This window comes from Yaniella soli (assembly GCF_054782375.1).
On record NZ_BAAGSP010000015.1, the window covers coordinates 1 to 57,123 of the forward strand.

58 protein-coding genes are annotated in these 57,123 nt (G+C 55.7%); 11 read left to right on the top strand and 47 right to left on the bottom strand.

All coding sequences use genetic code 11. From position 1 onward, the window contains the following. Positions 1 to 81: 81 nt before the first annotated feature. On the bottom strand, positions 82 to 1,014 hold the full coding sequence (locus ACYVJT_RS09020) for an AMP-binding protein (RefSeq protein ID WP_343957692.1): 933 nt from the start codon (positions 1,012 to 1,014) through the stop codon (positions 82 to 84). Between the two features lie 81 nt (positions 1,015 to 1,095). Further along, positions 1,096 to 1,743: a TetR/AcrR family transcriptional regulator gene (locus ACYVJT_RS09025; RefSeq protein ID WP_343957690.1), complete on the bottom strand. Its 648-nt coding sequence runs from the start codon at positions 1,741 to 1,743 to the stop codon at positions 1,096 to 1,098. A gap of 82 nt (positions 1,744 to 1,825) precedes the next feature. Between ACYVJT_RS09025 and ACYVJT_RS09030 the strand changes: the two genes are divergently transcribed. The 5 genes from ACYVJT_RS09030 to ACYVJT_RS09050 are packed head-to-tail and all read left to right on the top strand — an operon-like array spanning position 1,826 to position 7,956. Further along, positions 1,826 to 3,433: a carboxyl transferase domain-containing protein gene (locus ACYVJT_RS09030; protein ID WP_343957688.1), complete on the top strand. Its 1,608-nt coding sequence runs from the start codon at positions 1,826 to 1,828 to the stop codon at positions 3,431 to 3,433. Positions 3,434 to 3,438: 5 nt separating this feature from the next. Beyond that, on the top strand, positions 3,439 to 5,430 hold the full coding sequence (locus ACYVJT_RS09035; RefSeq protein ID WP_343957685.1) for an acetyl/propionyl/methylcrotonyl-CoA carboxylase subunit alpha: 1,992 nt from the start codon (positions 3,439 to 3,441) through the stop codon (positions 5,428 to 5,430). Between the two features lie 27 nt (positions 5,431 to 5,457). Then, on the top strand, positions 5,458 to 6,597 hold the full coding sequence (locus ACYVJT_RS09040) for an acyl-CoA dehydrogenase family protein (RefSeq protein ID WP_343957683.1): 1,140 nt from the start codon (positions 5,458 to 5,460) through the stop codon (positions 6,595 to 6,597). 7 nt (positions 6,598 to 6,604) lie between these two features. Continuing rightward, positions 6,605 to 7,105 carry a MaoC family dehydratase gene (locus ACYVJT_RS09045; RefSeq protein ID WP_343957681.1) on the top strand — a complete coding sequence of 167 codons (501 nt, stop codon included), beginning with the start codon at positions 6,605 to 6,607 and terminating at the stop codon, positions 7,103 to 7,105. Beyond that, positions 7,102 to 7,956 (top strand): HpcH/HpaI aldolase/citrate lyase family protein, encoded by an 855-nt coding sequence (locus ACYVJT_RS09050; RefSeq protein WP_343957679.1) that lies wholly within the window; start codon positions 7,102 to 7,104, stop codon positions 7,954 to 7,956. The genes ACYVJT_RS09045 and ACYVJT_RS09050 overlap by 4 nt, the downstream gene beginning before the upstream one ends. Here ACYVJT_RS09050 and ACYVJT_RS09055 read toward each other — a convergent pair. Further along, positions 7,945 to 8,391 (bottom strand): (deoxy)nucleoside triphosphate pyrophosphohydrolase, encoded by a 447-nt coding sequence (locus ACYVJT_RS09055; protein WP_343957677.1) that lies wholly within the window; start codon positions 8,389 to 8,391, stop codon positions 7,945 to 7,947. The genes ACYVJT_RS09050 and ACYVJT_RS09055 overlap by 12 nt on opposite strands. A gap of 161 nt (positions 8,392 to 8,552) precedes the next feature. Here ACYVJT_RS09055 and ACYVJT_RS09060 point away from each other — a divergent pair, with 161 nt between their 5' ends. Genes ACYVJT_RS09060 through ACYVJT_RS09070 form a run of 3 tightly spaced genes read left to right on the top strand, consistent with a single transcriptional unit; the run spans position 8,553 to position 10,915 of the window. After that, a complete protein-coding gene (locus ACYVJT_RS09060; RefSeq protein ID WP_343957674.1) occupies positions 8,553 to 9,713 on the top strand; it encodes an LLM class flavin-dependent oxidoreductase in 1,161 nt (386 codons plus the stop codon). Between the two features lie 52 nt (positions 9,714 to 9,765). Then, positions 9,766 to 10,461 (top strand): FMN reductase, encoded by a 696-nt coding sequence (locus ACYVJT_RS09065; RefSeq protein ID WP_343957672.1) that lies wholly within the window; start codon positions 9,766 to 9,768, stop codon positions 10,459 to 10,461. Continuing rightward, positions 10,430 to 10,915 carry a MarR family winged helix-turn-helix transcriptional regulator gene (locus ACYVJT_RS09070; protein ID WP_343957670.1) on the top strand — a complete coding sequence of 162 codons (486 nt, stop codon included), beginning with the start codon at positions 10,430 to 10,432 and terminating at the stop codon, positions 10,913 to 10,915. Before ACYVJT_RS09065 ends, ACYVJT_RS09070 begins: the two co-directional genes overlap by 32 nt. On the opposite strand, the gene ACYVJT_RS09075 is transcribed toward ACYVJT_RS09070, so the two are convergent. From ACYVJT_RS09075 to hflX, 9 genes are all read right to left on the bottom strand, one after another. Beyond that, on the bottom strand, positions 10,916 to 11,839 hold the full coding sequence (locus ACYVJT_RS09075) for an SseB family protein (protein ID WP_343957668.1): 924 nt from the start codon (positions 11,837 to 11,839) through the stop codon (positions 10,916 to 10,918). 7 nt (positions 11,840 to 11,846) lie between these two features. Continuing rightward, entirely contained in the window at positions 11,847 to 12,593 is a 747-nt protein-coding gene (gene priA, locus ACYVJT_RS09080) for a bifunctional 1-(5-phosphoribosyl)-5-((5-phosphoribosylamino)methylideneamino)imidazole-4-carboxamide isomerase/phosphoribosylanthranilate isomerase PriA (RefSeq protein ID WP_343957666.1), read from the bottom strand. A gap of 14 nt (positions 12,594 to 12,607) precedes the next feature. Next, a complete protein-coding gene (locus ACYVJT_RS09085) occupies positions 12,608 to 12,772 on the bottom strand; it encodes a CG2302 family histidine operon protein (RefSeq protein ID WP_343957663.1) in 165 nt (54 codons plus the stop codon). Beyond that, positions 12,773 to 13,411 (bottom strand): imidazole glycerol phosphate synthase subunit HisH, encoded by a 639-nt coding sequence (gene hisH / locus ACYVJT_RS09090; RefSeq protein ID WP_343957661.1) that lies wholly within the window; start codon positions 13,409 to 13,411, stop codon positions 12,773 to 12,775. After that, positions 13,411 to 14,028 carry an imidazoleglycerol-phosphate dehydratase HisB gene (hisB, locus tag ACYVJT_RS09095; RefSeq protein ID WP_343957658.1) on the bottom strand — a complete coding sequence of 206 codons (618 nt, stop codon included), beginning with the start codon at positions 14,026 to 14,028 and terminating at the stop codon, positions 13,411 to 13,413. Before hisB ends, hisH begins: the two co-directional genes overlap by 1 nt. Positions 14,029 to 14,108: 80 nt before the next feature. After that, positions 14,109 to 15,224 (bottom strand): histidinol-phosphate transaminase, encoded by a 1,116-nt coding sequence (locus ACYVJT_RS09100; RefSeq protein ID WP_343957656.1) that lies wholly within the window; start codon positions 15,222 to 15,224, stop codon positions 14,109 to 14,111. A gap of 63 nt (positions 15,225 to 15,287) precedes the next feature. Continuing rightward, positions 15,288 to 15,641: a LysM peptidoglycan-binding domain-containing protein gene (locus ACYVJT_RS09105; protein ID WP_343957654.1), complete on the bottom strand. Its 354-nt coding sequence runs from the start codon at positions 15,639 to 15,641 to the stop codon at positions 15,288 to 15,290. A 110-nt stretch (positions 15,642 to 15,751) separates the two neighbouring features. Further along, positions 15,752 to 17,794: an ATP-dependent DNA helicase gene (locus ACYVJT_RS09110; RefSeq protein WP_343957652.1), complete on the bottom strand. Its 2,043-nt coding sequence runs from the start codon at positions 17,792 to 17,794 to the stop codon at positions 15,752 to 15,754. After that, positions 17,784 to 19,319: a GTPase HflX gene (gene hflX / locus ACYVJT_RS09115; protein WP_343957650.1), complete on the bottom strand. Its 1,536-nt coding sequence runs from the start codon at positions 19,317 to 19,319 to the stop codon at positions 17,784 to 17,786. Before hflX ends, ACYVJT_RS09110 begins: the two co-directional genes overlap by 11 nt. 220 nt (positions 19,320 to 19,539) lie before the next feature. On the opposite strand from hflX, the gene ACYVJT_RS09120 reads away from it, so the two are divergent. Beyond that, positions 19,540 to 20,157, top strand: a complete 618-nt coding sequence (locus ACYVJT_RS09120) for a class I SAM-dependent methyltransferase (protein ID WP_343957648.1) — start codon at positions 19,540 to 19,542, stop codon at positions 20,155 to 20,157. On the opposite strand, the gene ACYVJT_RS09125 is transcribed toward ACYVJT_RS09120, so the two are convergent. The 12 genes from ACYVJT_RS09125 to dapA form a co-directional block, all read right to left on the bottom strand. Beyond that, complete coding sequence (locus tag ACYVJT_RS09125) at positions 20,154 to 21,065, bottom strand: hypothetical protein (protein WP_343957646.1); 912 nt, start codon at positions 21,063 to 21,065, stop codon at positions 20,154 to 20,156. The two genes, ACYVJT_RS09120 and ACYVJT_RS09125, sit on opposite strands and share 4 nt — an antisense overlap. Positions 21,066 to 21,074: 9 nt before the next feature. After that, positions 21,075 to 21,968: a tRNA (adenosine(37)-N6)-dimethylallyltransferase MiaA gene (gene miaA, locus ACYVJT_RS09130; protein WP_343957644.1), complete on the bottom strand. Its 894-nt coding sequence runs from the start codon at positions 21,966 to 21,968 to the stop codon at positions 21,075 to 21,077. 13 nt (positions 21,969 to 21,981) lie between these two features. Then, the gene (miaB, locus tag ACYVJT_RS09135; protein ID WP_343957642.1) at positions 21,982 to 23,481 is read right to left on the bottom strand and encodes a tRNA (N6-isopentenyl adenosine(37)-C2)-methylthiotransferase MiaB; all 1,500 of its coding nucleotides are present in this window, start codon (positions 23,479 to 23,481) and stop codon (positions 21,982 to 21,984) included. Between the two features lie 7 nt (positions 23,482 to 23,488). Continuing rightward, positions 23,489 to 24,025, bottom strand: a complete 537-nt coding sequence (locus ACYVJT_RS09140; protein ID WP_343957640.1) for a regulatory protein RecX — start codon at positions 24,023 to 24,025, stop codon at positions 23,489 to 23,491. Positions 24,026 to 24,030: 5 nt separating this feature from the next. Beyond that, positions 24,031 to 25,080, bottom strand: coding sequence for a recombinase RecA (gene recA / locus ACYVJT_RS09145; RefSeq protein ID WP_343957638.1), 1,050 nt, complete (start codon positions 25,078 to 25,080; stop codon positions 24,031 to 24,033). A 205-nt stretch (positions 25,081 to 25,285) separates the two neighbouring features. After that, entirely contained in the window at positions 25,286 to 25,516 is a 231-nt protein-coding gene (locus ACYVJT_RS09150) for a DUF3046 domain-containing protein (protein WP_343957635.1), read from the bottom strand. A 108-nt stretch (positions 25,517 to 25,624) separates the two neighbouring features. Then, positions 25,625 to 26,059 carry a helix-turn-helix domain-containing protein gene (locus tag ACYVJT_RS09155; RefSeq protein ID WP_343957633.1) on the bottom strand — a complete coding sequence of 145 codons (435 nt, stop codon included), beginning with the start codon at positions 26,057 to 26,059 and terminating at the stop codon, positions 25,625 to 25,627. 222 nt (positions 26,060 to 26,281) lie between these two features. Continuing rightward, complete coding sequence (locus ACYVJT_RS09160; RefSeq protein WP_343957630.1) at positions 26,282 to 26,764, bottom strand: CinA family protein; 483 nt, start codon at positions 26,762 to 26,764, stop codon at positions 26,282 to 26,284. A gap of 13 nt (positions 26,765 to 26,777) precedes the next feature. Next, entirely contained in the window at positions 26,778 to 27,377 is a 600-nt protein-coding gene (pgsA, locus tag ACYVJT_RS09165; RefSeq protein ID WP_343957628.1) for a CDP-diacylglycerol--glycerol-3-phosphate 3-phosphatidyltransferase, read from the bottom strand. Next, positions 27,356 to 30,274: an FtsK/SpoIIIE family DNA translocase gene (locus ACYVJT_RS09170; RefSeq protein ID WP_343957625.1), complete on the bottom strand. Its 2,919-nt coding sequence runs from the start codon at positions 30,272 to 30,274 to the stop codon at positions 27,356 to 27,358. Before ACYVJT_RS09170 ends, pgsA begins: the two co-directional genes overlap by 22 nt. A gap of 63 nt (positions 30,275 to 30,337) precedes the next feature. Then, on the bottom strand, positions 30,338 to 32,026 hold the full coding sequence (locus ACYVJT_RS09175) for a ribonuclease J (RefSeq protein ID WP_343957622.1): 1,689 nt from the start codon (positions 32,024 to 32,026) through the stop codon (positions 30,338 to 30,340). Positions 32,027 to 32,076: 50 nt separating this feature from the next. Next, positions 32,077 to 32,967 carry a 4-hydroxy-tetrahydrodipicolinate synthase gene (gene dapA, locus ACYVJT_RS09180; RefSeq protein ID WP_343957620.1) on the bottom strand — a complete coding sequence of 297 codons (891 nt, stop codon included), beginning with the start codon at positions 32,965 to 32,967 and terminating at the stop codon, positions 32,077 to 32,079. 104 nt (positions 32,968 to 33,071) lie between these two features. Here dapA and ACYVJT_RS09185 point away from each other — a divergent pair, with 104 nt between their 5' ends. Beyond that, the gene (locus tag ACYVJT_RS09185) at positions 33,072 to 34,325 is read left to right on the top strand and encodes a heparan-alpha-glucosaminide N-acetyltransferase domain-containing protein (protein ID WP_343957618.1); all 1,254 of its coding nucleotides are present in this window, start codon (positions 33,072 to 33,074) and stop codon (positions 34,323 to 34,325) included. Here the strand turns inward: ACYVJT_RS09185 and ACYVJT_RS09190 are convergent. The 14 genes from ACYVJT_RS09190 to rimP all read right to left on the bottom strand — a co-directional run bounded on the left by ACYVJT_RS09190 (position 34,322) and on the right by rimP (position 47,479). After that, positions 34,322 to 34,759: a hypothetical protein gene (locus ACYVJT_RS09190; protein WP_343957615.1), complete on the bottom strand. Its 438-nt coding sequence runs from the start codon at positions 34,757 to 34,759 to the stop codon at positions 34,322 to 34,324. The two genes, ACYVJT_RS09185 and ACYVJT_RS09190, sit on opposite strands and share 4 nt — an antisense overlap. Before the next feature lie 5 nt (positions 34,760 to 34,764). After that, positions 34,765 to 35,541 (bottom strand): 4-hydroxy-tetrahydrodipicolinate reductase, encoded by a 777-nt coding sequence (gene dapB, locus ACYVJT_RS09195; RefSeq protein ID WP_343957613.1) that lies wholly within the window; start codon positions 35,539 to 35,541, stop codon positions 34,765 to 34,767. Between the two features lie 114 nt (positions 35,542 to 35,655). Then, on the bottom strand, positions 35,656 to 37,890 hold the full coding sequence (locus tag ACYVJT_RS09200; protein ID WP_343957611.1) for a polyribonucleotide nucleotidyltransferase: 2,235 nt from the start codon (positions 37,888 to 37,890) through the stop codon (positions 35,656 to 35,658). A gap of 220 nt (positions 37,891 to 38,110) precedes the next feature. Next, the gene (gene rpsO / locus ACYVJT_RS09205) at positions 38,111 to 38,380 is read right to left on the bottom strand and encodes a 30S ribosomal protein S15 (RefSeq protein ID WP_343957608.1); all 270 of its coding nucleotides are present in this window, start codon (positions 38,378 to 38,380) and stop codon (positions 38,111 to 38,113) included. A 115-nt stretch (positions 38,381 to 38,495) separates the two neighbouring features. Further along, positions 38,496 to 39,275 (bottom strand): class I SAM-dependent methyltransferase, encoded by a 780-nt coding sequence (locus tag ACYVJT_RS09210; RefSeq protein ID WP_343957606.1) that lies wholly within the window; start codon positions 39,273 to 39,275, stop codon positions 38,496 to 38,498. Beyond that, complete coding sequence (locus ACYVJT_RS09215; protein WP_343957604.1) at positions 39,276 to 40,265, bottom strand: bifunctional riboflavin kinase/FAD synthetase; 990 nt, start codon at positions 40,263 to 40,265, stop codon at positions 39,276 to 39,278. A gap of 33 nt (positions 40,266 to 40,298) precedes the next feature. Further along, entirely contained in the window at positions 40,299 to 40,706 is a 408-nt protein-coding gene (locus ACYVJT_RS09220; protein WP_343957602.1) for a hypothetical protein, read from the bottom strand. Next, the gene (locus ACYVJT_RS09225; RefSeq protein WP_343957600.1) at positions 40,699 to 41,052 is read right to left on the bottom strand and encodes a hypothetical protein; all 354 of its coding nucleotides are present in this window, start codon (positions 41,050 to 41,052) and stop codon (positions 40,699 to 40,701) included. Before ACYVJT_RS09225 ends, ACYVJT_RS09220 begins: the two co-directional genes overlap by 8 nt. Further along, the gene (gene truB, locus ACYVJT_RS09230; protein ID WP_343957598.1) at positions 41,049 to 41,969 is read right to left on the bottom strand and encodes a tRNA pseudouridine(55) synthase TruB; all 921 of its coding nucleotides are present in this window, start codon (positions 41,967 to 41,969) and stop codon (positions 41,049 to 41,051) included. Before truB ends, ACYVJT_RS09225 begins: the two co-directional genes overlap by 4 nt. Positions 41,970 to 41,972: 3 nt before the next feature. Continuing rightward, positions 41,973 to 42,386 (bottom strand): 30S ribosome-binding factor RbfA, encoded by a 414-nt coding sequence (gene rbfA, locus ACYVJT_RS09235; RefSeq protein ID WP_343957596.1) that lies wholly within the window; start codon positions 42,384 to 42,386, stop codon positions 41,973 to 41,975. 60 nt (positions 42,387 to 42,446) lie between these two features. Next, positions 42,447 to 45,260, bottom strand: coding sequence for a translation initiation factor IF-2 (gene infB / locus ACYVJT_RS09240; RefSeq protein WP_343957594.1), 2,814 nt, complete (start codon positions 45,258 to 45,260; stop codon positions 42,447 to 42,449). A gap of 180 nt (positions 45,261 to 45,440) precedes the next feature. Further along, positions 45,441 to 45,755, bottom strand: coding sequence for a YlxR family protein (locus ACYVJT_RS09245; RefSeq protein WP_343957592.1), 315 nt, complete (start codon positions 45,753 to 45,755; stop codon positions 45,441 to 45,443). A 74-nt stretch (positions 45,756 to 45,829) separates the two neighbouring features. Continuing rightward, positions 45,830 to 46,834: a transcription termination factor NusA gene (gene nusA, locus ACYVJT_RS09250; protein ID WP_343957590.1), complete on the bottom strand. Its 1,005-nt coding sequence runs from the start codon at positions 46,832 to 46,834 to the stop codon at positions 45,830 to 45,832. Positions 46,835 to 46,906: 72 nt separating this feature from the next. Continuing rightward, on the bottom strand, positions 46,907 to 47,479 hold the full coding sequence (gene rimP / locus ACYVJT_RS09255; protein ID WP_343957587.1) for a ribosome maturation factor RimP: 573 nt from the start codon (positions 47,477 to 47,479) through the stop codon (positions 46,907 to 46,909). Positions 47,480 to 47,578: 99 nt separating this feature from the next. Between rimP and ACYVJT_RS09260 the strand changes: the two genes are divergently transcribed. After that, entirely contained in the window at positions 47,579 to 48,271 is a 693-nt protein-coding gene (locus ACYVJT_RS09260) for a hypothetical protein (protein ID WP_343957585.1), read from the top strand. A gap of 10 nt (positions 48,272 to 48,281) precedes the next feature. Here ACYVJT_RS09260 and ACYVJT_RS09265 read toward each other — a convergent pair whose 3' ends face one another. The 9 genes from ACYVJT_RS09265 to pyrH all read right to left on the bottom strand — a co-directional run bounded on the left by ACYVJT_RS09265 (position 48,282) and on the right by pyrH (position 57,105). Next, positions 48,282 to 50,108, bottom strand: coding sequence for a proline--tRNA ligase (locus ACYVJT_RS09265; protein ID WP_343957583.1), 1,827 nt, complete (start codon positions 50,106 to 50,108; stop codon positions 48,282 to 48,284). Between the two features lie 46 nt (positions 50,109 to 50,154). Continuing rightward, the gene (locus tag ACYVJT_RS09270) at positions 50,155 to 50,835 is read right to left on the bottom strand and encodes a hypothetical protein (protein WP_343957581.1); all 681 of its coding nucleotides are present in this window, start codon (positions 50,833 to 50,835) and stop codon (positions 50,155 to 50,157) included. Next, positions 50,832 to 51,650, bottom strand: coding sequence for a hypothetical protein (locus tag ACYVJT_RS09275; RefSeq protein ID WP_343957579.1), 819 nt, complete (start codon positions 51,648 to 51,650; stop codon positions 50,832 to 50,834). The genes ACYVJT_RS09270 and ACYVJT_RS09275 overlap by 4 nt, the downstream gene beginning before the upstream one ends. A 21-nt stretch (positions 51,651 to 51,671) precedes the next feature. Beyond that, positions 51,672 to 52,574 (bottom strand): GNAT family N-acetyltransferase, encoded by a 903-nt coding sequence (locus ACYVJT_RS09280; protein WP_343957577.1) that lies wholly within the window; start codon positions 52,572 to 52,574, stop codon positions 51,672 to 51,674. 23 nt (positions 52,575 to 52,597) lie between these two features. Then, on the bottom strand, positions 52,598 to 53,932 hold the full coding sequence (locus tag ACYVJT_RS09285; protein ID WP_499418332.1) for a M50 family metallopeptidase: 1,335 nt from the start codon (positions 53,930 to 53,932) through the stop codon (positions 52,598 to 52,600). A 7-nt stretch (positions 53,933 to 53,939) separates the two neighbouring features. After that, positions 53,940 to 54,503: a DivIVA domain-containing protein gene (locus ACYVJT_RS09290; protein ID WP_343957573.1), complete on the bottom strand. Its 564-nt coding sequence runs from the start codon at positions 54,501 to 54,503 to the stop codon at positions 53,940 to 53,942. A gap of 17 nt (positions 54,504 to 54,520) precedes the next feature. Then, complete coding sequence (locus ACYVJT_RS09295; RefSeq protein WP_343957571.1) at positions 54,521 to 55,705, bottom strand: phosphatidate cytidylyltransferase; 1,185 nt, start codon at positions 55,703 to 55,705, stop codon at positions 54,521 to 54,523. A gap of 20 nt (positions 55,706 to 55,725) precedes the next feature. Then, entirely contained in the window at positions 55,726 to 56,247 is a 522-nt protein-coding gene (gene frr / locus ACYVJT_RS09300; protein ID WP_343957699.1) for a ribosome recycling factor, read from the bottom strand. 99 nt (positions 56,248 to 56,346) lie between these two features. Beyond that, positions 56,347 to 57,105: a UMP kinase gene (gene pyrH / locus ACYVJT_RS09305; RefSeq protein WP_343957697.1), complete on the bottom strand. Its 759-nt coding sequence runs from the start codon at positions 57,103 to 57,105 to the stop codon at positions 56,347 to 56,349. Positions 57,106 to 57,123 lie beyond the last annotated feature (18 nt).

The following is a 57,123-nucleotide window of genomic DNA, read 5'->3' on the forward strand; positions in this document are numbered from 1 at the left end:
GGTCGCTACCAATATTTTCGGAAGACCCCGACACCTTCCACCACCTTCACCCCCGGCGTGTCTTAAACCCTCACCCCACCCTTAAACCGGAAGAGCCATAATACCGGTGCGCAGGCTCGACAAATCAAAGTCTGCGAGATTCTCTAAAGCCAACTCCGCGATGAACATCGTTGGAACACCGTACAACGAGGTGCATTGATGTGTTTCGACGGTTTCCAGCGTCTTTTGGGGGTCGAAACTTTGGGCCGGGATGACCATGGTTGCACCATGTGTCGTCGCCGCCAGGTTGCCCATGACCATACCGAAGCAATGGTAGAACGGCACCGGAATGCAGATACGGTCTTGATCGGTGTATCGATTGATCTCACCGACGAAAAATCCATTATTCAAAATATTGCGGTGCGACAGTGTGGCACCTTTAGGAAAGCCCGTCGTCCCTGAGGTGTACTGAATGTTGATCGCATCGGTATTACTTAGCGTCGCTTGAATCTTGTGCAGCACCGTATCGTCAGCTTCGATGTCGAACACGTCATCCCATGATGCAGAGTTCATAATGATGACGCGTTCCGGCGAGCCGAATTCTTCTTGGAAACGTTGGATCATCCGTGGGTAGTTGGCCGTCGGCACCTCTTCAGAGGAGATCAGTGTGGTGATACCCGCTTGTTCTAAGACGAAGTTCAGCTCATGCTGACGGTAGGCGGGGTTGATGTTGACCATGATCGCACCCAACTCGGCAGTCGCATACTGAACCATCGTCCATTCCCAGCGGTTCAACGACCAGATACCCACTCGTTCGCCAGCTACCACGCCGGCCCGGTGCAAGCCAGTGGCAAGGCTCCGGACGTCGGCAAAAAACTGCTCGTATGTCCACTGTCTTTGCGACGCTGCATCGATGAGCGCAATATTTTGTGGGTACTTGGCGGCCGTTTGCGCAAGATTGACGGAAATCGTATCTTCGATCAAGGCAACGTCCGTGGGGCCTGCGGCATAGGAATACGTGAGTTGTTCTGTCATAACCAGCTTCCTCGACGACGGGGGTGATTCGACCATCAATCTAACAAAGTGTGAGCGGCCTCACCATAATATCTGGTCGACCTATTCTGTAGGCGCTGCATAGATTGCGTCGATCGCCATCTGGGGCAGCATTTTTTTGAGATCTGACAGAAAATTACCGGTCTGCTTTCGTTTGGCCAACCCCCTAAAGGAGTGACCCGTTGAGTTGATGAGCCCAAAGAGCGCATGGGCGCGCACCAATCGCTGATCATCGGATTCCTGTGGATGCACCGCTTGCATGGTCCGAACCCAAATATCGATGTATTCACGCTGGGTGCGCCGGATTTCGCGCTGTGTGTTCTCCTCGACAGCCGCCAGGTCACGATCCTGGACGCGGATCACATCTGGAGATGTCAACGCAAAATCAGTTTGCAGTGCAACCAGCTGCTCTAACCGACAAAAGGTGTCGTCATATTGCGCCTCGATCGCCTTACCCTGAGTCAATAGGTAGGAGCTGGCCTGCCCAATGAGGGCGCCGAGCATATCTTGTTTGGACTCAAAGTGGCGGTAAATCGCCTGTCCGGTCACTCCAACTTCCGCGCCAATTTCGTCAAGGGACACGGAAGCGAAGCCCCGGTCGGAAAACAACCGTCCGGCGGCTGCCAAGAGTTGCTCCCGGCGTTTTTCTTTTTCCAACTGGCGTTGGGTTTTGACCCCGCCGTTCTGTGAATTTATCTCGGTACTAGACAAATGCAACCTCCGTCACTATTCTGAATCTCAGTTAGTCACCATAAACTGAAATTTTCGCTGCGTCCACTCTTTCAGGAGAATAATGCAACAGCTGATCACACAGGTTGATGCCAACTCCGAGCAATATCAAACAAACTTTACCCACCACGACCACCTGCGCCAACAACTGCGCGACCGCGTGGCTGAGGTGGCTAAAGGTGGCTCGGAACGCGCTCGTCAACGTCACCTCGACCGCGGTCGGCTCCTCCCACGTGAGCGCGTACGTCGCGTTCTCGACCCGGGCTCTCCGTTTTTGGAGGTTGGCTCACTGGCGGCCTTTGGCATGTATGACGATGATGCCCCGGCGGCCGGTCTGATCGCTGGGATCGGATTAGTTGAAGGCCGTTACGTCATGATCGTATGCAATGACTCCACGGTCAAGGGCGGCACCTATTATCCGATGACGGTCAAAAAGCACCTGCGAGCGCAAGAGATCGCCATGGACAACGCGCTCCCCTGCCTCTATCTGGTGGATTCCGGCGGTGCTTTCCTCCCAAGACAAGATGAAGTGTTCCCAGATCGTGACCACTTCGGTCGAATCTTCTACAATCAAGCCCAACTGTCTTCCCGTGGGATCCCACAGATTGCGGCCGTCTTTGGCTCGTCAACAGCCGGTGGCGCATACGTCCCGGCCATGAGTGACGAATCGGTGATGGTGCGCAATCAGGGTACGATTTTTCTGGGCGGCCCGCCCCTGGTGAAAGCCGCCACGGGTGAGGTCGTGACCTCAGAGGAACTCGGCGGCGCCGAGGTTCACACCTCGACTTCGGGGGTTGCCGATCATATCGCTGAGAACGACGATCACGCGCTGCAAATCCTCCGCAATATCGTCGAGACGCTGCCCGAGACCCCATCTCGGATCTGGCGCAAGCTGGACGCATGCGAACCTGCTCACGATCCGGCGGGCATAAGCGGTGTCACCCCCACGGACCAGCACACGTCATTTGATGTCCGCGAAGTCATCTCACGCATCATCGATGCCGACACATTCCACGAGTTCAAGAAGAACTACGGCACCACGCTCGTGACCGGTTTCGCACGTATTGATGGGCACCCGGTGGGCATCATTGCCAATAATGGAATCCTGTTCTCCGAGTCCTCGCTCAAAGGCGCTCATTTTATTGAGCTCGCCGACCAGCGTGGCATTCCACTGCTGTTTTTACAAAACATCTCCGGTTTCATGGTCGGTCGGGATTACGAAGCCGGCGGCATTGCCAAGAACGGCGCCAAAATGGTCACCGCAGTCTCGACCACCCGTGTCCCAAAAATTACCGTGGTCATCGGTGGCTCATTTGGAGCCGGCAACTACTCGATGTGTGGTCGCGCCTACTCCCCACGTTTTTTGTTTATGTGGCCCAATGCGCGTGTCTCCGTCATGGGACCCGACCAGGCCGCAGCCGTGCTGGCAACGGTCAAAAGAGACCAGTACGATGCTGCAGGCGAAGACTGGTCACCGGAAGCAGAAGCCGAATTCAAACAACCCATTGTGGACCAGTACAACGAGCAGGGTTCTGCCTACTACTCGACCGCGCGTCTGTGGGATGACGGCATTATTGACCCGCAGGATACCCGCCGAGTCGTCGCCATGGCGCTCGATGTCTGTGCCCGTACCCCACTGGCTGACCCCCAATTTGGTCTTTTTCGGATGTGATTGATGTGCGACTCTTTTCTAAAGTACTCATAGCAAACCGCGGTGAAATCGCGATTCGTGTCGCCAAAACCTTGCACAACTTGGGCATCCGGTCTGTGGCGATCTATTCAGACGCGGATCAAGACGCCGCCCACGTTCGGTGTGCCGACCAGGCTATTCGACTCGGCGCGAGCTCGGCGGACTCCTACTTGAACCCTCAGGCGGTCGTCCAGGCAGCACTTGAGTCCGGCGCCCAAGCGATTCACCCCGGCTACGGTTTCATCTCTGAAAACGTCGACCTTGCCCGTGCTTGCCAGCAAGCTGGCGTCACGTTCATTGGGCCCAATGAACACGCGCTAGATGTCATGGGCGACAAAATTCGCTCCAAAAATCATGTGGCCACCGCCGGAGTGCCCATGGTCGATGGTGTATCCGAACCAGGGCTCAGCGACGCACAGCTGGTAGAAGCCACCAAGAACATGGCCTTTCCCATGTTGATCAAACCTTCGGCCGGTGGCGGCGGGAAGGGCATGCACGTGGTGGAATCGCACGACGAGCTGGCGTCGCAATTGGAAACCGCCCGACGCGTGGCCAAGGCGGCTTTCGGTGATGACACACTGCTGATCGAACAGCTCGTCCGAGCCCCGCGGCACATCGAAGTCCAGGTGCTGGCAGACACCCACGGCAACGTGATCCATCTCGGCGAACGCGAATGCTCGCTGCAGCGCCGTCATCAGAAAATTATTGAAGAAGCACCCTCCGTGCTGTTGACCGACGAAACCCGTGCCCGCATCGGCCAAGCTGCAGTCGATACGGCGAAGTCCGTGAACTATGTCGGTGCTGGGACCGTCGAGTTTTTGGTCTCCGACGCCGAGCCCGACAAGTTCTACTTTATGGAAATGAACACTCGACTCCAGGTAGAGCATCCGGTGACCGAAGAAGTCACGGGGGTCGACCTAGTCGAAGAACAAATCCGCATTGCCGCCGGTGAACCCCTGGCACTGCGACAAGAAGACCTCACGTTCACCGGGCATTCGATTGAGGCCCGGGTTTATGCAGAAACGCCTGCGGCTGGTTTTATGCCGTCCACAGGTACCGTCTTGCATCTCGCTGAGCCGGCAGGTTCTGGGGTACGCGTCGATTCTGGCCTGCGTGATGGTGCGGTCATTGGTACAGAATTTGACCCGATGGTGGCGAAGGTCATCGCCACCGGCACCGATCGGGCCCAAGCATTGGCCCGTTTAGAACAGGCACTGGATGAGATGGTGCTGCTCGGAGTCAACACCAACCTGGAATATCTGCAACATCTGCTGCGTGACGATGACGTCGTTGCCGGCAGGATGGACACCACCCTGGTGGAAGCCCGTCTGAATGACATGGTATTTGACACCCCGAGCGAAAAACACGCTCAGATCGCGGCACAGTTTATCCATCAAATTGTACAAGCGCCGACGTCAGCGTGGGAATACGACGGCTTCCGGCTAGCCGAGTCCGCACCGATCACCTATCGCGTCGACTACCCGGCAGACGAGCCGACACGATTCGACGTTGTGCTGCAGTCCAATACCCAACTCCTCCCAACCGGCGCTGTCAACGAGTTTGTCTACCGTGATGCCTCTGGCGTAGAAACCGTCACGGTGGCCGCCGAGGCACCCACATCACAAGGCACTCGAGTATGGCTGGCGTCCAATAATTTCACCGGCGTGGTCCTCGTGCTGGATCACAAAGCTCAGGTACTGGATATATTGGCCACGATGGAATCCGAAGAACGCGGCGTGGACCCACAGGTACGGGCTCCGCTGCCGGGCACGGTGACCGCAGTGCATATCGACGACGGTAGCGAGGTAGCTGCCGGCGATCCGGTCGTGACCATTGAAGCAATGAAGATGGAGCACCACCTCAAAGCACCCCTGGACGGCACCGCGGCAATTCACGTCAAGGATGGTCAACAGGTTCGACTCGACCAGAACATTTTAACAGTCACTGGCCACGATGCCGATGACGCCGACGACGCATAGCGTTGCGACGACGAAAGGCTTTCCACCATGTCACATGATCATTTACTCGATGAAGAACAACTCGCGCTCGTTGAAGGTGTTCGAGAATTCACGCAGCAGGTTGTCGCTCCGGTTTCAGCCCAACACGACAAAGAAAAGACCTTCCCTTATAAAGTGATCGCCGAAATGGGCGAAATGGGACTGTTCGGTCTGCCTATCCCCGAAGAATATGGTGGCCAAGGCGGCGACTACTTCACCCTGTGCCTCGCCCTGGAAGAACTCGCCAAGGTAGATCAGTCGGTTGCCATGACACTAGAAGCTGGCGTATCGCTGGGCATGATGCCCTTGCTGAAATTCGGCACCGAGGCACAAAAACAGCAATGGCTACCCTCGCTGGCCGAAGCAAAAAACCTCGCCGGCTTTGGACTCACTGAACCTGGCGCAGGTTCGGATGCCGGTGGCACCCAGACCAAAGCGACCTTGGACAATGGCACCTGGACCATCAACGGCAATAAAGAGTTCATTACCAACTCCGGAACCGACATCACCTCGATGGTTACCGTGACCGCTGTGACCGGCCAAGACGAGATTTCGACGATCATCGTCCCGACCGACACCCCTGGTTTTACCGCCGAACCAGCCTATGACAAGGTCGGTTGGAATGCTTCTGATACCCACCCGCTCACGCTCAATGACGTGCAGGTTCCAGAAGAAAATCTACTCGGTGAGCGTGGCCGTGGTTACGCGAACTTTCTGGGCATCTTAGATGAAGGCCGGATAGCGATTGCTGCAGTGGCCACCGGAGCGGCCCAAGGCTGTGTCGATGAATCAGTCGCTTATGCCAAGACCCGACATTCTTTTGGTCGTCCTATCGGCGACAACCAGGCAATCTCGTTCAAGATTGCTCGCATGCAGGCCCGGGCGTACTCCGCTCGAGCCGCCTATTACACCGCAGCAAAGAAACTCATCGCGGGTGAACCGTTCAAAACCGAAGCCGCAATTGCCAAAATGGTCGCCTCAGAAGCGGCCATGGACAATGCTCGTGACGCGACCCAAGTATTCGGTGGCTATGGTTTCATGAACGAAACGCTCGTTGCCCGACACTACCGGGACTCCAAGATCCTGGAAATCGGCGAAGGCACCACCGAGGTGCAACTCATGCTCATCGCCCGCTCTCTTGGACTCTAGGAACGATATGCCAGACAACCCAAAAATCATTGTGCAACGCGGACTGTACTTTGATGAAATCGAGGTCGGAGCCATCTATCAGCACGCGCCCGGCCGCACCGTGACCGAGTCCGACAACGTCGGATTCACGACGCTGACCATGAACATGCAGTCCTTGCACTTGGACGCACACTGGTCCTCTCAGCAGGAGTTTGGCCAACCGCTGGTCAATTCCATGTTCACGCTATCTACGATTGTTGGAGCCTCAGTTGCTCAACTGACACAAGGCACCATCGTGGCGAATCTTGGTTTTGAGGCGGTCAAGTTTCCCAAACCGCTCTACCACGGTGACACGTTGTACACGGAAACCGAGATTATCGATAAGCGCCTTTCCTCGTCACGGCCGGGCCAGGGCATCGTCTCATTCCGCCACATCGGCCGGGACCAACACGGCGACGTCGTGGCCGAATGTAGCCGCTCCACCTTGCTTTGGGAATCTGAAACGAAACACCGAGAGGCCACCGCATGACCACCTTCGATCTTGGACCAGCACTGCTGTTTGTACCTGCTGATCGTCCAGAACGTTATGCCAAAGCACTCGAACGATCCGATGCGATCATCATTGATCTAGAAGATGCCGTTGCTGTGCAGGATCGTCCGGCCGCACGTGAGGCATTGGCCAAGCACCTTGCAGCCATGGATGACGCCTCGGCTGCCCGAACTGTCGTACGTATCAATCCGGTCGAAGACCACGACTTCACGGAGGACGTCGCACTGTTATCCAACACAGCGGTCCGACACGTCATGGTGCCCAAAGTCGAAAGTCATCAGGGCGTGGATGAAGTTGCCAAGGCACTCGAAGGCGTTGGGCTCATCGTCTTGTGTGAGACAGCCGCCGGAGTGCTTGAAGCTGCCCGTATTGCTCAGCACCCGGCAGTAACCGCGTTAATGTGGGGCTCTGAGGACCTGATGGCATCCACGGGCGGCTCATCATCGAGGTTTTCCGACGGCACGTATCGTGATGTCCCCCGCTTTGCCCGGGCCCAAGTGCTCTTGGCTGCCGCAGCAGCTGGTAAAGCGAGCATTGATACGATCCATACGGATTTGTCGCCCACAGAACAGCTCGTTGCTGAAGCACAAGATGCGGTCGCAACCGGTTGGAGTGCAAAAGCGTGTATTCATCCAGCCCAGGTGGCTGTTGTCCGGGAGGCTTATACACCAACACCACAAGAGCTCGACTACGCTCAGGCCCTGCTGACCGAGGTGGACAACCACGGGGGTGTATTTCAGTTCCGCGGCTCAATGGTCGACGGGCCCCTCATTGCCCACGCAAAGATCGTGGTCGAACGTGCCCAGAAACTCGCCCGATCATCGCGCTAAGCTACCGCCGAGCTGTTTCAGTATTGCATCGACAATGGGCAGATCTGCGGGGATCCATTCCAGCGATTGCATCGCTGCCGCTGTGAGCTGCGCCCACTCGAGACGATCATGTTCGATCACCGGTCGAGGCACACCGGAAGTAACGACTGCGGTGTAGACGTGCATTCGCATACCATTATCGAGTTGCCAGCCAGCCTCTTCGGGCGCCACGATCAGGTCGAGGATTTGAATATCCACACCCAATTCTTCACGAATCTCGCGCAGCAGCCCGTCTGTCAGGGATTCATCGGGCTCCACTTTGCCACCGGGAAACTCCCAATACCCTGCCAGGGATTTTGGGGCTTTTCGCCGCGCTACCAACATGTGGGTTGGGTCAGTCGCGTCATCGAGAATGGCTGCGCCCACAACAACGGGCTCGGGCATAGTCGTTTGCATAGCATCTAGCTTAGTGCGTGAAGGCCATTTCTGATGGAGAACATTGGCAATGGCGCTGAAATGCAGAAACCCACCAAATATATTTCAGATTTGAAATACTTTTCATTGTACGCTACGCTAAGGATACTTCAGATTTTGAACAGTCTTCCTTAGGAGCATCCATGCAATTCGGTATATTCACGATTGGTGACATCACACCAGATCCCCATACTGGACAGGCACCATCTGAAAATCAACGCATCAAAGACACTGTCAAAATTGCTAAGCATGCCGAACAAGCTGGATTTGAAGTATTTTCGACCGGCCAGCACCACAACCCGCCGTTTGTCGCACCCGGGAACCCCCCGGTGCTCCTATCGTACCTCGCAGCCCAAACCCAAAATCTCATTCTGTCGACGTCCACGACACTGATCACGACCATGGACCCGGTCCGGTTGGCCGAAGACTATGCCTACCTACAGCACCTTGCTGATGGTCGCATGGATTTGGCCATGGGTCGTGGCAACACCGGGCCGGTCTACCCATGGTTCGGCAAAGATATTCGGCAGGGCATCCCGTTGGCAGTAGAGAACTACAACTTGTTGTACCGTCTGTGGCGGGAGATCGACGTCGATTGGGAAGGGCGCTTTCGTACTGCATTGCAACAGTTCACCTCGACGCCTCGGCCCCTGGATGACGTCCCACCGTTTGTGTGGCATGGTTCCATTCGCTCACCGGAAATCGCCGAGCAGGCGGCATATTACGGCGACGGTTTCTTCCACAACAATATTTTCTGGAACAAAGAACACGTTATCCAGATGGTTCGCTTATACCGTCAGCGCTACGAGTACTACGGCCACGGCAAAGCCCACCAGGCATATGTTGCGCTGGGCGGGCAGACCTTTATGCGCGAAAAATCCCAGGACGCGTGGGACGAATTCCGTCCGTATTTCGATAACGCGCCGGTCTACGGTCACGGCCCATCAATGGAAGACTTCACAAAGATGACGCCACTGACGGTTGGCTCGCCGGAGCAAGTTATCGAACGCACCCTGGAATTTCGACAGTGGGTAGGTGACTACCAGCGTCAAATGTTCTTGATCGACCATGCTGGTCTGCCGACAAAGACGGTCTTGGAGCAGATCGACCTCTTCGGCGAGAAGGTCTTGCCCGCACTACGCAAAGAGTTCGCGAAAGGTCGTCCAGATGACGTGCCAGACGCACCGACCCATCAATTCCTGAAAGAACGTCAGGCAGCGGGCCGTGCTCCCATCGCCGGTGGCGGCGAAGGCTCACAGGCATACCAGGAACGCCAGGAGGCAACGGAAGCCCAAAAAAAGTAACAATCTGCTGCAACCCAGTAGGATGGCATATCGGCAATGACGAAGGATTGATATGGAAACAGCATTCGAAGCGACGGATCCGTTTACTCCGGACACTCGACATATTGCGGTCATCGCTGCCGGATTGAGCGACCCGAGTTCAACCTCCATGCTGGCAAAACAGTTGGGAGAGGCAACAGCGGATACGTTGTCGGCACGGGGCTTTCGCCCCGAAATGCACCACTTTGAACTGCGTGACGTCGCAACTGACATCGCGGATTCGATGGTCACGTTTAGCCGCTCCGAACAGCTGAACGAAATGATCAATGAGGTTGAACAAGCCGACGGGATCATCACGGTGTCTCCGGTGTTCAAAGCATCCTATTCGGGTCTGTTTAAATCCTTCTGGGATTTGGTAGACAACGAGGCGCTCACCGGCGTGCCCATCCAACTTGGTTCTACGGGCGGTAGTCCGCGCCATTCTTTAGTCATTGATAATTCCATGCGTCCGCTCTTCTCGTATCTGCGGATGCGGGTGATGCCCACCGGCGTCTATGCTGCAACTGAGGATTGGGGTGCCGCGGGAGGCGCCGTCGGCGATGACCACCACTCGAATGTGGCGTATTTGAGTCGTCGTATCCAGCGTGCGGGTGACGACCTGGCGGATGTAGTTGCCCGTCTTGAGGCGCGTCCGCGACGCGCGAGCTCCCAACCAAAGGAATTGGAGGTGATTCCCTTTGACCAACTCCTCAACGGATTTGACGCCTGAACAGCTGCAGCAACCACTCGGCCCGGGGTTCCGCGTCTATTTTGAAACGACCGCACGGTTACTCGATCGTTTAGAGAAACGACTCAAACAGCGCTTGGGTCTCACGCTGAGTGAATATAACATGCTGCTCCTGCTGTCCGAGGCGCCTGAGGGTCAGATGCGGATGGGTCAGCTTGCTGACGCGATCGTCTTTTCACCGTCGCGGTTGACCTATCAGGTCAAAGTGCTGTCCGAACGCGGGCTGGTAAAAAAGGTGAAATGCCCACAAGACGGCCGTGCATGGCAGGCAGAGCTGACACCAGAAGGTCGCACGATGTTTCGTCGCGCTTCAGTCATCCACGCAAAGGGTGTGAAAAATCTGTTTACCGACGCGGTCTCTGACGAACAGTTGGCCATGGTGCACCAGACTTTTGGCCAGGTCGCAGCGAACCTTGACGAGGTCACCGAAGATTAACTAGCTCGCGGCGCCGAGCACGATTTCTACCGTATCGGCTCGGTGCGCAAGCAGTTCCTGATCGGCAATCAGAGACTGCAGTGTCGACAACATGAGCTTATTGCCTACCGCATCGGTCGGATCATGTGGTGTCGCGACGAGGGCAAGTTCTGGTCCTGCTCCCCCACCGGCAATCACGGTACCGTCGGATGTTTGAGTTGCCACACCACGGCCCGGGGCCATCGCAAGTTGTTTAAGGCCCGGAACGAGATCTGTCAGCGTGGAAAGCTCCCGGGCGATCTGGACATCCTCATAAGAGGGGGTCCAGTCTTTTTGTTGTGCCAGGGCGTAAACTTCAGGCCGCCGCACCACATAGGTGACGTGGGCGCCAGGGTCGATCACCACGAGCTCGTTGCCCTCATCGACCGCACTAAGACAAGCACGCGGCATCCATACTGCCACTGGACGGGCATCTTTGTGCCAAGCCGTGAGTTTGGGAATAGACGTAAACACAGGCAACGTCCCGCGTCCGTCAGCGGATTTCAACGATACCAGCGCAACATCGGATTCTTTATCAGATTCGATGGTGTGCGCATGGCCGTGCTCGTCATGGTGGGTATGGGACGTTGTTTCTGCAACGGTCGGGACCACTGCTGCAAACACCCTGATGTTCTCTAAGACTTTGAACACGTCTTTTTCATCGGCATTGCCGTCAATGAGATCCTGGCGAACTTTTGTCCATGCTTCATCTTCTAATCCGTCATCCGTGTCGAAGGCGTGCAGCGGGTTCGATGAGCCATCGATGCCCGTACCGGACAGATCGCGCCCTTCCCAGGCGGTCCCCGCCGAGTCTGTTGGCCGCCCGAAGGCATCACGGTGTTGTCGGGAGAGGTTGCGATCAATTGCTGCTTGAATGTGGCCTGGCAGCTGGGGGTTTTCCTGCATCGTGGATCTAAACGTCTTTCACCGAAGCTCCCGCTGCAACATGCAGTGCCTGCTGCAGCGTGAATTGTCCCGCATAGAGTGCTTTACCGATGATTGCACCTTCAATGCCCCGGTCAACCATGCTTGCCAACGTTGCAATATCTTCGAGGGTAGAAATACCACCCGAAGCTATAACCGGTTTGCCGGTATGTTCAGCAATCTGGCCGAGCAGCTCAGTATTTGGGCCGGTCAGTGTGCCATCTTTGGTGATATCTGTGACTACATACCGGGCACAGCCAGCTTCTTCCAGCTGCGCTAGCACGTCCCACAGGTTCCCGCCTTCTTCAACCCATCCACGGGTTGCAAGTTTTTGGCCCCGCACGTCAAGACCCACCGCGATTTTATCGCCATACTTGTCAATGACGCTTGCGGTCCATTCAGGATTTTCGAGTGCTGCGGTGCCGAGGTTCACGCGGGTCGCACCCATCGACAGGGCTTCCTCTAGGGATGCATCGTCACGTAGCCCACCTGACAGTTCAATTTTGATGCCGAGTTCTTCGGTAATCCGACGGATAATGTCGCGATTGTTCCCGTGACCAAAGGCTGCGTCGAGGTCGACGAGATGCAACCATTCGGCCCCTGCCTGTTGCCAACCGATCGCCGCATCAAATGGGTCACCGTAATTGGTGGCAGTGCCGTATTCGCCTTGTACGAGTCGGACCGCTTGGCCGTCCTGTACATCGACGGCGGGTAAAAGTTCGAGTGGTGAGGTCATGTTTCTCCAGTGTGTTAGTCAGCCCATGGGACGGTAAAGAATGCGGCGATAATTGCCAGTGCAGCCAAGATCACGAAGGTAATTCGCACCCAAATGGGCGCCTTTTGACGATGCAGGGACCAGGCACCCCCAAGTAAAATACCGCCGAGTGCCAGCAGCAGGGTGGACCACCAAGGCATCTATAACGTTCCTAACCAGTTGTTGAGCAGTGTCAGACCCGCAGTACCCGAGAGTTCTGGGTGAAACTGTACGCCGGTTAGCGGACCGTTCTCGACTGCAGCTATGAAGTCCCCACCGTAGCTTGCCCAAGACACTTGGGGTGGGAACATCGACTCATTTTCTTGCGTGAAGTTCCAATCCAGCACGGCGTAGGAGTGGGCGAAATAAAAGCGTTCGTCTTCAATTCCTGCAAACAGGTGGCTGTCGTGGGCCGGACGAACTTCGCTCCACCCCAGATGCGGCACGGTTTTAGAACGCAATTTTTCTGCGGTCCCTGGCCATTCGCCCATACCTTCATGGGCGCCGAATTCTGTCGATGCCTCAAATAACATTTGGTGTCCTATACACACCGCCAAGACTGGACGCCCACCTGCCACGCGCTGGCCCACCCAGCGCGGGATACTAAGGTTTTCCATGGCCGTTTTACACGCAGCAAACGCACCATTTCCTGGTAGGACCATCCCGTCGGCTTCGACGAGTTCTTTGCCGTCAGCAGTCACGACGACACGTGCCCCCTGGTGTTGCAGTGCATTAACCAGAGAACCCAGATTGCCGATGCCATAGTCAGCAATGGCAACGGTTGGATTGTCTTTGGTCACTACAGCGCACCCTTCGTGGACGGGATACCTTCTACTCTGGGGTCTTGTTCGATGGCTTGACGCAGGGCTCGGGCAAGAGCCTTGAACTGCACTTCGACAATGTGGTGTGGATCGCGTCCACGCAGCAAGTCGACGTGCACGTTTATTGCGGAGTGGAAAGTAAATGACTCGAAAACATGCCGTGTGAGCGCACCGGTAAAATGTCCGCCAATCAGATGGTAGATCTGAGCTTCGGACTCACCTTCGTGCACAAAGTATGGGCGGCCAGACAGGTCAACCACGGCGCGGGCGAGCGCTTCATCCATCGGGATGGTTGACTCACCATAGCGGCGAATGCCGCGCTTATCTCCGAGGGCGACTTTGAATACCTCGCCCAGGGTGATCGCGACGTCTTCGACAGTGTGGTGGACATCGATGTGCGTGTCCCCGGTTGCCTGAACGGTCAGATCCATCAGAGAATGCCGCGTTAGAGCATCAAGCATGTGGTCGTAGAACGGCACTCCGGTGGAAATGTCCGATGTGCCGGTGCCATCGAGGTCAAGCTCGACATAGACATCAGATTCTGACGTCGTTCGTGTCATCGAGGCTTTACGACCAGAGATCAGTTCAGCTGCCATTGAGGTCAGGAAGCTCCTTATTCGGCGGTTTTGGTATGCAAATTCATAGTCTAATTCGTACGCGGTAGTTGCAGGCTATTCTAGGCGGCGATTACTTCCCGCAGCGCAACGAGAAAGGCGGTCGTTTCTTCTGCGGTACCGGCAGTGACACGAAGGTGGTGTGGTATACCTACGTCGCGGATTAACACTCCGCGATCCAAGAGACCTTGCCAAACTGCATGGGCGTCCTCGAACCAGCCAAAAAACACGAAGTTTGAATCCGACACTGCCGGGCTCAGGCCCATCTGCTGGAGCTCATCGACGATGCGGTCACGTTGAGATTTGATTTCATCGACGGTCCCGAGCAGCACGTCAACATGTTTGAGTGCTGCATTGGCTGCTGCTTGTGTAATCGCTGATAAATGATACGGGAGCCGTACGAGCCGCAATGCATCCGTTACCTGAGGTGATGTCGCGAGGTATCCAAGCCGGGCCCCGGCGAGTGCAAATGCTTTGGACATGGTGCGTGAAATGATAAGCCGTTCGCGACCCGGCAATAATGTCAGCGCTGATTGGGTGCCATCCAAGGAGAACTCTTCGTATGCTTCATCAACGACAACCATGGTGTTGAATTCTTGACCAGCTTCATAGACGGCTTCCACCACATCCAGACCAAGTGCGGTACCGGTGGGATTATTTGGTGAGCATAGAAAGACGATATCCGGCTGGGTTTCTTTGACCTGTTGAGCCGCAGAGTTAGGCGTTAGCGTGAAATCTGCGCCCCGGAGACCACTGATGTATTCGGTATTCGTTCCCGACGCCAACAACGGATACATCGAGTAGGTCGGCGGAAAGCTCAAGACCCTGCGACCAGGTCCGCCAAATGCTTGCAGAACTTGCTGCAGTACCTCGTTGGATCCGTTGGCAGCCCAGATATTGTCTTGTGTCAGGCCGTGGCCGACATATGCCGCTAAACGTTGCCGCAGTTCAGTGAATTCACGGTCCGGATACCGGTTCAGCGAAGCAGCAGCCTCGTGGACGGCAGTGCCTATGGCGTCGGCAACACGCTGCGGCACCGGGTGAGTGTTCTCGTTGGTGTTGAGAAGGTGCTGCACTTCAAGCTGCGGTGCACCATAGGGTGATTGTCCGCGCAGATTGTCTCGAAGTGGCAGAGCTTCAAGGGCTGTAGTGTTCGCGTGTTCATGCTGATTCGTCACGGCTATAGCATAGCCGTGACGATACACTGAGAGCCGCGAGTGACGCCGATGAACAGCAGACGACTATTCCACGGCCGGCACATAGAGCGGTTGACCGACTTCTAGATGGGAAGTTTCCAGGCTGTTGTATTCCAGGATTTTTTCCAACACGACGGCTTGGTCTGAGTCGTGGGATAACCTGCTAGAAATTTCCCACAGCGTATCCCCGGGTTGCACAATGATTTGTTGGTACACCTCTGGCTCAGAACCGTCGGAGGCCACCGCAGAAGATCCTGGCAGTCCAAACCACAGGACAACCGTTAGCACACCGGCCACTGTGAGGCTCCCAATCACGATGAGTGTTCGAATCGTGCGGCGGCCTTTGCAGGTCAAAGTGAGTGTCGAGGTGGTCGAACCCGTGTTCGTCATAGTGCTCATCGATACCCTCCTGGCGTTTTGTGAGTGACACTTCGTATGTACTCATTGAAACAACCAGGTAGGACAGGATAAGGATCCGAAGACGCACAACGACGAGGCCGGTAGCTGCTTTATAGCTTGGCAGAGAGTCTCCGCAAACTGCCTAAAACCTGCTCGGTCGAGCGCGTGGCCCAGAAATCCGGCATAGAAGCTTTTAAGAATCCACCATAACCGGCAGTGGCCAGTCTCGAATCAAGCACAGCGACCACCCCGCGGTCGGACGTTGAACGTATCAAGCGGCCTGCGCCCTGGGCTAGCCGGACTGCCGCGTGAGAAGCCGACACGGACATGAAACCGTTGCCGCCGCGTTGACTGATATAGCGTGCCCGGGCCGAAGCCAACGGGTCATCTGGGCGTGGGAAGGGAATGCGATCGATGGTGACCAGCCGTAACGCGTCCCCTGGCACATCGACCCCTTGCCACAAGGTAAGCGTCCCAAAAAGGCACGCACTGGTGTCGTCGGTGAACTCATCGATGAGACCAGACAGTGTGGATTCGCCTTGAACGAGGATGTTCAGGTCTTTGCCGAAACGTAAGCGCATTTCTTCTGCTGCCGCTTTTGCCGCACTACGCGAGGAGAACAGACATAGCGCTCCCCCGTTGGATGCTTTCAACAGCTGTTCGAGCCGATCATGTGATTGCATTGATGGCTGTGGTCCCGGCTTCGGCAGATCATCGGCGACATAGAGTATGCCCTGCTTCGGATAGTCAAAGGGGCTACCGACATCAAGCGTCTTGTACTTGGTTCCCCCGTTGAGGGTGAATCCTAAATCGCCGGTGATCGCGTCAAACTTGCCACCAACAGCCAGGGTTGCTGACGTGAGGATGGTTGTGGTCTCGTTGAGCAGTTTGTCTCGGAATTTACCTGCAATAGACAATGGTGCAGCATAGAGCAGCGGCGCTCCATGCGGGTCTGCTTCGACCCAGCCCTGGCCGGGTTCAAAATGCGATGGTCGGGTTGCCCACACGACGGTGTCTGACTGGGGTTGTGATCCCGCTGAAATCAGTTGCTCGGCGGTGTCGAGAATCTCGGTCAAACGGTTTTTCGTGAGCTGTCGTTCGGAGTCCTCCGAGTCTGCGCTGCCGGTTTCTTTCAGGTCACTCAGCATGTGCCGTGTTTCTTCCCGCACAGTTTCCAGCGCGGTCAGCTGGTGCTCGTTGAGTCCTTGTGAAAACCAACCGGTGGGGGCCGGGGTGAATGCGGCTTCCAGTGCCACCGCAGCATCGGTAAGATCTGTGGCCACAACCGAGGCATCTTGTCTCGCCTGCTTTGCCACGCTGCGGATCATTGGACCGGACAAATGAGTGGTGACCGCCGAAGTGACTCTGTCGGTGAGTTCGTGCGCTTCGTCAATCACGATCACATCGGTGTCAGGCATAATGTTGAGGTCCTCGAACGCCGCGATCGCGAGCATAGCATGGTTGGTGACAACAATGTCAGCCTCACCCGCGGCCTCACGCGCCAACTCAGAAAAACATTCATCGGCAAATGGGCATTTGGACGCACCAATACATTCGCGTGCTGAGACGGATACTTGCCGCCATGCCTCATCCGTGACACCCGGTTTGAGATCATCGCGGTCTCCGGTGCCAGTATCCTCAGCCCAGGAACGTAAGCGCATGACTTCATCACCCAGTTGTGACAGTGGTTGACCAGTGACATCTGTCGAACCAAGCAGACTGTCATCATCGGGTTCAGTTGCTGCACCATTCAACTTATACTTGCACACATAGTTTGCTCGGCCCTTGAGCAACGCGACATCGACGCTTCGCGGCAGTGCCGGGCTCAACGTCTCCAGGAGACGGGGTAGGTCCCGATTGATGATTTGGCTTTGTAGCGCAAGTGTTGCGGTTGCGATGACCACCGGAGAATCACTTCCGAGCGCATAGTCCACTGACGGCACCAAATATGCAAGGGATTTACCGGTCCCCGTGCCCGCTTGAACCAAGAGGTGGGTACCAGTCTCCAGGGCCTGAGTGACTTCGGTGGCCATCTGTTGTTGACCGGGTCGAGACTGACCGCCGAGTTCGTCAACGACATCAGCCAACCAGGCGCTCACTTGCGTTTGCGCTTGGCTGGCTGCTTTGGTGTCTACCGGTTGGTTACCGGACATAGCTGAGGTAATTGTCCTTGTCTTGGGGGTAGACCAGCACGGTCATCGCAGTACCTTCTGGTTCATAAGTTTCCGTCAAAATTTCAGTGTCATCCGAGTGTAGTCGGTGCACGACATCGCCGTCGGTATAAGGCACTAACAAATCCAGGTGCACACTGGGACGTGGTAGTCGCTGGGCGATTGCCGCCTCCAGCTGTGCGAATCCTTCGCCCGATGCAGCCGAGACAATCAGCGCCTGCGGATATTTCCGTTGCAATCGCGCCAGCACAAGTGGGTCTGCCGCATCTGCTTTGTTGAAGACCATGAGTTCACTAATGTCTGCGATCTGTGTCTCGGCGAAGACCTGTCGAACAGCCATAATCTGAGCTTCAGGCTCTGGATGAGAGGCATCAACAACATGCACAATCAGATCCGCTTCATCGACTTCTTCCAGCGTCGATCGAAATGCCTCAACTAACTGAGTCGGAAGCTGCCGAACGAAACCGACCGTGTCGGTGAGCGTATACGCAACACCGTCAATTGATTCAGCGGATCGGACCGTCGGGTCCAACGTAGCAAACAAAGCGTTTTCTACTATGACGCCAGCTTTGGTCAAACGGTTGAGGATCGAGGACTTTCCAGCGTTTGTATACCCCGCGATGGCTACAGACGGGACCTGATTACGACGTCGGCGAGCTCGCTTCGTCTCGCGAGCATTTTTCATGCCTTTGATTTCGCGACGAAGTTTCGCCATCCGATCGCGGATTCGACGACGGTCGAGTTCAATCTTCGTCTCACCGGGGCCACGCGAGCCGATCCCAGCACCGCCTGCGGCCTGACCGCCGGCCTGACGAGACATAGATTCGCCCCAACCGCGCAGTCGTGGCAGCAGGTATTCCAGCTGGGCTAGCTCGACTTGAGCCTTACCCTCTTTAGATTGAGCGTGTTGGGCAAAAATATCGAGGATCAGTGCCGTACGGTCAATGACTTTAACACGGCAGACATCTTCGAGCCCGCGACGTTGTGATGGCGCCAATTCGGTGTCAACGATGATCGTATCTGCCCCATGCTCGCGCACAACGTCAGCGAGTTGTTCTGCTTTGCCTCGACCGAGAAAAGTTGCCGGATCTGGCGCGTGACGTCGTTGGATGATCCCGTCGAGCACAGTCGACCCGGCAGTGTTGGCAAGTGCGGCCAATTCACGCAGGGAGTGCTCGGCTTCGGTTACTGTGCCTTCGGTCCACAGCCCCGCCAACACAACATTCTCCAAGCGAAGCTGACGATATTCAACCTCGGTGACATCCTCCAGTTCGGTGGATAATCCGGCCACACGCCGCAGGGCATGGCGCTGGGCCAATTCGAATTGATCACCATCGAATTCAGTGTAATTCGATCCCCCGGCATCAAGCGCCTGAGCATTTTTCGCATACTCATCGTCCGCCTGGGTGTGCGAAGCTTTCGCATCTTCGGCAGATAAGATCCGATCGATCAGCTTTTTGACTTGCTGATCAACTTGAGGATCAGTGGGTTCGTGTTGAGTGACCATTTTCTCCTTGTGCAGAGGTTCTATTCCTTAATTGTAGTCTTTCACACGTGACGCTCCACGACTCGAGATCAGCCACGAATGTGGAGAGACCCGCGTGATGTTTTGTGCACTCTTGTAAGCAATACAACACAATCTTGAGGTGTAGTATTCCAGCGATCGTTCACCGCAGCACCCCGGAATGGCAACAATTGGTGGCCTTGGTCGTATTAGACTAAGCACGATGAACGATCACTATTTTTCTGCTGCGCCCATCGGACAAGCACGTCGACGCGTCGTCGAGGTGAAACTGGCTGGAGAAGATTTCGAAGTCGAAACTGCCGGGAGCATTTTCTCGCCCGATGGCCTTGATCGCGGCACGGCAGTGCTGCTCGACAACGTCCCCCATCCACCTACGGCCGGAGAGTTTTTAGATATCGGTTCTGGGTGGGGGCCCGTCGCTCTGACGATGGGGCTCCTCGCTCCGGACGCTCGCGTGACGGCTATCGAAGTCAACGAACGTGCTGCGAGTCTGACAGCTTCCAATGCAGCGCGTCTCGGCGTGGACAACATCACCGTGCAACATCCTGATGAAGTGCCTGAGGATGCGCGTTTTGACGTGATCTGGTCGAATCCACCAATCCGTATCGGCAAGCAAGCACTGCATGAGATTTTGTCACGCTGGTTGCCGGTACTTAATCATGGTGGACACGCTTGGTTGGTGGTGGCAAAGAAACTTGGAGCCGATTCCCTGATGCCTTGGATTGCCAAGATGCTTGATGAGCACAGTCCTGGGGAATTCACAGTTCGGCGGCCGGCAACGGACAAAGGGTTCCGTATTTTGCATATCGAGCGTGCCTAGAGTGTGCCAAAGAATGCAGTCGATAGCTTAGCGAAGGTCGACAGCCGCTGTTTCTCGTGCATCTGGACGACGATGTCGCCGTGTCCGGTTGCCACATTCCAAATCTTTAGCTGCTTGAGCCCTGACCAAGTTTGAAATGCGACGGTCGCAGCGGCAGCGGCGGATGCAAGATCGTGATCGTTCCGATTTTCTGTGTAGCTCCGCAGTCGAAGCTGGCCCATTTGCTCGTCCATCAGGGGATCTTGGGGTACGACGAAACTGGTGCTGGTTGGCATGGTAGGGGGCGGCTCAAGGGAAGGTTGCTGCTCAAGATCGATGGTTTCAAGCTCGTGCACTGATTCCACGGCAATGGTGACATGGTTGGTTTGGATGTGCACGCTTAGCCCCGGTCGTGGATCAGTGAGTCCTGCCGCCATCACGAGTACGTCTGAGCCTGCTGCTTCGGCCGTATTCGGTTCAGTAAACGCCCATTGTCCAATGTCGACACCAATATATGAAGGTGTATAGACCGTAGTAATCGGCCCAAAGTTGGATTCGAAGATGTGATGGCTGGTTTCCTCGACCGAAATTTTATTCAAGACAGCCAGGCCGCAGGTCGCGGCACGTGCTGGCTCGGTCATGTTGTGGGCTGGTGCGCCGTCAGCGTGCCACGCCTCGATACGGGATTGCGGGGTGGTCCCGCTCGAGGAGTCTTGGGCCGGGGCTATCAGCACGACTCCCCTGGCTCCAACGCCACCCACCCTGTCGCAGAGAGCGATAACGCGTTTTTCTGTGAGCGTGATTGCGTCCGCGGCATCATAGAACACGATCCAGTCCCCTACCGGGCCCGCGATTTTAACAAACCGAGTCCCAGCAAGAGTTTGACGAAGCAAGCCTTGCTCGTGCAGTGGCTGTGATTTAGCGGTCATGAGTGCACCCTAGCGTGATTCAATGACGGTTAAAGCATCTGCCACGAGATCATCGGATTGTGTATCAATCCAGTGAACTCGGTGATCGGCTTTAAACCAAGTTTCTTGGCGACGGGCAAATCGCCGCGTGGCTACTATTGTAGATTCGATTGCTTCGTTTTTGGTGATGGAACCGGCCAAGTAGTCCAGCATTTGGCGGTACCCAATAGCCTTCGAAGCGGTTGGGGCCTGGGCCAGTCCGGCGTCTTGCAGACGACTCACTTCTTCGACCCACCCTGCGTCGAACATCTTATAAACCCGTTGTTCGACTCGCTCGTGCAATAGCGTACGGGGAATACTCAACCCAATTTGAACTACCGGCTGGGTATCCGGATGATATTCGCGTTGCGGCATGAATGAGCTGAAGGGTCGACCCGTGAGTCGATGCACTTCTACTGCACGAATGATTCGTCGCTCATCGCTGAGCCGGTGGGCGGCATCGGGATCCACTGTTTGCAATTCCTTGACCAGATGGTCGATACCTGACAACTCGACTTCCCCGATGAGTTGTTGGCGTAGCGCAGTATTGGTCGGCGGAAATTCTAAAGTGTCCAGCGCTGCTCGGACGTACAGGCCAGATCCGCCGACCAAAATCGGTATTCTGTCGCGGGTTCGAATATCCGTAATCGTATTTCGAGCTTGCGTTTGAAACCCGGCGACAGTTGCCTCGACATGCAGCGGGTATATATCCAGCAGATGATGAACAATACCTTGCTGTTCGGCTTCAGTGATTTTCGCCGTACCAATGTCCATGCCTTGATAGAACTGCATGGCATCAGCATTAATAATTTCACCATCGACTGCCTGCGCCAGGGCCACGGCCAGATCAGATTTTCCTGTTGCCGTGGCTCCGACAAGCGCCACAACTGGCGGTCTATTATGCGTCGACACGCAAGCTCGGCAGCCCGAGGTTGACACCAGCTGTTGGTACCGACGAGCCAGTACCACACGATTCGGCCTGCCGACGATCCCAGGCGTCTCCTGCACGAGAGCGGCGGACGCAATACTCTTCTGCACTGGTCGGATCAGCAATGAGGTGATACGAGTACGCTTCGGTGATTGGCACTGTCACGAAATCACCGGGCCTCGGAGTTTCCACGCCGTGCGGGAGGCTAAAGTGCACGAGACGGTTATCTGGTGCCCGCCCAGTGAGGCGTCCGGTTTGTTCGCCTCGTGCACCGGTATCGTTGGTGACCAGTACTTCTTGTTCTGTCCCGACGCGCTTGGCCGATTCTTCCGCCGCTATACGATCTTGTAAGGCGACCAAGCGTTCAAAGCGTTCTTGCACGACTTCTTTTGGGATCTGGTCTCCCATTTCTGCAGCAGGCGTTCCTGCACGTTGAGAATATTGGAAGGTGTAGGCCATAGAAAATCGAGAAGCCTCCACGACGTCTAGTGTCTGTTGGAAATCTTCCTCAGTCTCACCCGGGAAACCTACGATAATATCTGTCGTGACGGCCGCATGTGGGATGCGTTCACGAACTTTGTCTAAAATTCCGAGAAATCGTTTTGATCGATAGGAGCGACGCATGGCTTTCAAAATCGTGTCTGAACCGGATTGCAAGGGCATATGCAGCTGCGGCATAACATTAGGAGTTTCGGCCATTGCATCGATGACATCTTCGGTAAATGATGCGGGGTGCGGACTCGTAAACCGAACGCGTTCCAGACCTTCAATGTCGCCTGTGGCTCGCAGGAGTTTCGAGAAAGCCTGACGATCACGGAATTCCACACCGTAAGTGTTCACGTTTTGACCAAGCAAGGTGACTTCCACGGCACCGTCGTCCACAAGTGCCTGTACCTCGGACAGAATGTCTCCAGGCCTGCGATCTTTCTCTTTTCCACGCAGGGATGGAACGATACAAAACGTACAGGTGTTGTTGCAACCCACCGAAATGGAAACCCAACCAGAGTAGCTGGACTCTCTTTTCGTGGGCAAGGTCGAAGGAAATGTTTCCAATGCTTCCAAGAGTTCGACTTGTGCAGACTCATTGTGACGCGAACGTTCTAGTAGCACCGGGAGTGACCCGATGTTGTGCGTGCCAAAAACAACATCCACCCAGGGAGCTCGCTCAACGATACTGTCCTGATCTTTTTGGGCCAGGCAGCCACCTACAGCAATTTGCATCCCAGGATGTTCATCCTTGACGACCTTGAGGTTACCGAGGTGCCCATAGAGTTTATTTGCGGCGTTTTCACGCACTGCACAGGTATTGAATACCACGAGATCGGGTGTGGCTTCAGCATCAGCCACTGTGTATCCGCGTTCTTCTAAGAGACCAGAAATTCTCTCGGAATCGTGGACATTCATTTGGCATCCGAACGTCCGAATCTCATACGAGCGTTGTGTGGTGGGTGCAATCGCAGCTTGAGTCACAGTGTTTTCATTCTTCGAGGGTATCAAGGTCGTGTGCGTTCATAGCATCAGTCACGATACTGAACGCGAGACCTGGTGCGTAGCCTTTTCTAGACAACATGCCTACCAGGCGTCGCACCATTCTATCGTGTTGTTTGCGGTCGTCGGGATCTGTTGATGACGGGACGGTGGCCCGAGTAAGTTTTCGGACCACCAACTCGTGTGCTTTGGCCCGTTCGTCTTCGTCTGATAACTGTTCCAGGGCAATCTCGGTGCTTTCGTCATCAACTCCGCGTTGGCGCAGCTCCATGCTTAATGCGCGGCGGGCCAACCCTTTTGAGCGATGTCGCGAACGAACCCAACTTTCAGCAAACAAAGCATCGTCGATCAACTCAACTTCTTCGAAGCGATCTAAGACTTCTTCAATGACCTGCTCAGGGATCTCTCGTTGGCGAAGTTTTTCCGCTAACTGATGTCGAGTTTTGGGCGCAGCAGCCAGCTGACGCAATATGATATTTCGCGCCTGCTGCTGCAGATCGGTCTTATCATCGTCCTGTTCCTGCATGGGGCTTAGCCGTCTTTGACAGCTTTCAACTCGACTTCTTCATCGTCCTCTACGGCTTCGGCCCCAAGACCCATAGCGGATTTGATGCGTTCTTCAATCTCGAGGGCAAGATCCGGGTTATCTTTCAAGAAGCGTCGAGAGTTTTCCTTGCCCTGTCCAAGTTGATCGCCATCGTAGGTGTACCAGGCACCGGATTTCTTCACAATGTTGTGTTCGACGCCCATATCGAGGAGACTGCCTTCGCGAGAAATACCAACACCGTACAGGATGTCGAATTCAGCCTGTTTGAACGGTGGGGCCATTTTGTTCTTGACGATCTTTGCCCGTGTGCGGTTACCAACAGGGTTGCCAGCTTCCTTCAAAGTTTCGATACGCCGAATATCGATACGCACAGAGGAATAGAATTTCAGAGCTTTACCACCGGTGGTCGTCTCTGGTGACCCGAAGAAGACGCCAACTTTTTCGCGTAGCTGGTTGATAAACATTGCGGTGGTCTTGGACTGTGAGAGTCGGCCAGTAATTTTTCGCAGCGCTTGGGACATAAGACGAGCTTGCAGACCAACGTGGGAGTCTCCCATTTCGCCTTCAATTTCGGCACGTGGCACCAGGGCTGCGACCGAGTCAATCACGACGATGTCTAGCGCACCGGAACCAATCAGCATGTCCATGATTTCCAATGCCTGCTCACCGGTATCTGGCTGTGATACGAGCAGCGCATCCGTATCAACGCCCAGCTTCTTAGCGTATTCCGGGTCCAAAGCATGTTCAGCGTCAATAAATGCTGCAATGCCACCTTGGCGTTGTGCTTCGGCAACAGCATGGAGCGCAACAGTTGTCTTACCTGATGATTCCGGACCGTAAATTTCGACTACACGACCACGCGGCAGACCACCAATACCCAGCGCGATATCAAGGCCCACTGACCCCGTAGGAATCACTTCAATTGGTGCCCGGACATCATCGCCGAGGCGCATAATCGAGCCTTTGCCGTAACTCTTATCGATTTGAGCGAGTGCTGCATCTAGTGCCTTATCGCGGTTGGTATTTGAAGACATACGGTGTACTCCTTGAATTGTCGATCGCAGGCCATACTAGCTTGCTGCCATGTTCTACAGTCTAAGAACCTTCGCGGACACGATAAGCCAACTCATCCAAATTGTGGATAACCCAGATACGGCAGAGAGAGCTAGGCGGCAACCTGTGGATAATTCTACAAACTCACCTGGGAATATCGAACATTGGGCGGCGTGTCGGAAGGTGTTACGCAGCACCTGTGTCACGGGGTTCAATATCTCTGCCGAGTCGTCGCGCTGTGGGTATCTCGTGGAGATCACACACAGCTGCCCAGACGTCTCTCGGCGCTATGCCGGTGGCCAGCGCCGTTTGAGCAGTACCTTTCAGTCCTGGCAGTTCGAGTGAACTGGCGATGATCCCTGCGTTTGCTGAACCAAATTCGTCTTCCATGAGGGTCCAGAATTGCGATTCTCTCATGTCGTTACCTCTTCGCGTTGGTGTGGGCATAGATCAAGGCCGCAAGCTCTTTACCGTACTGTAAGAGCTTGCGGCCTGTTTCAAGAATCGCGACGTGTCGTCGAAAGTCTAGCGATTTGCGAGTTGGTCACCACGGTTGTAGCCGGGTCCCTGCTGTTGTTGCTGCGCGTATCGGTGAGCGAGTTCAGCCGGGATCGTATCCGGAATCTGGACTGCTTCTTCGACCGCGATACGGTCCGAGACTTCACGCAGCATGACTGAAAGCGGAATATCAAGTGCGGCAGTAATGGCACTGAGTAGCTCAGATGATGCTTCCTTCTGTCCGCGTTCAACTTCGGAGAGGTAACCCAGCGATACACGAGCATCATGTGACACTTCGCGGAGAGTGCGACCCTGGCGCTGACGGACGTCACGTAGGACGTAGCCAATTTCTTCACGCAGGACAGGAACAGTGGGTTCCTTGGCTTCGTTCTGCTGATTCAAGGATTCGCCAGCTTTCAGCCAACGGGTTACACCATTAACAACGACTGGTTCTCTCATCATATTTATCCACCATCTCCTGTATCAATACGAATCTGTGCCCGGCGGGCGCAAGATTCTAAGACCTTCTACCATTACACAACATGGGTGTTGTCGAATTTGTTCCCCATTGGAACAATTTCTTTTAAATTTCTTCCCAAACCCAGCTATATGTGATATAGAACACTATTTGCCCTACCGAGTTGTGCTGTTGTTAGCTGACGAAGCGTTGTTGTGTGGGCAGCATCATTTTTGCTCTGCAAGCCATTCTGCCATCAGCTGGACGCACGCTGCCACCGTGGCACGTCGATTGTGGTCTCGGTTGCCATCGAAACGCAGCAATTTCACGGTTGTGTTTTCCTCTGATGCCAGCGCGATGAACGTCAAGCCGACCGCTTTGCCTTCCGACGGGTCTGGCCCGGCGACCCCCGTGGTCGATATGCCGATATCAGTTTGAAACCGCTGACGAGCACCGTGAGCCATTTGTTTTGCTGTGTCGGAGTCAACTGCCCCGCGAGAGGCCAACGTATCCACAGAGACACCTAGCAGTCGATGCTTGATGTTGTTGTTATAGGCTACGATCCCACCGTGGAATACAGCCGATGCCCCCGGCACGTCGGCTATGGCTGAGCTCAACATTCCAGCCGTCAGCGATTCGGCCGTGGCGATGGAAAGATTCTGGTGTGATAACTGTCCAACAATTTCTGTGAAATCGGTAAGGTCGTGCATGGTTCCTGCCTATCTAGTTGCCCACGGCTGAGTCTTCCCTGGGTGCTCTGATGGCCTTAATGACATAGTCGAGACCGGTCACTAATGTCACCAGCATGGCCGCGAAGACAATGACCCATCCGAACCAGAGCCACCAGGTGCCAACAAACGCCGCAAGCGGCAGAAGCAACGCGAGGATGCCGACAGTTTGCAGCACGGTCTTGATTTTCCCGCCGCGGCTCGCCGGCATGACCTTGGACCGCAACATAACCAACCGCATGAGAGTTATCCCCCACTCACGCAGCAAGATCACAATCGTGATCCACCACCAAATTTCTTCGAGCAGGGACATGGTGATCCATGCGGCCCCGGTAAGAAACTTATCAGCGATGGGGTCGGCGATTTTCCCAAAATTTGTGACCAGCCCTCGAGCTCTGGCGATATCGCCGTCGAGCTTGTCAGTGTACATGGCCACAGCAAAAATCGCGACTGCTACCCAGCGCGCCTGCATGGAGTCTTCGCCGAATGTACCCGATTCCCAAAGAGCCCAAACGAAGAACGGGACCAACAGGATGCGAACGCTGGTGAGCACATTTGGAAGATTGAATGCACTTACCTGCCCGTGAGCTGCCATGCGTCCTCGGATTCGCTGTCGTCGCTGGGGTCATAGTAGTCCGGTGTGTCAGTCTCCACCGGTGTATCGAAGGCTTGTGTTGCTGCGGGTTCAACTTGGTCTGGGACCGCCGATGGGGTGTCATCGCCTTTAATATTGCCGATGACGTCTGCCAACTCGTCTGGTTTCACCAAGACGTCGCGAGCTTTTGATCCTTCTGAGGGTCCAACGACACCGCGGGACTCCATGAGATCCATGAGACGACCTGCACGAGCAAATCCGACTCGCAATTTGCGCTGCAACATTGAAGTTGAGCCAAATTGTGAGGTCACCACGAGTTCGATGGCCTGGAGGAGGTCTTCGAGGTCATCTCCAATGTCCTCGTCGATAACTTTCGCCTGTTTCTCCGGCAGTACATCGTCACGGTATTGAACCTGCATCTGGGACTTCACGTGATCAACGACGTCTCGAATTTCTGACTCGTTGACCCAGGCACCCTGAACACGCATCGGCTTTGATTTCCCCATGGGCAAGAACAGGGCGTCACCTTGTCCCAACAGTTTCTCAGCACCGGGCTGGTCGAGCACGACTCGCGAGTCGGTCACTGATGATGTCGAAAAGGCCAAACGTGAGGGCACATTGGCCTTAATGAGCCCGGTGACCACATCGACGGATGGCCGCTGTGTTGCCAGCACCAGGTGTATACCGGCTGCACGGGCAAGCTGGGTGATTCTCACGACGGCATCTTCAACGTCTCGTGGGGCGACCATCATCAAATCTGCGAGTTCGTCGATGATCACCAGCAGGTATGGATACGGTTTCAGCTTGCGTTTGGAATCAGGTGGCAACTCGACTTTTCCGGCACGCACCGCATTATTGAAATCATCAATATGTTTGAACCCGAAGTGGGCCAAGTCGTCATAGCGGGTGTCCATCTCTTCAACGACCCATTGCAGCACTTCGGATGCCTTTTTGGGGTTGGTAATGATTGGCGTGACCAAGTGTGGCACGCCTTCATAGGCTGTGAGCTCGACACGTTTCGGGTCGACCAACACCATGCGGACATCGTCGGGGGTTGCCCGCATTAAAATTGAGGTGATCATGGAGTTCACAAACGCTGATTTACCTGCACCGGTTGCACCAGCGACGAGCAAGTGCGGCATTTTGGCCAAGTTGGCCATCACATAGCCGCCCTCAACGTCCTTACCGACTCCCATGACCATGGGGTGTTCTGTTTTGCGCGCTGCGTTGGACCGCATGACGTCACCCAGTGCCACGATTTCTTTATCGGTGTTGGGAATCTCTACGCCGATCGCCGATTTGCCCGGGATGGGTGACAGCACGCGCACATCAGTTGAGGCGACCGCGTAAGCGATGTTGCGCTCCAGGTTGGTGACTTTTTCCACCTTCGTCCCCGGGGCGACCTCGACTTCGTAGCGGGTGACCGTTGGACCACGGGAGAAGCCGGTGACTTCGGCTTCCACTTTGAATTGTTCAAAGACCGTATTCAGCGCTGCAACAACCCGATCGTTGACCTCAGAGCGCTCTTTCGGCGGTGGCCCTTGCGGCAGCATATCGATTGTTGGCAGGGTGTAGGTGACATCACCGTCGAGTTCTAACTGTTCGGAGCGCGCTGGAATCGGGGGCATATTGGCCACCGGTTTCGAGACTTCAGCGGCAGGTACCTGAGCGGCCTGCTCGGCGAGGCCGGCATCCTCACGAGCCTGTTGCAACGCGAGTTCGTCAGCGGTTGGACGGCGAACACCAGCTGGAACCGTGGGCTCGGTCGATTCCGGTGTGGCACCTTGTGCAATATCACCGTATGCTTCGGTGGCGGATTCGTCGCCCTCCACCTCGGCTTCAGCATCGAATAAGGAGCCAAAGTCCATAACCTGGGTCCCGTGATTGGTCTGTGGCCGCGGGACGGCGCTGGGCGCCTCATCGGACTCGTCCAAAATTTCAACGGCGGGTTTACCGTCATCAATAACAGCGGAGGCGTATGCTTCGTCTCCGGCTAATGGTTGCCCCGATGCGTCCACGTCATCAGTCGGCTTCGCACCGAAGAGTCGGGCGAAAAATCCGGGACGTTTCTTCTCTTTGGGCGCACGTTCGTGTTCGTAGAGGTATGACTGATCGTGGTCATCGTGGGTGCGTTGTGGCTCGTCATACGCGGTGTCTTCGGTTGAGGTCGTGGTGACCGCATCTTGTCCGGTGAGCCAGTGGTAGGCACCGACGATACGTGAGGGAATTCTTCCCACCGGCGTGGCTGTGATGACCAAGACCGAGAAGAACGCGATGACAATCATCAAGATCCATACCGGTACCGGTGTCACCAGCGTTGCCAGGGGGTCCACTACGAGGTAACCCACCACGCCGCCGGAGGTAAGTTTCTCTTCCATGGTGGCACCCATGGATGGATTCTCGAAGACCAGTTGGCTGATGCCGGAGCCGGCAACAGTAGCAAACGCCAGGCCAAAAAAGATCCGACCATTGGCACTATCGGCTTGTGGGAACCGGAAGAAACGTACGGCGATGATTAGTAAGACCAGTGGGAGCAGGATGGAGAACCAACCGAAGGTACCGGCCACAATATGGAATATGAATGACCCTACTGCGGGATCACTGGCTGGTGCCCACCACATGGTCCAGGCAATGACCAACGCGAGAATGAGGACGAAAAAGCCTGTCCCATCACGGCGCTGTTGGGCCGGTATGGCAACGTCGGGGCCCATTTTGCGCACGGCACCACCGAAGGGGGTGGCCATCGCGGACCAAAATCGCGTGATCGCCCGAACCACCCACGGTTGGGTGGTCTCAGTAACGTTGTAAGGTGTTTCTTCCGTTGTCGCAGTCGTCTTTTTCGATTTCGAAGTTGACTTATTCTTCGACGAACGGTCAGGGGAAGTACGTGTCGCCATACCCCCTAGGCTACCGCTTTTGCAGGCTCAACGTCGCATCCAACGGAATTTCGGCCTAAAAGTTTACGACTCGATGACGATCGGGACGATCATCGACCTCCGGCGCAGCTTCCGGGCAACCCATGATCCAAGGGTTCGACGCATCATCTGTTGTAACTGGTGTTTCGAGTGTTCTTTGCCAGACTTTGCGGCTTCGTCGAGTACTTTAACAATCTTTGGTTTGATCGCGTCGAACACCCCGTCGTCCTCGGCGACGCCACGAGAGTGGATTTCTGGGCCAGAGACGACCGCACGCGTTTCGCGATCGATGACGGCGATACAGGAGATGAAACCTTCTTCACCTAATACCTGGCGATCTTTCAGATCATCCTCGGTGACTGCACCGATGGAACGACCGTCGACGTAGACGTATTGCGACGAAATTTCGCCCACCTGCCGTGCCACGCCGTCCACGAGGTCAATGACTCCACCGTCCCCCGTGATCAGGACATTTTCTTCCGTAACGCCGGTCGCTTGGGCAATTTTTCCGTTGGCGATCAGGTGTCGTGTTTCGCCGTGGATGGGCATGACATTCTTGGGTTTGACGATGTTATAGCAGTACAACAGTTCGCCCTCGGAGGCGTGTCCGGAGACGTGGACGTGGGCATTGCCTTTGTGGATCACATTGGCACCGAGTTTCATCAACCCGTTGATGATGCGCGTGATCGCATTTTCGTTGCCGGGGATCATCGATGAGGCGAGGATGACCAAATCATCATGCTGAATCGTGATCTGACGGTGTTCGTCATTGGCCATCCGAGATAACGCTGCCATGGGTTCACCCTGCGAGCCTGTTGACATCAACACGACCTCGTGGTCTTCATAATCGTTGACGTGTTTCAGTTCAATGACAGTGTCCTCAGGCATATCGAGGTAGCCAAGTTTGGCTGCAATACCCATGTTATTGACCATCGAGCGTCCAACGAATGCGACCTTGCGGCCATGTTTAACGGCCGCATCCAGTACCTGTTGGACACGGTGAATGTGGGAGGCGAATGATGCCACAATGACTCGGCGTTGTGCTTTACCGATATAGTTCTCGATCACCGGGCCAATATCTTTTTCAGTCGGGGTAAACCCTGGCACCTCGGCGTTGGTCGAATCTGTCATAAACAGGTCGACGCCTTCTTCACCAAGTCGAGCGAAGGAACGCAGATCGGTGATGCGGCCATCGAGGGGCAACTGGTCCATCTTAAAGTCACCGGTGTGCAAAATCGTACCGGCTTCAGTGCGGATGGCGATGGCCAAGGAGTCTGGGATGGAGTGGTTGACCGCGACGAATTCCAGCTCAAAGGGGCCGAGTTTTTCGCGGCCACCATCCTGCGCTTCCAGTGTGAGCGGTTTAATCCGATGTTGCTGAAGTTTTGACTCAACCAGCGCGAGCGTGAGCTGTGAACCTATCAGCGGGATATCCGGGTTCAGCCGCAGCAAATATGGCACGGCACCGATATGGTCTTCGTGACCATGCGTCAACACGATAGCGACGACATCATCGAGTCGATCTTTGATGAAGTCGAAGTCGGGCAGGATGAGATCTACACCCGGTTGCACTTCCTCTGGAAAGAGCACTCCAGCATCAACGATCAGTAGTTTGCCGTTGATTTCGAATACCGTCATGTTGCGACCAATGTCGCCAAGGCCCCCCAACGGCACGATACGGCAAGTACCGTTTTGCAGCTTGGGTGGATGGGGCAAAACGTGGGTTTCGGTCATGGTCGCGTGTTTCCTCCGATAAAGTCAGTATGAGTCAGGGGTTCGGACGGTTAGAACGTGATACCGCCGTCGGCAAGGTCAGCTTTGATGACAGCTGCTTCGTGGTCGGTCGCTGCCACGAGGGGCAGCCGGACACGGGCAGACGGAATGACGCCTTGCCATTGCAGAACAGTTTTGGCTGCGACCGCACCCTGGATGTGGGTCATCACAGCACGCTGGATCGGGTCCAGTGCAAAGTGTTTTTGCCGAGCCGTAGCAAAGTCACCAGCATTGGCGGCATCGACGAGCTCGCGGAAGGTTCGGGGAGCCACATGCCCAGACACCGACACCACGCCGACGGCTCCAGCAGCCATCAGCGGCAGCGTTAACCCGTCGTCGCCAGAATAGACCGCCAGATCGGTGTTCGCCAGCGCTAGCGTCGTGGACTGGTAGTCGGCTTTTGCATCTTTGAGGGCAACAATATTGGCATGCTTCGCGAGGGCAACCAGCGTGTCAGGCTCAATGGACATCACAGAACGACCCGGGATGTCATAGAGCATGACCGGCAGGTCAGTTGCAGAGGCTATGTATTCGAAGTGAGCCTGAATCCCCGCTTGATTCGGCTTATTATAATACGGGGTGACGAGCAGCAGACCGTCGACACCGGCCGCTTCGGCCCGCTTGGAGAGGTGCGCCGAGTGAGCAGTGTCGTTCATACCGGTTCCGCCAAGCACCTTGGCACGCCCACCGACTGCTTCCACTACTGCTTCGAATACTTTGATGTTTTCGTCATCGGTGAGCGTAGAGGTTTCGCCGGTAGTACCGGTGACAACGAGACCGTCTGCTCCGTTATCGACCAGGTGGTTCGCCAAGGACTGTGCGGCGTTGATGTCGAGTTCGCCGTCGTCACTAAATGGGGTCACCATTGCAGGGATCATGGTGCCAAAAGGAGGTTCGGTCATTGAAGCGTCACCATGAGAAGGTGTTGGGAATGTCTGACTCATAGTCTCAAGCCTACCTGTGAGAATGGGTGAAAACACCTTAGGTCACACAAATGCTATTTGTGGTGACGAAATTACGCGAGAAAGTTGCTTATATGCGTCGACTTGATGCGCCCGGCCGCATTACTGGGTTGGATACCGCGCGGGGTGTGGCGATCCTGGGGATGATCGCCACCCATATTTTTCCACTCATGCAGTCGAATCCTGCCGGATATATTTTTCCGACGTGGGTCGGAGCCAGCCTCACGGGGGTGTCTTCTGCACTATTCGTGGTGTTGGCGGGGGTTGGACTCTCATTACTGACGAAAAATACGACGAACGTGGTCACTTCCAGAGTGCAGTTATCCGTTCGCGCACTGATACTGATCGTGATTGGGTTGTTGCTGGGCTTTGCCGGATCGAACGTCGCGATCATCCTGGTCCACTACGGTGTGCTGTTCCTTGCCGCCATGTGGTTCATCAATCTTTCGCGACGCGCGCTGACCATTACAGCCATCAGCTGGATTGTGGTCGCGCCGTTTCTGCACGGAGTCCTCACCCGGTTTATGCAACTCCAGGCAGGGGGCACCGCCTCATATGTGGACCAGTGGCGATTGTGGACGTCTCCGACCATTCTGGACATTATTCAGCAACCATTGCTGACCGTGTGGGACATCCTCTTTACCGGGTACTACCCTGTGATCTCGTTTCTGGGTTACGTGCTCGTGGGCATGGCCATCGGGCGAGCGAATTTGAACAAGCTCAAGACCGGTGTGGTGCTGCTCATTTCCGGCGCCGGGATCTATGTGGCATCGCGCGGCCTCGCTTCATGGTTCCTGTCGGACGAGGGGTTTGCGGGCCGAATTGCTCACGCCACGAATACTAGTCTGCACGAACTGTCAGCAGTGGCTGCTACCGGTTCTGGAATCAACACTGATCTGGTTATGGGCGCATCGCAGTGGTACGGCTTGGCGGTGCCGCATTCTGGGGCGCCTTTAGATGTCTATTCCACGGCAGGCGCAGCGTTGGGGGTCATTGGACTGTTTCTTGTGATAACGCGCGTCACGCTAGCGCGTCGAGTACTTTTCCCGCTGACGGCTACTGGGATGGTTGCACTGACCGCCTATGTGGTCCATGTAATCGTTACGGGTCTGTGGCCTACTGAATGGTCGCAGACGATGGCGGTGGATGACCCGATGTGGTCGCAAGCGTGGACCATGCTGATCATCCATTGGCTTACGGTGGCTGCCCTCGGGACGATTGTGTTCCTTGCAGGCACCCGGGGCCCATTGGAGTCGCTACTGCGCAACGTCTCCAACGGTTTCGGTAGCAAACGCTAGGCGCTGCGGTACATGGTAATCGCGTCGCGCAGGGCGGCTCTGGCTCGCTTGCGGTCCCCTGCCGCGTCGTAGGCGAGGCCGAGACGGTACCAGCTGCGCCAGTTGTCTGGATCAGCTGTTGTTTCGGCTCGGTATGTTTCAAATTCATCGTCTGCAGCGGCGCGGTCGATACGACCACGCACTCGGGGCAGATTGTCTTCTGGCAAGTTGCCTTCATCGTCGAGAATCTGCGCGAGCTTCTCTGTATTGGCACCGAAACGTATTTCGCGTACCAGGGCCCATACTCCCACGATCACAATGGCGACCACCGCGACACCAAGGACCTTCGCGATCCAATTATCTGCGACGATAAACGCTACTGCTGACCAGAGTGCTAACACCGCAAAGAGCAGTGTGAGGGCGGTCAACAGCGCAACGGCAATCTTATTCTTCATACGTGTTAGTCCAGGTCTAGGTAGGAGTCGAGCCCGTAGGATAAGCCAGGTCGTGATGCCACGGTGCGTAGGCCCAATAACACGCCGGGCATGTAGGACGAGCGGTCGAAGGCGTCATGGCGAAAGACGAGTTGTTGACCCGGTGTCCCCATGAGCACTTCCTGGTGCGCTTCCAATCCAGCGAGCCGCACGGCATGCACGTTGATGCCAGCGATCTGGGCACCACGAGCGTGATCTGGATCGTGTTCGGTGGCATCCGGGGATGGTCCAACACCCACCTGTTGACGGGCTTCAGCAATCATCTCGGCTGTTCGAACGGCTGTTCCTGACGGCGCATCCACTTTTTTCGGGTGGTGCATTTCGATAATCTCGACCGAGTCGAAGTACGGGGCTGCTTGGGCAGCAAAGCGTGTCGCCAGGACAGAACCGATCGAGAAATTTGGGGCGATCAATACGCCGACGTTTGGTTGTTCTGCGAGCTGGCGTTGCAGGACTTCACGTTTGTTTTCGGTCCACCCCGAAGTTCCGATGACAGTATGTAGCCCGTTGGCGACGGCGAATTCTGCAATGTCTGAGGAGACATCTGGAACCGTCAGATCGAGGACGTGTGTCGCGCCAGCCTCAGTGATGTCTGCCAATGGACTCTGGGAGGCAAGTTGTGCCACCAGTTCCATGTCGTCTGCGGCATGAATCGCGTCAATGGCGTGTTGCCCCATTTTTCCCGTTGCACCCACGAGTGCAACTTTGATGGGCTCTGTTGTAGAAGCTGCTTGAGATGACATGGGTCTTATCTTAGTAGACATCGGGGCCGAGGGTTTACCCCATAAGTGGCTTAACGGCCTATGCCGGGCAGAACCTTGAGTTCAACCCGGCATAGGTAGTTTTGAGGCGAGAAGTTAGCTTTCTGAGCCTTCGTCTTCAGCGTCCTCGTCAACAACTGGGACCAGGGAGAGTTTGCCGCGGTCATCAACCTTGGTGATTTCTACCTGGAGTTTGCTGCCGACTGCAACGATGTCGTCGACTTCGTCAACGCGTTTACCGTCGTTGAGTTTGCGCAATTCGGAGATGTGCAGCAGACCGTCTTTACCCGGGGTCAGGGAGATGAACGCGCCGAAGCTGGTGGTCTTCACGACGGTGCCGAGGTAACGTTCACCAACTTCTGGGACCTGTGGATTGGCGATGGCGTTGATGGTATCGCGTGCTTCTTCAGCTGCTTTACCTTCGGCCGAACCGATGAGTACGGTACCGTCATCTTCGATGCTGATGTCTGCGCCGGTGTCTTCTTGGATCTGGTTGATCATCTTGCCCTTGGGGCCGATGACTTCACCGATCTTGTCAACCGGGATTTGGACCGACAGGATACGTGGAGCGGTTGGGCTCATGTCGTCTGCTCCGTCGATGACGGATTCCATGACCGATAGGATGTGCAGGCGAGCTTCACGTGCTTGAGTCAAGGCTGCAGCGAGCACGTCGGCTGGAATACCGTCAAGTTTGGTATCCAGCTGAATAGCTGTGATGAATTCCTTGGTGCCTGCAACTTTGAAGTCCATATCGCCCATGGCGTCTTCGGCACCCAGAATGTCGGTCAACGCAGCATAACGAGTCTCGTTGTCGACGGTGTCCGAGACCAGCCCCATCGCGATACCTGCAACCGATGCACGCAGTGGTACACCTGAGTTGTAGAGCGACAAGGTTGATGCACAGACCGAGCCCATTGATGTGGACCCGTTGGAACCAAGGGCTTCCGAGACCTGACGGATCGCGTATGGGAACTCTTCACGAGATGGGAGCACCGGCAGGATGGCGCGTTCTGCCAGTGCACCGTGACCAATTTCGCGGCGTTTTGGCGAACCAACACGACCGGTTTCACCCACCGAGTATGGCGGGAAGTTGTAGTGGTGCATGTAGCGTTTGGAAGTTTCTGGGCTCAGGGAGTCCAGGTTCTGTTCCATTTTCAACATGTTGAGCGTGGTGACACCCATGATCTGAGTCTCGCCGCGCTCAAAGATTGCTGATCCGTGCACGCGAGGCAGTACTTCAACCTCTGCAGTCAGTTGACGAATGTCGGTCAGACCACGTCCGTCAATACGCACCTGGTCGGTCAAAATACGCTTGCGAACAATGTGACGGGTTACGGCGCCATAAGCTTTGACGATCTCGTCTTGACGATCTGCGAATGGTTTGCCTTCGCCGGCAAGTGCTTCGACGACTTCCTTATGGTATTCATCGGAAGCGGTTTCGCGTTCTTGTTTGTCACCAATCGAGAAGATTTCGGTCAAACGTTCACCGGCATAATCTTCTACTGCGTCAAAAGCATCCTGCTGGTATGCCACGAACAGTGGGATTTCAACAGGTTCTTTTTGTGCGCGCTCTGCAAGGTCGGCCTGAGTCTCGCACAACACCTTGATGAACGGTTTGGCGGCTTCAAGACCTTCGGCAACGATTTCTTCGGTTGGTGCTGAAGCGTTCTTGTCGTTGATCAGCTCCCAGGCTTCGTTCGTGGCCTCGGCTTCAACCATCATCACGGCGATGTCGTCATCGGATACACGACCGGCTACCGCCATATTGAATACAGCGTTTTTCAGCTGGGAGTGCTTCGGGAAAGCGACCCACTGAGTGTCACCATTTTCATCGGCAATGAGTGCGATGCGAACGGCACCGATTGGGCCGGCGAAGTCCATCCCGGAAAGGGTAGTGGACATCGAGGCCGCGTTGATCGCGACGGTGTCGTACAGCTCATCTGGGGCAATTGAAGTCACGGTGACGACGACCTGGACTTCGTTGCGGATGCCGTCGGCAAACGCTGGACGTAGCGGGCGGTCAATTAAGCGAGCGGTCAGGATCGCATCCGTAGGTGGACGGCCTTCACGACGGAAGAATGAACCGGGGATCTTACCCGCGGCATACTGACGTTCTTCCACATCTACGGTGAGTGGGAAGAAGTCAAAGCCTTCACGCGGGTTCTTGCCAAAGGTCGTGGCCGAGAGCATCGACGTTTCTTCGTCAATGCTGACCATTGAGGCGCCTGCGGCCTGTTTGGCCAAGCGTCCGGTTTCGAATCGTACGGTACGGGTACCGTATTTGCCGTTATCGATCACGGCTTCTGCAAATTGAATTTCTGGACCTTCCATAGGTCTCCTTTCAAACAATTTGCATCAAACCCGCAGGTCGGTCTTCGATCGAAGCCTCCGCAACTGTTGCTCCGGAGGCCACTGTCGAGGACCGGGAAACGAAACAGGCTTGATGCAAATATCTTTGGTGCCGTTCTGGCACCGGTTACTAGTCTAGTTAAACTTCAAGGCGGCGTCCGGATATTTTCCCGGAGCGCCGCCCCCCAAAAAGCGTCTCACCTTATTTGCGCAGACCCAAACGTTCGATCAGTGAACGGTAACGTTCAATGTTTTCGGAGTAGAGGTACTGCAACATACGACGACGGCGACCAACCAGAGCCATCAGGCCGCGGCGGGTGTGGTGGTCGTGTGGGTGACCTTTGAGGTGCTGAGTCAGATTCCAAATACGACGGGACAGTACAGCGACCTGTACTTCCGGTGAGCCGGTGTCGCCCTCGTGGGTGGCGTATTCGGCAATAATCTGCTGTTTCACTTCACGGGAAATTGACATTAAAACTCCTTGAGAGTTGTACCGCGATCATAGAAACCGACGTATCGGCCGGCGACGCCACCGCGGACCGCAGCGTGCACCACCGTCCAAGCTTACCACCTTCCCTGCGGGGCGCCTAACTCGCTCGTTGCATACGCCAGGCAGCAGTCACATACGGAATACGGATGGTCGACGACTGTGCGTAGCCCAGATATTCGAGTAAATACCAGCGCAAATTGTCATGCATACGTTGACGTTGTTTCTCCGTGGCGCGCAGATAGTAGGCACGAGTCATCATAAGTTGGTGGACTTGTTCAACACCAAGTTCTTGTTCCCAGTGCCACCATTGTCCCACCGGTCTCCTGAATGCTGAACTGACGTGTGGCGGGTGTTCAATGGGATGAATATCTCCGGAATGCATGATCTTGCACAGACGCAACACCCAGGGAATCGAAGTATCGATTTGGTGGTGCACGACACCAAATACTCCAGTCGTGGAAAGGAGCTCGATGACTTTCTGGCTCCCCTGTGGTGTGTCAATCCAGTGCCATGCTTGTGCCGCTACCACGAGATCTGCACGCTGGGACCACGGCGCAGTATCCAGAGCTTCTACTGCCGAGACGATCGTCGTGGTTTCGGGGTGTTGGTCGGCCAGGACTGCGAGCATGTTCGCGGCCGGATCCACGGCTACAACGTCCCACCCACTGGCGAGAAGGGTTGCGGAAAATTTTCCCGTGCCGGCACCAAGATCAATCGCGAGCCCTGGTGCTTCATCCGTCAAGAACTCGACGATTTCGGTCTGGTATCCGGGGCGTACACCGTGGTAGAGGTCGGCTTGGTCCGTGTCAAAGGCCTGACCGTAGCGATGTCTGGTGTCCTGGCTGAGCGTGACGGGTCGCGTAGAACGCGTGTGCATTTAGCGGCTACCCCTGGGATCAGGAGCATCGATTTCGGGGGCCTCGCCGGAGAGTATCGCTCTGGCTTTTGTGACGTCGGTGTCCATCTGGGCAATCAGATCATCGATTCCCGTAAAAGCTTTCATCCCGCGCAGCCGTGCCACAAATGCCACCGAACACTGTTGACCATAGAGATTGAACTCGTCGAGGGCTTCGTCTTGGGGACGGTCAAATACGTGGGCTTCTACGGTGCGCACTACATCGTTGAAGGTCGGGTTACTGCCCACGGATATCGCTGCGGGTAACTGGTTCTTCTTGCCGTCAGTGAACCACCCGGCGTAGACACCATCAGCCGGGATCATCCCTTGTGAATCGGTGGCAAAGTTTGCGGTTGGGAATCCTAATTCACGACCACGCGCATGTCCGTGCACAATTTCGCCTTCGACCGTGTGGTAGCGCCCCAAAATTCTGCTGGCTTGGGCGACTTTACCGGCTTCTAGCGTGTTGCGGACCCATGTTGATGACCAACGTTCTGATTCTCCCACGTCATCGACCTGGACCACCTCGAAGTTGTGGACTTTGCCTAACTGCCGCAGGGTGTTGATGTCTCCGGTGTTTCCAGCGCCGAAGCGGGTATCGGAACCGACGACGACGATGCGTGCGTTGAGACTTTTCACGAGCACGTTTTCTACGAATTGCTGTGCTGTTTGCGTCGCGAAGTCCAGGGTGTAGTGAATGACCAGGGTGGCATCGAGGTCGCAGGTCTCGAGAAGTCGGACTTTTTGTGGCAGCGACACAATCGGCACGAGGGGTTCTTCGGGCAGGTGCACCAGCCTGGGGTGCGGGTCGAACGTCACCGCGACGGACTGTAAGTTGTGTTGTTTCGCCGTGTCGACAACCAGTTTGAGCACGGCCCGGTGACCTCGGTGTACGCCGTCAAAGTTTCCTAGCGTAACCACAGACGGCGCTGGTGGATGCGGTACTGCAGCTGTACCTGCCCAGTAGTGCACTTTGTTCTTCCTCCGTGTCGTGATCAGTTGAGTCTAGGGTATCGGCTTCGGACGGTGCCTATACAACCAGTAGAGCCCGATGATGGGCAAAACCAGTGGGATAAACCCGTATCCGATGCCAAATGTAGACCACACGGTCGGTTCGGGGAACGCTTCAGGGGCGATCAGTGAGGCCGCTCCCACGACGAGGACCCCGATCAATTCGAACCATACCGAGACGACGGCAACTTTCCAAGCACGCCGACCGGGCGTTGCCAGGGCTATGGTGGCCACAATGTAGACGAGCCCGGCGATGCCGGAAAGGATGAACGCTACCGGGGCGTCATCGAATTTGGAGACAATCTGAAATCCTGAGCGCCATGAGGCAGCCAGTGCGAGAATCGCATAGACCATCACGATGATGCGTCCGATGCCTTTGGTACGGCCGGAGGTTTCAGCCATGCCAGATCACCTGCAATCTGTGAATCATGACCAAAATGGTGGGCCCAATGGCAGCCATCACCAGATTGGACCAGCGTGTTTTATCGGTGATGCCCCAGAAGAACGCGATCGGGGGCAGAAGCAATCCGGTAATGATGTAACCCCAAAATTCCCAGCCGGGCCCGTTGAGTGGTACCGGTGAAATCAGGGCGTATACCGCATAGACCACGAGAAAAAGCTCCACTGCGGCCAGGGAAATGATTGACGAGTCAGCAGGGTGGTCACGAATGATGGTTGCAAGAATGCAAATGATCGCTGACAGAATGCCAATGACTGCTCCGGTATAGAACCAGCCGTCGAGAATCATGAGTGTGCTCCGGTGATGTCTTCCATCGTGGCAAACACGATTTCTGGTTTTGCTTGAATCGTACCGGCGCGTTCGGCATCGGCGATCAGTGCGATGACCGTGCCATCTGTTAGCTGCGCTGCGAGTAGGGCTTCGGTGTCTGACGCGGCGATTCGTCGACCGTGTATGAGGTCTGTGGCTTCGGTTTCACTCACGGTCCGGGTGGTGAACAGTTTCGCTGCGGCCACTGAGATGTCGGTATAGTCAAACGATTCGGCCAACTGTTCAAGTGTGACTGCGTCATCAACGTGATATGGTCCGACGGCACTCCTTCGAAGCGCGGTGAGATAACCGCCTGTACCGAGTTCCTCGCCCATGTCACGGGCCAGCGCGCGGATATAGGTTCCAGCTGTACATTCGACTTCCACGTCGAGATCGATGGTTTTGCCGTCGCTTGAGCGTCTCACGTCTTCGATTTCGAACCGACTGACGGTGACTTCGCGTGCTGGTATATCTACGGTTTCGCCCTCGCGGACACGTTGATATGCACGTTTACCATCGATTTTGATGGCCGACACTGCAGAGGGAACTTGTTGAATGGCACCGGTCAGGCCTGCCACGGCCTGCTGAATATCTTCGGTGGTGACGGCATTGGCGAAACGGGTTTGCACGATCTCGCCGTCGGCATCATCGGTGGTGGTGTTGTGTCCCAGCCGGATGGTGGCTCGGTACGTTTTTGTTGTGTCGACGATATAGGTGAGCAAGCGGGTGGCTTTGTTGAACCCGATGACCAACATTCCGGTGGCCATCGGGTCCAGCGTGCCTGCGTGGCCGACTTTTCGGGTACCGGCAATTTTGCGGGTGCGCGACACCACGTCGTGGGATGTCCAGCCCGCAGGTTTATCTACCAGTATCAGCCCCGAGGCAACAGCAGCCATGTGTTATTCCTTGTATGGGTCTTCGTCGCCGGCGTAGGTTGCTGATTCGCGTTGTGCTGCGAGTTCAGCATCCCGTGCTTTGGCGGCGCGCAGTACTTCTTCAAGTTGTGCGGCGTTTTCTGGCACTGTATCCGGGATAAGTTCCAGAGTGGGAACTAATCGGATGTTCAGGCCACGACCCATTTCACGGCGCATCAGGCCGCGGTTTTCTTCCATTGCCTGGTGTGCAACAGCCACGGTCTCTTCGTCACCGTAAACGGTGTAGTAGACGGAGGCTTGTTGTAGGTCGTTGGTGACGCGTGCTTCGGTGATGGTCACGTTTTCGACGCGGTCATCTTTGACCGTTTTTTGTAGGGCTTCGGCAAGAATAACTTTGATCCGTTGTGCCAGACGTGCTGCACGGTTGTGATCTGCCATGAAAGGTCTCCTGGGTAATGGGTCCGCGGCGCCCGTTGATGGGCGCCGCGGGTATGCAAGCTAAACGCGAGGCTTTTCTTGCATTTCGTAGTTTTCGATGATGTCGCCTTGGCGGATGTCATTGAACTTGCCGAGTCCAATACCGCATTCGAAGCCTTCACGGACTTCGTTGACATCGTCGGTGAAGCGGCGCAACGAGCTAACCGTCACGGAATCGGTAACAACCTTGTTGTCACGCAGCAGTCGGACTTGCGCGTTGCGGCGCATGACACCGGATGCAACCATCGAACCGGCAATCGTGCCGACCTTGGAGGAACGGAAGATTTCGCGGACTTCGGCGCGGCCGAGAACGACTTCTTCGTATTCCGGTTTCAGCATGCCCTTGAGCGCTTGCTCAATGTCATCGATGACGTCGTAAATGACGGTGTAGAACCGCATGTCGACGCCTTCTTCGTCAGCGATTTCGTTGACGCGTTCGGCCGGGCGCACGTTGAAGCCGATGATAATGGCGTTATCAACGGTGGCCAGGTTGACGTCGTTCTGGGTGATCGCACCGACGCCGCGGTGGATAACGCGCAGTTGAACTTCGTCTTCGCCGCCAACATCGACCTGCATGAGCGAATCTTCCAGCGCCTCGACGGGACCGGATGCGTCACCTTTGATGATGAGGTTGAGCGTATCCAGCTTGCCTTCGGCGACTGCCTGGTCGAACTCTTCCAGCGTGATTCGTTTGCGACGACGGGCCAACATTGCGTTGCGTTTCGCGGTTTCGCGTCGTTCAGCAATCTGACGGGCCGTACGGTCATCTGAGGTGACCAGGAAGACGTCGCCTGCACGTGGCACATTCGACAGGCCAAGCACCTGAACCGGACGTGATGGGAGCGCTTCACTGACGGCGTCGCCGTATTCGTCGAACATCGCACGGACACGACCGTGTGCGTCACCGACCACGACGTTGTCACCAACGCGTAAGGTACCGGTTTGCACCAGCACGGTGGCGACGGGGCCACGACCGCGGTCAAGGTTGGCTTCAATGGCCACACCGCGTGCCCCACGCTCCGGGTTCGCTGTCAGTTCAAGCGCAGCGTCTGCGGTCAGCAGAATGGACTCCAACAGACCGTCGACGTTGAGCTTATTCAACGCAGAAATTTCCACGAACATGGTGTCGCCACCGTACTCTTCTGGTACGAGACCGTATTCGGAGAGCTCGCCGCGGATTCGATCCGGGTTGGCACCTTCTTTATCGATCTTGTTAATGGCGACCACAATAGGCACTTCTGCCGCTTTGGCGTGGTTTAGTGCTTCGATAGTCTGTGGCATGACACCGTCATCGGCGGCAACCACGAGCACGGCAATGTCCGTGACTTTGGCGCCACGAGCACGCATCGCGGTGAACGCCTCGTGACCAGGAGTGTCAATGAAGGTCAGCTTGCGTGGCTTGCCTTCGTGCTGGACATCCACTTGGTAAGCACCGATGTGCTGGGTAATGCCGCCGGCTTCCGACTCACGCACGCGGGCTGAACGAATCGCGTCCAATGTACGTGTCTTCCCGTGGTCAACGTGACCCATCACCGTAATAACGGCCGGACGAGCCTCGAGGTCTGCCTTGTCTTCTTCGGCATCTAGGTTGATGTTGAAGTCGCCAAGGATTTCACGGTCCTCATCTTCAGGGGACACGATTTCGACTTTGTAGCCGATCTCTGCACCCAGGACTTCAAAGGTGTCTTCATCCAGTGACTGGTTTGCTGTGGCCATTTCACCAAGGTGGAACAGCACAGTCACCAGCGCTGCCGGATCTGCCTTAATCTTCTCGGCGAGGTCAGCAATCGAGGAACCACGGCGCAAGCGGAGAACAGTCTCGCCGTCGCCCTTGGGGACTTTCACGCCACCGATAACCGGAGCTTGTGGAGAGTTCTCTTCGCGACGTTGACGTTTCTTTGAACGACGACGTCCGGTTTGTGGACCGCGACCGAAGGCACCCTGTGCTGAGCCGCGTCCGGGGCCGCGGCGTGGACCGCCACCTCCGCCACGACGTGGCCCGCCGCGACCTGCGTCTGCAGGTGTTGGCTTCTGGATCTGGTCGGGCATCATCGCTGGTGTTGGGCGTGGACCCGACTCGCGTGGCTGCTGTGGTTTCGCACCTGGTTTAGCGCCTGGCTTTGCACCGGGTTTTGCGCCAGGCTTTGGTGCGCCTTTCCGTGGACCAGGTTTTGGTGCTCCACCGCCGGCTGGGCGTGGGCCTCCCCCACGCTGGTCTTGGCGCATACCCTGCTGTGGAGCGAACGGGTTATTGCCAGGACGTGGGGATCCGCCGCGAGGTCCAGGGCGTGGTGCCGTGGTGTCCTGCTTGGATTGGAAAGGGTTATTGCCCGGACGAGCAGCCGGTTTTGGAGCAGGTTTTGGTCCAGGTGTGGGAGCTGTTGGTTTAGGGGCAGGCTTTGGTGCAGCTGGCTTGGCGGCCGGCTTCGGAGCCTCTTCGACTTCGGGCGCAGCGGCTTCAGCTTTGGGTTCTTCAGGCGCAGGAGTTTCAGCTACTGGAGCTTCCGCCTCGACTGGTTTCGCCTTTGGTCCTGGTTTCGGCGCTGCTGGCTTGGCATTTTGAGGCTGAGCCTCTGATACTTCCGCTTTTGGAGCAGCTGGTTTCTTTGCCTGTGGTTTCGCCGCTGGTTTCTTCGCAGCGGCTTTCGGGGCAGGTTTTGCTTTTTCTGCCGGGGCATCGTCTGGGAATTGAGCTCTCAGACGTTTTACCACGGGTGGTTCAATAGTTGAAGACGCTGAAGATACAAACTCGCCTATTTCTTCGAGTTTGTTCAGCGCCTCACGGGAAGTAATCCCAAGTTGCTTGGCAACTTCGTGGACGCGCAGTTTCGCCACGATTCTCCTGTTCTGGCTGAATCGTGGCCTGCACTAATTAGTACACAACCGCGATTCGGGCCGGTCGAAATGTATGCTCTGTCGTCATACGCACAAAACCGACCGTAGGGTGGCTCATGCGTCGTGAGCTGACTTTGATATTCATCGTTGGGCACTCATCGTGTGCTCACCGGGTATCCATCAGTTCTCTGACCCGCTTTCATCATTGTTCAATGTGTTGGTGCTATCCGACAGCCAGCTCGAGAGCACTTCTGCGAGCTCTTCGGTATCAACGTGATGTCGAAAGGCTCGAGCAAATGCTCGCCTGCGCAGTGCCGTGGATAAGCATTCCGGATCATGATGCAACCATGCACCACGTCCCGGAAGTACGCGTCGTGTATCAATCACCAGCGATCGGGAATCGCGAGTTTTCTCAAACGCAACGCGTACCAAATTTTTGGTCTGTTCGCGTGTGCGACATCCAATGCATAAGCGCACTGGTTCATGGTTGCCCATGGGCCTCCAAATCTGTCACACGTTCGTCAACCCGTACTAGTCTAACGCAAATGGGTTCATTGATGCCAAAGGACTTAGTCCTCAGCCGGTGCTTTCGCCGCAACCTGCTGTTCATACACCGACTCGCCCATGATGTCGATACGCCATCCAGTCAGCTTGGCGGCAAGTCTGGCGTTTTGCCCTTCTTTCCCAATCGCCAACGACAGCTGGTAGTCGGGCACCACAACGGAGGCAGAACGCGTGGCTTCATCCACGTCATAGACTTTGACCACTTTTGATGGTGACAGTGCTGCAGAAATGAACTTCGTGGGATCTGTAGAGAAGTCCACGATGTCGATTTTTTCGTCATTGAGCTCGGCCATCACAGCACGAACCCGAGTGCCCATTTCACCGATACAGGCGCCCTTGGCGTTAATGCCGGATTCTTTGGCGTTGACTGCGATTTTGGTACGGTGACCTGCCTCGCGCGCAATAGCTGCAATTTCTACCTGACCATTGGCGATTTCTGGGACTTCGAATTCAAAGAGTTTGCGGACTAAGCCGGGGTGTGAACGCGACAACGTAACCGATGGGCCCTTATTGCCACGAGTCACCGATACGACATAGGAACGCAGTCGCGTGCCGTGCGAATAATCTTCACCGGGAACTTGTTCCGCTGGCGGAAGAACAGCTTCGACACTGCCGAGATCAACTTGAATCATATGGGGGTTGCTGCCCTGTTGAATGACTCCGGAAATCAGCTGATCCTGTTTATCACGAAATTCGCCCAGGACCTGATCGTCTTCGGCGTCACGCAGCCGCTGGACGATGACCTGTCGGGCGGTTGAAGCTGCCACCCGTCCGAAGCCTGACGGCGTATCGTCAAACTCCCCTATCGGTTCGTCATCCTCACCGAACTCGGTGGCCCAGATGGTCACTTTGCCGGTTTTGGTATCTATTTCGGCGCGGGATCTATGGATCGCCCCGGGAGATTTATGGTATGCCAACAACAATGCTTGTTCGATGGTCGGGATGAGTTGTTCCAGCGGAACCTCATGTTCCGTCTCAAGCATCCGTAGCAGGGAAATATCGATATCCACCAGGTTCCTCCGTGGGTTCATTCACTTGTGATTCTGTTGTGTTTTCAGTTATCGCTCGTTAGGGTATCTCAGCTATTTTAGCTGAACTTGAACCACCGCGTTGGACAGCTGCTCGTATCCGTAGTGTTCCGGTTCGGAATATTTGACTGGCATGCCCTTTTTTGCGCCGGGTGTGATGAGGGTCAATTCGACGCCGTCATCGTGAACACTGTGGATTTTTGCCTCGACCGGCTCGCCACCATCAATGGCGACGTTGATGATACGCCCAAGGTTCTTCTCCCAGTGATGGCGCCGTACAAGCGGACGATCCGTGCCCGGGGTCGAGACCTCGAGGGTGTAGGCATCGTCTGGTCTGAGCTCAGGTATCCACTCATCCTGGGCGTCGAGTGCTTCGGACACGTCTCGGGTCACAGTGGTTATGGCATCAATAATGACGTCGTCTTGATCTTCAAGGCGATCGATGACGACCGACACTACACGGTCACCTGGTGTGCCTTCGATGAGCACTTCCTCACACCACAATCCGTGGCCTTCCACAATCCCACCAATGAGCGCTTGCAGTTCGGTTCGCTCTATCGGATCCAATTCGGATACGGCCGGCTGTGACTCATGAAGGCTTTGTGCGAAACTAGGACGACTGGCCATAATACGGTGCTGTACTCCTTGTAGTGTTGATATAACAGTTGTACCAACCCTGCGAACGTTTGGGCGGTGTTGACGGTAACTGTGACAAAATACTGAGATGTGATGGAACAAGATTCGATGAGCCCAGCGGTTCAACCAGGTCGGCGCACTGGGCGCAGAGTGATCGTGGCCGCTACATTAGCTCTGCTCGTGGGCCTCGGTACGTGGGTGAGTTCGAGTATATTCAACGGTAGTGATGGCGTCACGCCAGCCGATAGTGAGTTGAATGCATCCCAGCACACGACCCATTTGGTTCGGGCTCTCCGGATTTCTGCGGCTTCTGATACAACGTCATCGAGTATTGAGTCTATTCCCGAGGCTGTTGAAACCTTTGAACCGCTCGAATGTGGCAGTCGATTCGCAATGTCTTTGGAAGACGCTCTTGTCCAGCTGCACGGCGTCGACTATTTATCAACTGTGGGTGGGGCCAGGCTGACCGATGCATCGCAGTGGCGAACCCAACAAGGCGAGGCACATGACGCTGCGGTGGCATTAGAAACGCTTTTTCTCGAGGAATGTCAGCCGGTCGTGCCGGTGACGTTTGATCTTGCAGAAGGTGTTCGGTTCTCTGATGAGGTCAACATTCAACAGATGCTTCGCATCTCAGATGAGCTCGTTGACGAGTGGACTCAGCTCTATCTACTCGCTGAATCGGCCGATGAGCGTGACATCGCGTTAGCTGGCCTGTGGCAAATTATTCGCTGGGAAGCTGAATGGGAACCAGGACGGTCCCCATTCAGCTTCGAGTCCTAGGTACTGGGACCTAGCGCGAAGCGTTCTGATAATTCCGCACCAGCTCGATTACATGTTCGAGCGTCGCATCGACCGGAATATCTTCACGGGTGCCGGCCTGACGGTCTTTGAGCTCTAACGTCCCCTTGGCAAGGCCCCGTCCAACAATCACATGCAGTGGCACACCGATGAGTTCAGCATCCGAAAACTTCACCCCGGCGGAGACCTTGCGACGATCGTCATAGAGCACTTCGATCCCCGCAGCTTCGAGCTGGGTGGCGAAGTCCTCTGCGGTTTCGAAAATCTCATCGTCTTTGCCCGTGGCCACAATATGAACATGGGCAGGTGCGACGTTCATTGGCCAAATGAGGCCCTGCTCGTCATGGTGGGCTTCGGCCAACGCGGCGACGGCGCGAGACACGCCGATACCGTAGGAGCCCATGGTCACCACGACCTGTTTCCCGTTTTCATCCAGGACTTTCAGGTCCAATGCCTCAGAGTATTTTTGGCCAAGCTGGAAGATGTGGCCCATTTCCATACCGCGACGGGTCGCGAGAGGTCCGGAACCATCCGGGGCTGGATCACCGTCACGAACCGCCGTGGCTTCGATGACGCCGTCCCAGGTGAAGTCACGTTCGGCGACGAGCCCAAACACGTGCTGCTGATCGACATTTGCTCCGGTCACCCAGCTGGATCCCGCCACCACACGAGGATCTACGAAGAATGGGATACCGGTGTCGGAATCGGTGCCCAGCACCTGTGTCGTCGTGCCATCCTGGAGCAGTGTTGGGCCAATGTAACCGGGCACTAAACCCGAATGTTTTGCCATGTCGGCCTCGGTGGCGGGTTCGACCTCGGGTTCACCAGCTACATCAAGCGCTTCTGCAATAGAGGCTTCGAGACGCTTGACGTCGACGTCACGATCACCGGGTACTGCAACCACGAAGACTTGGCGTTCGTCACCGTCCAGCACCGCGGTAAGTACCACGCATTTTAGGGTTTCTGCCGCCTGCCAGCTTCCCTCTGCCTTGGGGGCGAGCTCGTTGGCAACATCGACCAGGGCCGCAATGGTGGTCGACACGGGGGTATCTTTCACCTCTGCTGCCGGTGCCTCGGCATAGTCAATCGCGTCGGGTACCACGGTATCGACGGCTTCCACATTGGCTCGGTAGCCGCCAGGAGATTCCACGAACGTATCTTCACCGGCTGCAGAAGGATGTAGGAATTCTTCGGAGCGTGACCCGCCCATGGCGCCTGCCATCGCTTGGACTGCTACGACCGGCAGACCGAGCCGCTCAAAGATCCGCCAGTAGGCGCCGCGATGTTTGTCATAGGCCTCGTTGAGACCGGCTTCGTCGACGGTAAATGAGTAGGAATCCTTCATGGTGAATTCACGGACGCGCAGCAGCCCGGCCCGCGGACGGGCTTCGTCACGGTATTTCGTTTGAATCTGGTACAGGTACACTGGCAGATCTTTATAGGACGAATAGTGGTCTTTGACCAGGAGGGTAAAGAGCTCTTCGTGGGTCGGCGCGAGCAGAAAGTCAGCACCGGATCGATCTTGGAGCCGGAAGATACCGTCGCCATAGTCGTCCCAGCGGCCAGTGGCCTCGTAGGGTTCCTTTGGAAGCAACGCTGGGAAGTGGACTTCTTGGCCGCCAATTGCGTTCATTTCGTCACGAACGATATTTTCGACCTTGTTCTTCACACGCAAGCCAAGCGGCAACCACGTGTAGCCGCCCGGTGCAGCACGACGGATGTATCCTGCCCGCACTAAGAGTTTGTGGCTGGCGACTTCAGCATCTGACGGATCATCGCGCAGGGTGCGAAGAAATAAGGTGGACATGCGCAAGGGCACTCGGGGGCTCCATTCGTCAACAATTCTATGGGTATCTCGAGGTATTCTACCGCAGCGTCTCATCGAGTTGATCGGTAAGTGTCAATGCCAGGGCGACGTCGGTTGGTGGCGTGGCGGCTACCAAGAACACAGCGTTGTCATTGCGCAGGATTACCAATGACGTGGCCGTCTCGTCTTCGGGGTTGACCTGAATTTCGAATGCTTCATCGGTGTGATGCGTCAACGCTTCCAGTGCGACCTCCCCTGCCGAGCATTGGCTCATGAAGGATTGGAGTTCTTCGGTAAAGGCCTGTGCTTCTTCGTCTGAGGAGAAACCAAACGCACCGAGGTCATCTCGTGCGGTCGGCTCACCGCTCTCCTCGTCATCGGTTGCTGTGGAGTCGTCGGTCACGGATCCCAATGCTGCGGTTTCGGGTTGCGTCTGGGTCACCGTTGAGCACTGTTGGTCGTCATCGCTGCTCGTGTTGTGCTCGTCTGATGCTATAAAACCGGTCAGGGTCTCGACTGCTTCATCACCGGTGAGCAGCGCGTTTGGGTCTGGATGTTCGAGCACCTGGGCGATGGCTGATGTCATGGCAGCCTCATCGGTGAGGGCCTCGGATTCTGCATCCTCGGTGGTAGCCTCAACTGTCGAGGGCGGTTCAACCGGGGATGGTTGGTCGGTACAGGCAGTGCAGACGAGCAGTGCGAGCGCGCCTGCCAGTGCAATATGTGACCGGCGGGTCATGAAGTTTCTTCCCGTACCGCGTCGGTGATTTCCGTGAGTGTCTGCGCGGCGTCGGCGGCGTCACTGCCGGGTTCAACGGTGATTAAAAAGACTTCGTTGTCGAAACGAGCGATCACAGTTGACGATGTGACGGCGATGTTGTCTACGTCCGCTTCTGGTTCGGGCACTTCATCGGGTGAGATCACGTAGTCTGGCAGCGCCCCGGGGTCCGGGACCGGGACATCTTCTGATTCGAATGCCCCGGAGAGTTCGCCCGTGGAGTTCAAGACCATATCTTGGTCGGCTTCTGTCAGGCTGTCGGGGATATCGAGTTCCTCAGCATCTGCGAAAGCAGCAGCAGAATAGTGCAGCGTCAAGACATTGGTGTCATCAATGGTCAGGTCCACGGATGGACAGTTGTTCCAGGCCGAGGTGCGTGCGTTGAAATACGACGTTGCGTCCTCGGCCGAGTCAAATCCCGCGGCGACGACCGTTTGAGCAGAATGCGTGTTTTCCCCGGAACGTGAGAGAAACCCAACGGCGACATCATTGGTCGTGTAGTACTCCGAGTCAACGGTGCCAGCGCATTCGGTTGGTTCTGGTGAGAACTGCGCGAGCTCTGCTGCAGCCGACTTGAGCGTTTCGATTGCGGGGACACCGGTAGAGATGATGGCTTCTTCATCCAGCACCGAGTTCATAGCCTGGTGATACACGGTTTGGGCCGGGATTTCGACTTCAGGCGGTGGGGTGACATCCACAGAAGACTGCTCGCGCGGTTGGGCACACCCGGTGAGTACCAGTGCCCCAACGGCAACCCAAGCGAATGATCTGCGCATGCTGCCTTCCTCCCATGGTGATTAAAATAGTACGGTAGCGAAGCTATCAACGGTACCAAAGCCGACGCGTTGGTAGGTTTTGATCGCTGGAATGTTGAAATCGTTGACGTAGAGCGACACGATCGGTGCCAGGGTCAAAGCATGGTTGACCACGGCAGCCATCGCAGCTGCTGCGTGCCCTTGTCCACGAGTTTGCGGGTCGATCCAGACGCCTTGAATTTGGACTGCCTGCCTGGTGACGATACCAAAGTCGGCTTTGAATACGACGCCGTGCTGGCCGGTTTCGAGCATCGTATGCCCTTTTGCGATGAGTTGACGCACACGCAAACGATACCCGTTGGAGCCGTCGGCCAGTGGCGAGTAGCCGAGTTCTTCGGTGAACATGGCTACCGATGCGGGAAGAACCCGTTGGTAATCGGCTTCGGTTGCGAGTCGTACATTCGGATTCGGCGCCACCGCTGCCTGATTCGCAATGGTCATAAACGGCTGGTTTTTCCGCACATCACGTGCCGTCTGGCGGCCGTGTTGTAGGATGCTCCAGATCCCTTCGATTGCGGGTTGGGGACCAAATATGGAACCAAATCGCTCATCGAGGGCCAGCAGCGCTTGACCGAAGTAGGCCCCGTGTTCTGGATCCTTGGTGACCGGTACGATGTTGGCGCCTGCCCAACAGGCAGCCACGAGTTGGCCTGGGTTCGTCGGATCGTAAATACCCAAGAAAATGCCCCTGGCGAATCCACCAATGGGCCCTGCGCGCCGTCCGGTGTCCAGGATGGATTGTACATAGGCGTTGGTGACGGGTTTGTCGGCGATCAGTTGACTCAGTGCGGCCGTGTCCGAGTTGGCAAGGATGCGCACAGTGTCGCGGGTAGCGGAGGCCACCGCGTCTTCGGCATCCAACAGCCAGCGCAGAGTACGGGTCAAGTGCCGCAAGGTCACCCCTTCGTTTAAAACAGTGTCACAGGTTTGATGATGTCAGCGACGATCAACAATACTCCCATGGTTAATAATAGGCCGAACACCACGATGGTGAGTGGGAACATCTTGGCGATGTCAAATGGTCCAGGATCTGGCTTACCTCGGAGTTTCGCCCAACCGCGTCGAATGGACTCCCACAAGCCACCTAGCACGTGGCCGCCGTCGAGGGGCAGCAGCGGTATGAGGTTGAAGACCATCAGGGCAACGTTCAGACCGGCGATAAGCGACAATAGCAAAGCGCCTCGATCGGCAATCGGGATGTCTTGCTGTGCGGCAGCTTCTCCTGCAATCCGTCCCACACCAACCACAGAAACTGGTCCGGTCGGATCACGCTCGCCGTCGGTCAGCAAGACTTTCGCCGTATCCCAAAGTTTGGCGGGAAGGACTGTGATGACGGAGAACGTCCCCGAGATTTGTTCGCCCAGCACGCCAAAGGCGGCGGTCACCGGTTGTTGTTGATTTACGATCTGCGACGACATGCCAATGAAGCCGACGGGCTCGGTCACGACTTCCCCATTGGATCCGATGACCGGTTGATCGAACCGGTCAAGTTCGGGGCGCTCGGTCAGCACAGGGGTGATGGTGGTTTGTACAGATTCGCCGTCACGCACATACGTGATGCTGGTTTCTATGTCGGCACGTTGTTGGATCGCCCCGGAAAGCTCGTCCCAGTCTGTGACTTCTTCATTGTTGAAATGGGTGATGTGGTCGCCTGGACGCAGACCGGCTTCCCAGGCTGGCGATGGCTCATCGCCTTGAGCACACTCGGCGTCTAGTGCCGACTCATCAGTGGTTTCAGTCATGCATTCGAACACGTCGTTGACTGTCGTGGTGGGGGTGGCCACACCGAAGGATGTGACCAAAATAGCAGTGATCACCAGCGCGATCAGCAAGTTCATGAAGGGTCCAGCCAGCATGATGATGATACGTTTCCATACCGGTAGTGATATGAACGTACGGCCCGTATCGTGTGTGGTCAGCTCGGCGGTGGCATCGTCACGCGCTTGAGCAGCGATGGTTTGAAAGTAGCGCAGCCGGGATTTAGAGGGCTGTTCGCCGGGCTTATTGGGTGGGAGCATCCCGATCTTTGAGACATAGCCGCCTAATGGTATGGATTTGATGCCGTATTCGGTTTCACCTTTGCGCTTTGACCAAATGGTTTTGCCGAAGCCGATCATGTACTGCGTGACACGTACATTGAAGAGTTTGGCGGGGAGGAGGTGCCCGATTTCGTGCAGGGCAATGGAGACGGCAATTGCGATCACCATGATCAGGATGCCGACTAGGGCAAGGACAATGGTCATTCGGGTCCTAGTCGAGTACGACGAGTAGTTCGACGACCGCCTGCAAGAACGCGTCTACTTGCGCTTCATCGTAGCCATGAGGTCCTTTGGCAGCGTCGAAAGTGACGTTGCGGAGATCTTTGAGCCGAACGTGGTCTTCATCTTGGAGGTGGCTGTTGATCCGAGCCAGGCACACATCGACGTCGTCGACGTCATAGCCAGGAGCACCCGTTGCTGCCGGCCGGAATTTCTCTCCGCGAGGACGTTCGAGTCTTCCCATGAGTTCTTCGAGTCGGCTGATCAGCTCTAAGTCCCAGGTTTGTTGGCCGTGGGTCGCGATGTAGTCGTCTCGTTCGGCTCTTCGCAGTGCATCTTCGAGCCGCTCAAGGACTTGATCTACTTGGTCGGTACGGTAGCCTCCGCGGACCAGATCAAACGTTTTGGCCTGAACGATATCAGCGGTGATGCCCGAGTCTGTTTCGTAAGCTTGGCGTGCCGCAGTGATGAATTCATCGACTTGCCCTGTGTGATAACCGTAATCACGTTTGGCGACGATGTTGAATGGCGAGGTCGATTGGGTTTTTGATGACACAGTGCTTCCTTTGACGCTTAGCCCAAAATCAGTGGCAAGACTACTACAAACAGGGTGTATCCGACCGGGACGGCAAATACAATCGAGTCTAGTCTGTCCATGACACCACCGTGGCCTGGCAGCACAGTACCCATGTCTTTGACGCCAAAATCACGTTTAACCATTGAGGCAGCGAAATCGCCTGCGGTAGCGGCCACCATGATGACAACGCCAATAATAATTCCAACCCACCAGTCATATTCCAAGAGGAAATGGGTGAGCACTACAGATGTCAGCACGGCACCCAACAAAGAGCCGATGAAGCCTTCCCACGATTTCTTGGGCGAAATCTTGGGTGCCATGCGATGCTTGCCGAGTGTGGCTCCCACAATATAGCCGAATGTGTCGTTTGCCACGATCGCTACCAGCGTCGTTGCGACCAGCACGTGCCCTTGGGGCTGATGGAGCAATGGGATTCCAAACGAGAGGAAAAATGGCAACCAGAGGATAGCTAACAGTGTGGTCGCCATGGACGCAGCGGGTCGATCAGGTTCCCCGACGGCCGTCCAGAAGACCGTCAATAAGATGCCGCCGAACAGAGCAAAAATCATCGCATCGACGCCACCAAACCAGGCCGCTGCGGGAATACCCAAACCGGCCACCCAAGCTGGGGTCAATGCAAGATGGAGGTTTTTTGTTTTGGCAATCTGGGACAGCTCCCAGATCCCCAGCGGGATGAGGACCGCGATCAGGATGGCAATGATGATCGGGTACAGAAAAATGCCAACACCAGCGGCGGCCAGCAGTACAACACCCACCACAATGGCCGCTGGGAGGTTTCTACCCGCCTTTGATTCTGGCGGTGTGACCTCTTGTGCAGACTTGGGCGCGGGTGTGATGACGTCTTGGTCATCGACTTGAGTTACGGTCAATACCGTAGATTCTTCGGGATCTATATCGGATGCCGGGTCAGACCCAAAATCCAAGTCCTCAGTTACCTCATGCTCGGCACGATCCTGCGCTGGTGGGGCGGGACGTGGCTCCTGTTTCTTGCGTGCAGCTTTTCGTGCAAGCATCTTTTCTTGGGCGGCCTCGAGCGCCCGACGTTCGCGTCGGGTTTGCGGCATGATCATCCCCGTGTCGGGGTCACGCACTGGGTCGGGAAAACCCTCCAGTTGCGTTACAACTGGAAACTGTTCGGATTTTGGGTCTGATGTGGACATGCAAGATTAGGCTAAACTGCCTAGACCTCCAGTAGTTCTTCTTCTTTATTCTTCGCCATTTCGTCGATTTGATCTACGAAATTGCGCGTCAGTTCGTCGAGGTCTTTTTCTGCGCGGCGTCCCTCATCTTTGCCGATGTCACCGTCGTCGACCATTTTGTCGATGGCTTCTTTTGCACTACGACGGCTGTTGCGAACGGAGACTCGGTGATCTTCGGCTTTTGACTTGATAATTTTGACATACTCTTGCCGACGCTCTTTGGTCAGCTCAGGCATCACAACGCGAATCACTTTGCCATCGTTCGATGGGTTAGCACCAACCTCTGATGAGGAGAGTGCAACTTCGATTTCACGTAGCGCATTAACATCGAATGGGGAGATCAAAATAGTGCGTGCATCTTGCACGGAGAACGTTGCCAACTGCTGCAGCGGTGTTGGGCTGCCGTAGTAGTCAACCAGGACTTTTGCATAAAGGCCTGGGTTTGCTCGGCCGGTACGTACAGCGGCGAAATCCTCACGAGTTGCTTCGAGAGTACGCTCCATCGCCTTTTTGGCGTCTGATAATTCGGATGCGGTCACGGGTTCTCCTTATTTAACATCTGGGGTGTGCACTCAGTCTAAAACAGGTACCGGGGTCGGTACCTATGGTGTGACGACGGTACCGGTCGAATCACCAAGTAGCGCACGGGTCACGTTGCCATCGCCTTCCATCCCAAAGACCAACATATCGAGATTGTTGTCTTTACACATCGTCATTGCCGTGAGGTCCATGACGCGAATGTTTTTGACGATGGCTTCGTCGTAGGTGAGGTGATCGAATTTCTTGGCGGCAGCATCGACTTTTGGATCCGATGTGTACACGCCGTCCACACCAGATTTCGCCATGAGGACTTGGTCGGCACGGATTTCGAGGGCCCGTTGTGCTGCCACGGTATCGGTAGAGAAGTATGGCAGTCCGGTGCCTGCACCGAAAATCACCACGCGGTCTTTTTCCATGTGCCGGATTGCCCGCTGTGGAATGTATGGTTCTGCTACCTGGGACATATGGATCGCGGATTGTACTCGCGTATCGACACCGGCCTGGGTCAGGAAGTCTTGGAGCGCCAGTGCATTCATCACGGTTCCAAGCATGCCCATATAGTCTGCACGACGACGATCCATGCCGTTGATGGATAGCTCTGCACCGCGGAAGAAGTTTCCTCCGCCAACGACGATGGCAATTTCGACTTGTCCTGCAGCGTCTGCGATCTGTTGTGCAACAGATCGCACTGTCGCCGGATCTATACCAATGGAGCCGCCACCAAAGACTTCTCCGGAAAGTTTGAGCAATACGCGTCGTCGGCTGACTTCATCGAATTCTGAGTTACTTGGACCGTCTTGTAGTCCGCCTGGAACGTTGATGGCGGGAGTGTCTGACAC

What these genes read in the sequence shown, in the direction of transcription:
- ACYVJT_RS09140 (WP_343957640.1), bottom strand. Translation starts at nt 24,025, where the DNA reads ATGCAGGAACAGGACGATGATAAGACCGATCTGCAGCAGCAGGCGCGA.
- ACYVJT_RS09295 (WP_343957571.1), bottom strand. Translation starts at nt 55,705, where the DNA reads ATGTCCACATCAGACCCAAAATCCGAACAGTTTCCAGTTGTAACGCAA.
- hisB (WP_343957658.1), bottom strand. Translation starts at nt 14,028, where the DNA reads ATGGCAGCTGAACTGATCTCTGGTCGTAAAGCCTCGATGACACGAACG.
- ACYVJT_RS09120 (WP_343957648.1), top strand. Translation starts at nt 19,540, where the DNA reads ATGAACGATCACTATTTTTCTGCTGCGCCCATCGGACAAGCACGTCGA.
- ACYVJT_RS09125 (WP_343957646.1), bottom strand. Translation starts at nt 21,065, where the DNA reads ATGACCGCTAAATCACAGCCACTGCACGAGCAAGGCTTGCTTCGTCAA.
- ACYVJT_RS09200 (WP_343957611.1), bottom strand. Translation starts at nt 37,890, where the DNA reads ATGGAAGGTCCAGAAATTCAATTTGCAGAAGCCGTGATCGATAACGGC.
- hflX (WP_343957650.1), bottom strand. Translation starts at nt 19,319, where the DNA reads ATGGTCACTCAACACGAACCCACTGATCCTCAAGTTGATCAGCAAGTC.
- truB (WP_343957598.1), bottom strand. Translation starts at nt 41,969, where the DNA reads ATGGCTGCTGTTGCCTCGGGGCTGATACTGGTAGATAAACCTGCGGGC.
- pgsA (WP_343957628.1), bottom strand. Translation starts at nt 27,377, where the DNA reads ATGGCAGCTCACGGGCAGGTAAGTGCATTCAATCTTCCAAATGTGCTC.
- ACYVJT_RS09190 (WP_343957615.1), bottom strand. Translation starts at nt 34,759, where the DNA reads ATGAAGAATAAGATTGCCGTTGCGCTGTTGACCGCCCTCACACTGCTC.
- ACYVJT_RS09060 (WP_343957674.1), top strand. Translation starts at nt 8,553, where the DNA reads ATGCAATTCGGTATATTCACGATTGGTGACATCACACCAGATCCCCAT.
- ACYVJT_RS09270 (WP_343957581.1), bottom strand. Translation starts at nt 50,835, where the DNA reads ATGACCCGCCGGTCACATATTGCACTGGCAGGCGCGCTCGCACTGCTC.
- ACYVJT_RS09245 (WP_343957592.1), bottom strand. Translation starts at nt 45,755, where the DNA reads ATGGGCAACCATGAACCAGTGCGCTTATGCATTGGATGTCGCACACGC.
- dapB (WP_343957613.1), bottom strand. Translation starts at nt 35,541, where the DNA reads ATGTCATCTCAAGCAGCTTCTACAACAGAGCCCATCAAAGTTGCACTC.
- ACYVJT_RS09275 (WP_343957579.1), bottom strand. Translation starts at nt 51,650, where the DNA reads ATGCGCAGATCATTCGCTTGGGTTGCCGTTGGGGCACTGGTACTCACC.
- ACYVJT_RS09045 (WP_343957681.1), top strand. Translation starts at nt 6,605, where the DNA reads ATGCCAGACAACCCAAAAATCATTGTGCAACGCGGACTGTACTTTGAT.
- recA (WP_343957638.1), bottom strand. Translation starts at nt 25,080, where the DNA reads ATGTCTTCAAATACCAACCGCGATAAGGCACTAGATGCAGCACTCGCT.
- ACYVJT_RS09160 (WP_343957630.1), bottom strand. Translation starts at nt 26,764, where the DNA reads ATGCACGACCTTACCGATTTCACAGAAATTGTTGGACAGTTATCACAC.
- ACYVJT_RS09075 (WP_343957668.1), bottom strand. Translation starts at nt 11,839, where the DNA reads ATGCAGGAAAACCCCCAGCTGCCAGGCCACATTCAAGCAGCAATTGAT.
- priA (WP_343957666.1), bottom strand. Translation starts at nt 12,593, where the DNA reads ATGACCTCACCACTCGAACTTTTACCCGCCGTCGATGTACAGGACGGC.
- ACYVJT_RS09020 (WP_343957692.1), bottom strand. Translation starts at nt 1,014, where the DNA reads ATGACAGAACAACTCACGTATTCCTATGCCGCAGGCCCCACGGACGTT.
- rimP (WP_343957587.1), bottom strand. Translation starts at nt 47,479, where the DNA reads ATGGCCAGTCGTCCTAGTTTCGCACAAAGCCTTCATGAGTCACAGCCG.
- ACYVJT_RS09175 (WP_343957622.1), bottom strand. Translation starts at nt 32,026, where the DNA reads ATGACCGAAACCCACGTTTTGCCCCATCCACCCAAGCTGCAAAACGGT.
- ACYVJT_RS09105 (WP_343957654.1), bottom strand. Translation starts at nt 15,641, where the DNA reads ATGAGCACTATGACGAACACGGGTTCGACCACCTCGACACTCACTTTG.
- dapA (WP_343957620.1), bottom strand. Translation starts at nt 32,967, where the DNA reads ATGACCGAACCTCCTTTTGGCACCATGATCCCTGCAATGGTGACCCCA.
- ACYVJT_RS09225 (WP_343957600.1), bottom strand. Translation starts at nt 41,052, where the DNA reads ATGATTCTCGACGGCTGGTTCTATACCGGAGCAGTCATTGGCATTCTG.
- ACYVJT_RS09150 (WP_343957635.1), bottom strand. Translation starts at nt 25,516, where the DNA reads ATGAGAGAATCGCAATTCTGGACCCTCATGGAAGACGAATTTGGTTCA.
- frr (WP_343957699.1), bottom strand. Translation starts at nt 56,247, where the DNA reads ATGGAGCGTACTCTCGAAGCAACTCGTGAGGATTTCGCCGCTGTACGT.
- ACYVJT_RS09055 (WP_343957677.1), bottom strand. Translation starts at nt 8,391, where the DNA reads ATGCAAACGACTATGCCCGAGCCCGTTGTTGTGGGCGCAGCCATTCTC.
- rpsO (WP_343957608.1), bottom strand. Translation starts at nt 38,380, where the DNA reads ATGTCAATTTCCCGTGAAGTGAAACAGCAGATTATTGCCGAATACGCC.
- ACYVJT_RS09210 (WP_343957606.1), bottom strand. Translation starts at nt 39,275, where the DNA reads ATGCACACGCGTTCTACGCGACCCGTCACGCTCAGCCAGGACACCAGA.
- ACYVJT_RS09050 (WP_343957679.1), top strand. Translation starts at nt 7,102, where the DNA reads ATGACCACCTTCGATCTTGGACCAGCACTGCTGTTTGTACCTGCTGAT.
- ACYVJT_RS09285 (WP_499418332.1), bottom strand. Translation starts at nt 53,932, where the DNA reads ATGACCATTGTCCTTGCCCTAGTCGGCATCCTGATCATGGTGATCGCA.
- ACYVJT_RS09065 (WP_343957672.1), top strand. Translation starts at nt 9,766, where the DNA reads ATGGAAACAGCATTCGAAGCGACGGATCCGTTTACTCCGGACACTCGA.
- ACYVJT_RS09085 (WP_343957663.1), bottom strand. Translation starts at nt 12,772, where the DNA reads ATGCCTTGGTGGTCCACCCTGCTGCTGGCACTCGGCGGTATTTTACTT.
- ACYVJT_RS09110 (WP_343957652.1), bottom strand. Translation starts at nt 17,794, where the DNA reads ATGTCCGGTAACCAACCGGTAGACACCAAAGCAGCCAGCCAAGCGCAA.
- ACYVJT_RS09040 (WP_343957683.1), top strand. Translation starts at nt 5,458, where the DNA reads ATGTCACATGATCATTTACTCGATGAAGAACAACTCGCGCTCGTTGAA.
- ACYVJT_RS09170 (WP_343957625.1), bottom strand. Translation starts at nt 30,274, where the DNA reads ATGGCGACACGTACTTCCCCTGACCGTTCGTCGAAGAATAAGTCAACT.
- ACYVJT_RS09220 (WP_343957602.1), bottom strand. Translation starts at nt 40,706, where the DNA reads ATGGCTGAAACCTCCGGCCGTACCAAAGGCATCGGACGCATCATCGTG.
- ACYVJT_RS09155 (WP_343957633.1), bottom strand. Translation starts at nt 26,059, where the DNA reads ATGATGAGAGAACCAGTCGTTGTTAATGGTGTAACCCGTTGGCTGAAA.
- rbfA (WP_343957596.1), bottom strand. Translation starts at nt 42,386, where the DNA reads ATGGCAGATCACAACCGTGCAGCACGTCTGGCACAACGGATCAAAGTT.
- ACYVJT_RS09030 (WP_343957688.1), top strand. Translation starts at nt 1,826, where the DNA reads ATGCAACAGCTGATCACACAGGTTGATGCCAACTCCGAGCAATATCAA.